48 protein-coding genes and 2 pseudogenes (1 of these 50 only partly in view) are annotated in these 53,636 nt (G+C 28.1%); 7 read left to right on the forward strand and 43 right to left on the reverse strand.

The window, feature by feature from the left end:
- The 5 genes from BN899_RS08890 to gltS all read right to left on the reverse strand — a co-directional run.
- Nucleotides 1-147, reverse strand: the 5' portion of a protein-coding gene (locus BN899_RS08890; RefSeq protein WP_042274742.1) for a hypothetical protein. The gene continues 54 nt to the left of window position 1, outside the view; only the first 147 of its 201 coding nucleotides appear in the window; its start codon is at nucleotides 145-147; the stop codon falls past the left edge of the window.
- A 29-nt stretch (nucleotides 148-176) separates the two neighbouring features.
- Complete coding sequence (locus BN899_RS08895) at nucleotides 177-596, reverse strand: hypothetical protein (RefSeq protein ID WP_042274801.1); 420 nt, start codon at nucleotides 594-596, stop codon at nucleotides 177-179.
- A gap of 206 nt (nucleotides 597-802) precedes the next feature.
- Nucleotides 803-2,350 (reverse strand): murein biosynthesis integral membrane protein MurJ, encoded by a 1,548-nt coding sequence (gene murJ / locus BN899_RS08900; RefSeq protein WP_042274743.1) that lies wholly within the window; start codon nucleotides 2,348-2,350, stop codon nucleotides 803-805.
- A 135-nt stretch (nucleotides 2,351-2,485) separates the two neighbouring features.
- Nucleotides 2,486-3,097, reverse strand: a complete 612-nt coding sequence (locus BN899_RS08905; RefSeq protein ID WP_042274745.1) for a HutD family protein — start codon at nucleotides 3,095-3,097, stop codon at nucleotides 2,486-2,488.
- Nucleotides 3,098-3,177: 80 nt separating this feature from the next.
- A complete protein-coding gene (gltS, locus tag BN899_RS08910) occupies nucleotides 3,178-4,434 on the reverse strand; it encodes a sodium/glutamate symporter (protein WP_042274748.1) in 1,257 nt (418 codons plus the stop codon).
- Between the two features lie 201 nt (nucleotides 4,435-4,635).
- Between gltS and BN899_RS08915 the strand changes: the two genes are divergently transcribed.
- The 3 genes from BN899_RS08915 (at nucleotide 4,636) to BN899_RS08925 (ending at nucleotide 7,373) form a co-directional block, all read left to right on the forward strand.
- Nucleotides 4,636-5,388: an ABC transporter ATP-binding protein gene (locus BN899_RS08915; protein WP_147568521.1), complete on the forward strand. Its 753-nt coding sequence runs from the start codon at nucleotides 4,636-4,638 to the stop codon at nucleotides 5,386-5,388.
- Nucleotides 5,375-6,178, forward strand: coding sequence for an ABC transporter permease (locus tag BN899_RS08920; protein WP_042274750.1), 804 nt, complete (start codon nucleotides 5,375-5,377; stop codon nucleotides 6,176-6,178). The genes BN899_RS08915 and BN899_RS08920 overlap by 14 nt, the downstream gene beginning before the upstream one ends.
- A 160-nt stretch (nucleotides 6,179-6,338) precedes the next feature.
- Nucleotides 6,339-7,373, forward strand: coding sequence for an ABC transporter substrate-binding protein (locus tag BN899_RS08925; RefSeq protein WP_147568522.1), 1,035 nt, complete (start codon nucleotides 6,339-6,341; stop codon nucleotides 7,371-7,373).
- A gap of 43 nt (nucleotides 7,374-7,416) precedes the next feature.
- Here BN899_RS08925 and rfbC read toward each other — a convergent pair whose 3' ends face one another.
- Nucleotides 7,417-7,962 carry a dTDP-4-dehydrorhamnose 3,5-epimerase gene (gene rfbC / locus BN899_RS08930; RefSeq protein WP_042274753.1) on the reverse strand — a complete coding sequence of 182 codons (546 nt, stop codon included), beginning with the start codon at nucleotides 7,960-7,962 and terminating at the stop codon, nucleotides 7,417-7,419.
- Nucleotides 7,963-8,068: 106 nt separating this feature from the next.
- Nucleotides 8,069-9,700 carry a M20/M25/M40 family metallo-hydrolase gene (locus BN899_RS08935; protein WP_042274754.1) on the reverse strand — a complete coding sequence of 544 codons (1,632 nt, stop codon included), beginning with the start codon at nucleotides 9,698-9,700 and terminating at the stop codon, nucleotides 8,069-8,071.
- A gap of 200 nt (nucleotides 9,701-9,900) precedes the next feature.
- On the opposite strand from BN899_RS08935, the gene BN899_RS08940 reads away from it, so the two are divergent.
- Nucleotides 9,901-10,977, forward strand: coding sequence for a M24 family metallopeptidase (locus tag BN899_RS08940; protein WP_042274755.1), 1,077 nt, complete (start codon nucleotides 9,901-9,903; stop codon nucleotides 10,975-10,977).
- Between the two features lie 38 nt (nucleotides 10,978-11,015).
- Here the strand turns inward: BN899_RS08940 and BN899_RS08945 are convergent, their stop codons facing one another.
- Entirely contained in the window at nucleotides 11,016-11,984 is a 969-nt protein-coding gene (locus tag BN899_RS08945) for a DUF2804 domain-containing protein (protein ID WP_052356769.1), read from the reverse strand.
- A 205-nt stretch (nucleotides 11,985-12,189) separates the two neighbouring features.
- Between BN899_RS08945 and BN899_RS08950 the strand changes: the two genes are divergently transcribed.
- Complete coding sequence (locus BN899_RS08950) at nucleotides 12,190-12,396, forward strand: hypothetical protein (RefSeq protein WP_042274756.1); 207 nt, start codon at nucleotides 12,190-12,192, stop codon at nucleotides 12,394-12,396.
- A gap of 144 nt (nucleotides 12,397-12,540) precedes the next feature.
- On the opposite strand, the gene BN899_RS08955 is transcribed toward BN899_RS08950, so the two are convergent.
- The 4 genes from BN899_RS08955 to BN899_RS08970 form a co-directional block, all read right to left on the reverse strand.
- Nucleotides 12,541-13,416 (reverse strand): kinase, encoded by an 876-nt coding sequence (locus BN899_RS08955; RefSeq protein ID WP_147568523.1) that lies wholly within the window; start codon nucleotides 13,414-13,416, stop codon nucleotides 12,541-12,543.
- 128 nt (nucleotides 13,417-13,544) lie between these two features.
- Nucleotides 13,545-14,225, reverse strand: coding sequence for a DUF554 domain-containing protein (locus BN899_RS08960; protein WP_042274758.1), 681 nt, complete (start codon nucleotides 14,223-14,225; stop codon nucleotides 13,545-13,547).
- A gap of 151 nt (nucleotides 14,226-14,376) precedes the next feature.
- Nucleotides 14,377-15,456: an SIR2 family protein gene (locus BN899_RS08965; protein ID WP_042274759.1), complete on the reverse strand. Its 1,080-nt coding sequence runs from the start codon at nucleotides 15,454-15,456 to the stop codon at nucleotides 14,377-14,379.
- A gap of 191 nt (nucleotides 15,457-15,647) precedes the next feature.
- Nucleotides 15,648-16,994: a M20 family metallopeptidase gene (locus BN899_RS08970; protein WP_042274761.1), complete on the reverse strand. Its 1,347-nt coding sequence runs from the start codon at nucleotides 16,992-16,994 to the stop codon at nucleotides 15,648-15,650.
- A 320-nt stretch (nucleotides 16,995-17,314) separates the two neighbouring features.
- Between BN899_RS08970 and BN899_RS08975 the strand changes: the two genes are divergently transcribed.
- A complete protein-coding gene (locus BN899_RS08975) occupies nucleotides 17,315-17,905 on the forward strand; it encodes a DUF3793 family protein (RefSeq protein WP_042274763.1) in 591 nt (196 codons plus the stop codon).
- A gap of 80 nt (nucleotides 17,906-17,985) precedes the next feature.
- Here BN899_RS08975 and BN899_RS08980 read toward each other — a convergent pair whose 3' ends face one another.
- The 10 genes from BN899_RS08980 to BN899_RS09025 form a co-directional block, all read right to left on the reverse strand.
- A complete protein-coding gene (locus BN899_RS08980) occupies nucleotides 17,986-18,543 on the reverse strand; it encodes a beta-class carbonic anhydrase (RefSeq protein ID WP_042274765.1) in 558 nt (185 codons plus the stop codon).
- Nucleotides 18,544-18,582: 39 nt separating this feature from the next.
- A complete protein-coding gene (locus BN899_RS08985; RefSeq protein ID WP_042274766.1) occupies nucleotides 18,583-19,425 on the reverse strand; it encodes a CPBP family intramembrane glutamic endopeptidase in 843 nt (280 codons plus the stop codon).
- Between the two features lie 234 nt (nucleotides 19,426-19,659).
- Entirely contained in the window at nucleotides 19,660-19,968 is a 309-nt protein-coding gene (locus tag BN899_RS08990) for a hypothetical protein (protein WP_330362506.1), read from the reverse strand.
- Complete coding sequence (locus tag BN899_RS08995) at nucleotides 19,961-21,877, reverse strand: OPT family oligopeptide transporter (protein WP_042274767.1); 1,917 nt, start codon at nucleotides 21,875-21,877, stop codon at nucleotides 19,961-19,963. The genes BN899_RS08990 and BN899_RS08995 overlap by 8 nt, the downstream gene beginning before the upstream one ends.
- A 294-nt stretch (nucleotides 21,878-22,171) precedes the next feature.
- On the reverse strand, nucleotides 22,172-22,537 hold the full coding sequence (locus tag BN899_RS09000) for a BlaI/MecI/CopY family transcriptional regulator (RefSeq protein ID WP_330362507.1): 366 nt from the start codon (nucleotides 22,535-22,537) through the stop codon (nucleotides 22,172-22,174).
- 149 nt (nucleotides 22,538-22,686) lie between these two features.
- Complete coding sequence (locus tag BN899_RS09005) at nucleotides 22,687-23,349, reverse strand: GntR family transcriptional regulator (RefSeq protein ID WP_242824131.1); 663 nt, start codon at nucleotides 23,347-23,349, stop codon at nucleotides 22,687-22,689.
- A gap of 223 nt (nucleotides 23,350-23,572) precedes the next feature.
- On the reverse strand, nucleotides 23,573-24,703 hold the full coding sequence (locus tag BN899_RS09010; RefSeq protein ID WP_042274771.1) for a sodium ion-translocating decarboxylase subunit beta: 1,131 nt from the start codon (nucleotides 24,701-24,703) through the stop codon (nucleotides 23,573-23,575).
- A 25-nt stretch (nucleotides 24,704-24,728) separates the two neighbouring features.
- On the reverse strand, nucleotides 24,729-25,079 hold the full coding sequence (locus tag BN899_RS09015; RefSeq protein ID WP_042274772.1) for a biotin/lipoyl-containing protein: 351 nt from the start codon (nucleotides 25,077-25,079) through the stop codon (nucleotides 24,729-24,731).
- 15 nt (nucleotides 25,080-25,094) lie between these two features.
- On the reverse strand, nucleotides 25,095-25,373 hold the full coding sequence (locus BN899_RS09020; protein ID WP_042274773.1) for an OadG family protein: 279 nt from the start codon (nucleotides 25,371-25,373) through the stop codon (nucleotides 25,095-25,097).
- A gap of 18 nt (nucleotides 25,374-25,391) precedes the next feature.
- Nucleotides 25,392-26,795, reverse strand: a complete 1,404-nt coding sequence (locus BN899_RS09025) for an oxaloacetate decarboxylase subunit alpha (protein ID WP_042274774.1) — start codon at nucleotides 26,793-26,795, stop codon at nucleotides 25,392-25,394.
- Nucleotides 26,796-27,112: 317 nt separating this feature from the next.
- On the opposite strand from BN899_RS09025, the gene BN899_RS09030 reads away from it, so the two are divergent.
- Entirely contained in the window at nucleotides 27,113-27,793 is a 681-nt protein-coding gene (locus BN899_RS09030) for a GntR family transcriptional regulator (RefSeq protein ID WP_042274775.1), read from the forward strand.
- A gap of 65 nt (nucleotides 27,794-27,858) precedes the next feature.
- Here the strand turns inward: BN899_RS09030 and citG are convergent, their stop codons facing one another.
- From citG to BN899_RS09125, 21 genes and pseudogenes are all read right to left on the reverse strand, one after another.
- Nucleotides 27,859-29,226: a triphosphoribosyl-dephospho-CoA synthase CitG gene (gene citG / locus BN899_RS09035; RefSeq protein WP_081712216.1), complete on the reverse strand. Its 1,368-nt coding sequence runs from the start codon at nucleotides 29,224-29,226 to the stop codon at nucleotides 27,859-27,861.
- Nucleotides 29,227-29,305: 79 nt separating this feature from the next.
- Entirely contained in the window at nucleotides 29,306-30,322 is a 1,017-nt protein-coding gene (citC, locus tag BN899_RS09040) for a [citrate (pro-3S)-lyase] ligase (RefSeq protein ID WP_042274776.1), read from the reverse strand.
- A gap of 14 nt (nucleotides 30,323-30,336) precedes the next feature.
- Nucleotides 30,337-30,522, reverse strand: coding sequence for a hypothetical protein (locus BN899_RS09045; RefSeq protein WP_042274778.1), 186 nt, complete (start codon nucleotides 30,520-30,522; stop codon nucleotides 30,337-30,339).
- Nucleotides 30,523-30,661: 139 nt separating this feature from the next.
- Nucleotides 30,662-32,014: a citrate/sodium symporter CitS gene (gene citS, locus BN899_RS09050; RefSeq protein ID WP_042274780.1), complete on the reverse strand. Its 1,353-nt coding sequence runs from the start codon at nucleotides 32,012-32,014 to the stop codon at nucleotides 30,662-30,664.
- 117 nt (nucleotides 32,015-32,131) lie between these two features.
- Entirely contained in the window at nucleotides 32,132-33,682 is a 1,551-nt protein-coding gene (citF, locus tag BN899_RS09055) for a citrate lyase subunit alpha (RefSeq protein WP_042274782.1), read from the reverse strand.
- Between the two features lie 2 nt (nucleotides 33,683-33,684).
- Nucleotides 33,685-34,587 carry an aldolase/citrate lyase family protein gene (locus tag BN899_RS09060; protein ID WP_042274783.1) on the reverse strand — a complete coding sequence of 301 codons (903 nt, stop codon included), beginning with the start codon at nucleotides 34,585-34,587 and terminating at the stop codon, nucleotides 33,685-33,687.
- A gap of 12 nt (nucleotides 34,588-34,599) precedes the next feature.
- The gene (gene citD, locus BN899_RS09065) at nucleotides 34,600-34,884 is read right to left on the reverse strand and encodes a citrate lyase acyl carrier protein (RefSeq protein WP_042274784.1); all 285 of its coding nucleotides are present in this window, start codon (nucleotides 34,882-34,884) and stop codon (nucleotides 34,600-34,602) included.
- Nucleotides 34,885-35,200: 316 nt separating this feature from the next.
- Nucleotides 35,201-36,160 carry a class 1b ribonucleoside-diphosphate reductase subunit beta gene (gene nrdF / locus BN899_RS09070; protein WP_042274786.1) on the reverse strand — a complete coding sequence of 320 codons (960 nt, stop codon included), beginning with the start codon at nucleotides 36,158-36,160 and terminating at the stop codon, nucleotides 35,201-35,203.
- A gap of 14 nt (nucleotides 36,161-36,174) precedes the next feature.
- Nucleotides 36,175-38,277, reverse strand: a complete 2,103-nt coding sequence (gene nrdE / locus BN899_RS09075) for a class 1b ribonucleoside-diphosphate reductase subunit alpha (protein WP_147568524.1) — start codon at nucleotides 38,275-38,277, stop codon at nucleotides 36,175-36,177.
- A gap of 428 nt (nucleotides 38,278-38,705) precedes the next feature.
- Nucleotides 38,706-39,370, reverse strand: a pseudogene (locus tag BN899_RS20985) (HAD family hydrolase).
- A gap of 253 nt (nucleotides 39,371-39,623) precedes the next feature.
- On the reverse strand, nucleotides 39,624-41,660 hold the full coding sequence (locus BN899_RS09085; protein ID WP_147568525.1) for a HAMP domain-containing sensor histidine kinase: 2,037 nt from the start codon (nucleotides 41,658-41,660) through the stop codon (nucleotides 39,624-39,626).
- The gene (locus BN899_RS09090) at nucleotides 41,641-42,330 is read right to left on the reverse strand and encodes a response regulator transcription factor (protein ID WP_042274787.1); all 690 of its coding nucleotides are present in this window, start codon (nucleotides 42,328-42,330) and stop codon (nucleotides 41,641-41,643) included. Before BN899_RS09090 ends, BN899_RS09085 begins: the two co-directional genes overlap by 20 nt.
- A 212-nt stretch (nucleotides 42,331-42,542) precedes the next feature.
- Nucleotides 42,543-43,373 (reverse strand): sensor histidine kinase, encoded by an 831-nt coding sequence (locus BN899_RS09095; RefSeq protein ID WP_242824132.1) that lies wholly within the window; start codon nucleotides 43,371-43,373, stop codon nucleotides 42,543-42,545.
- A complete protein-coding gene (locus BN899_RS19750; protein ID WP_071162447.1) occupies nucleotides 43,370-44,611 on the reverse strand; it encodes a triple tyrosine motif-containing protein in 1,242 nt (413 codons plus the stop codon). Before BN899_RS19750 ends, BN899_RS09095 begins: the two co-directional genes overlap by 4 nt.
- A 36-nt stretch (nucleotides 44,612-44,647) precedes the next feature.
- Nucleotides 44,648-44,842: pseudogene (locus BN899_RS20990) on the reverse strand (two-component regulator propeller domain-containing protein); the annotation flags it as partial.
- A 136-nt stretch (nucleotides 44,843-44,978) separates the two neighbouring features.
- Nucleotides 44,979-45,788, reverse strand: coding sequence for a ligand-binding sensor domain-containing protein (locus tag BN899_RS19760; protein WP_042274789.1), 810 nt, complete (start codon nucleotides 45,786-45,788; stop codon nucleotides 44,979-44,981).
- A gap of 197 nt (nucleotides 45,789-45,985) precedes the next feature.
- A complete protein-coding gene (locus BN899_RS09110; protein ID WP_042274790.1) occupies nucleotides 45,986-47,329 on the reverse strand; it encodes a TldD/PmbA family protein in 1,344 nt (447 codons plus the stop codon).
- Between the two features lies 1 nt (nucleotide 47,330).
- Nucleotides 47,331-48,722, reverse strand: a complete 1,392-nt coding sequence (locus BN899_RS09115; protein ID WP_042274791.1) for a TldD/PmbA family protein — start codon at nucleotides 48,720-48,722, stop codon at nucleotides 47,331-47,333.
- A gap of 158 nt (nucleotides 48,723-48,880) precedes the next feature.
- Nucleotides 48,881-49,123, reverse strand: coding sequence for a hypothetical protein (locus BN899_RS09120; protein WP_042274792.1), 243 nt, complete (start codon nucleotides 49,121-49,123; stop codon nucleotides 48,881-48,883).
- A 419-nt stretch (nucleotides 49,124-49,542) separates the two neighbouring features.
- Entirely contained in the window at nucleotides 49,543-49,860 is a 318-nt protein-coding gene (locus BN899_RS19765) for a hypothetical protein (RefSeq protein WP_242824133.1), read from the reverse strand.
- Between the two features lie 38 nt (nucleotides 49,861-49,898).
- Nucleotides 49,899-53,465, reverse strand: coding sequence for a multicopper oxidase domain-containing protein (locus tag BN899_RS09125; protein WP_242824134.1), 3,567 nt, complete (start codon nucleotides 53,463-53,465; stop codon nucleotides 49,899-49,901).
- Nucleotides 53,466-53,636 lie beyond the last annotated feature (171 nt).

Genomic DNA, 53,636 nt, shown 5'->3' on the forward strand with positions numbered 1-53,636 from the left:
CCCCTTACACATCTCAATCAATCTACTACCAATAGCCTCATCAATCTCAATTAATTCCTCAAAGCTCTTCTCACTACTAACAATAACAGGCAAATTATTAAAATACCTATGATTAACAAGCTCAAAAACAATATTAATATTGTTCATTTAATCTGCTTGATAAATTGAAATTTATCTTATTCTTCTGTGATATATTTCATATTATCAAAATGATAAATTTCAATAATAAATTCTTTAGTCATATCTTCTTCGTATATATACCCTGAAAATTTTGATTGATTATAGCCATAAGTTTCATCAATAATCTCTAAATCGATGTTATTAAACTTTTCTGAGAAATCTTGCAAACTAAACCTTTCTCCTGAAAATTTCCCAAAATCATCTTCTAAATCAAATATACATACAGAACAATAATCTAAATCAACATTATTAAACTCTATGTAACCCTTTATTAGCTCACAATCATTATCTATTTTATAGTAACCTTCACTAAAATGCATCATTACTTTATCTGAGACTATATTAATCTTGTTAACTCTTGCATCGTGCAAACTATATGGTAAATCTATAATATTTTTACGCTCTATTTCTTTCATAAACACCTCAACAAAATTAAATTTTTCTATTTTATTAACCTCCTTACAAATTCCTATTTATCTATATGATATCAAAATATTTTTATTTCACATTATATAACAATTGTGACCTTTGTTATATTATAATGCTCTTTAAATAATTTATATACAAAAAATCTATTTATTAAATATAAAAAGAGATCCATAATGGATCTCTTTGTTTTTCATTATGCTCTTTTTAATTTTTTCATAACCATATTCTTAAGCATCTTAACTTCTCTAACCTTAAACTTACTAATAAGTATACCATAAACAACTGCACCTACTAGCACAGATATACCAGTAGCTATAACATCTTGAATAAATCCAACTCCTAATATATTACTTGATAACTTATACATAAAGTATGTTGCAACACCCATTACTATAGAAGCTATTAAAGACTTTATAAAAGTTCTAATTATTCTATCTTGTCCATAGTACTCCATCTTTTTCTTTAATCCTCTAAATAATAATAGTATACATATTATAGAAGATAAACTAGTAGCAAGTGCTAGTCCACCAAGACCAAATACTTTCATTAATGTAATATCAAAGAATATGTTAGCAACCACTGCAATTATCCCATTTATCATAGGTGTTTTAGTATCCTTTAATGAATAGTACACTTTGCTTAGTATATCTCTAAGGCCATAAGCAATCATACCAACAGAGTAACATATAAGGGCAATTGCAGTCATTTGAGTAGACTTATCATCAAAAGCCCCTCTTTCAAATAATATTCTAACTATAGGAGTCGCAAGTACTATAGCTCCAACAGTTATAGGAAGTATTATTAAACTTACACAGTTTACACTAGTTGATACTGCATCTGCAAACTTTCTGTTATCATTATTAGTAGATAATTTTGAAAGTGTAGGATATATAACAGAACCTATACTAGTTATAAATAGTCCTAAAACAAAGAAATTAAGCTTATTCGCACTGTTTAGTGCAGCTATAACCCCATCACCTAGGCTTGAAGCTAAACTTCTATCTACCATAGCATTGACTTGATTTACAGCAACACCTATTAAAACAGGAAGTATTAGCCATATCATCTTTTTAAAATACTTGTCTTTAAAATTAACTACAGGCTTAAACTTATATCCACGCTTTATAGCAAAAGGTACTTGGAATAAAAATTGTGAAGCCATACCTATAAGGGCTCCTACTGCTAGTATATAGAATTCACCTGTAATACCACCAATTACCATAGATATAATTATTATAATATTATTTGGAAGTTGCACCATACCAGGTATAGTGAAGTTTCCTTGTATTTGTAAGTAAGCAGTCATAATATTGCTAAGGCCTATAAATAAAACACCAACTATTATTATTCTTACAAACTCAACAGTCATTGCTAACTTTTCACCAGTAAAACTAATAGCAAATAACTTTACTATAGGCTCGGCAAATATATAACCAAATATACTTAAAAATATACTTATTATACTAACTATACATAATATATTATTTGCAAATATTTGAGCTCTTTTTTGTCCACCATTTTCAAGTGCTTCTTGATAAAGCGGTATAAATGTCGTAGAAAGTGCAACCCCAACAGCAGCAAACACCACAACCGGTATATTCATAGCTGTTACATATATATCACTTTGTGCACTAGTCCCATAAAAATACATTAGGACTATATCTCTAGTAAATCCTAATATTTTAGATAGCATAGTAACTACCATAAGCCAAAATGCTGATTTTGCTAAATTATTACTCATAAAATCCTCCATGGAGCTTATAATTATTTTTTATTGTCAATATTCCTAGTATATCATTAGATTAATTTTTTGAAAATAATTTTATTTATATAAATATAAACTTTCCGATTTCTGTTAAATTATTTATATTTCTAACTAAAAATATACTCTACTAATAATTATATTTGAATCTTCATTTGAACTATTGCAGATACTAATACTATCTTTATTAATATTTGTATCCGTGGTAGATACAAATAAATCTTCCTCATATAAACCAATATTTTCTTCTAGTTCTATAACTACGCTACCATTTACACAATATAAAACATTGGCTACTTTGTCCCATCTTTCATCTTTATACAATTCAATATTCTTTCTACTTCCTCTTTTAATCTCAATATGTTCTAAACTTCCATCACAACCATTATTCATCATAAGATTAAAATCAGTTACTTTTCCATAGCTTCTAGTGGTCCAATCCCCACTAAATCTGTCTTTATCAAATCTACTTAACTTAGTATTATGATGACCTTCGTGTTCTAATTCTAATTCTCCATCTATAATCATTATTTCTCTATTTATACCAGGTAACTGTGTGAATACTGACTCTTCTACTTCTACCTTTGCTGAACTTATTCTAAATAAAAACTCCATCTTACTGTACTGTGATTCTTCTGGGTATATGTATAACTGAGTAGTAGTTCCTCCAGACCATGTGCTTGTTTTATATTCATCTTTTCTTATTACTTTTATCTCATTGTCCATTATTAACCCTCCTAAAATTATAGCCATTCATATTTTAATATACGAATGGCTATTTATTATATATATTTCTTGCTTAAGTATTAACTAAAGAAATTTATAAACGTTACTATAGTAGGTATAGCGAATAAATCTATTAAAAATGCACCTACTAATGGAACTATTAACATTGCTTTTGTAGAATTTCCATATCTAGATGTTACTGAATTTATATTAGCCAATGCATTTGGTGTAGCTCCTAAACCATGACCTAAAAATCCTGCAACCATTATTGCTGCATCAAAGTTTTTACCTAATAATCTAAATACAACAAATGCACCAAATAAAGCTATAAATGCAACTTGAGCTACAACTATAATAATCATTGGTCCTGCTAAGTCTGCTAGTTCCCATAGCTTCATAGTCATAAGTGCCATTGTTAGGAATATTGATAAGCATACATTGCTTATTATATCTACTGTATATAAATCTAAATTTACAAGTTTTAATTTATCATTTAGATTTCTAAATATTACTGCTATAAACATTGCTCCAACGTATCCTGGAAGAACAATATCTGTTATATTAGTAAACCACGTACTAACTACTGTTCCTATTGTCATACATGATGCTATGACAGTAATTTGTACAATCATTGTATTTGAGTTGAAAGATTCACTAATTTTTATACCAGCAACTTCTTCTGCTGATACTCCTCCTCCAACTGAATTCCCACTATCTTTAGAAGTTATATCTTCTGTAGGTCTTAAATTATATTTATCTATTAAGTATCTTGATATTGGGCCGCCTATAAGTCCACCACATACTACTCCAAAAGTTGCAGCTGCCATACCTATAGTTGCTGCACCAGTAACTCCTAAAGATTCTACTGTTGCACCAAAAGATGCTGCTGCTCCATGTCCTCCTTCCATAGATGCTGCTCCACACATTATCCCTATTAAAGGGTCTATTCCTGTTAATTTTGCTCCTATTACTCCTACTAAATTTTGTGCTACTGATAAAACACCACACAATAACCAGTAAACTATAAGTAGTTTACCTCCTTTTTTAACTAATGCAAAACTTGCACCTAATCCAACCGTTGTGAAAAATGTTATCATGAAAGGTGATTGAAGAGTCGTATCCATAGATATATTTAAGATATTGCTAGCTTTTAGAATTAATACTATGATTGCTACTAAAAGTCCTCCAACTACGGGTCCTGGTATACAGAACTTTTCTAGAATTGTAATTTTCTTTTTAATAAAGTTACCAAATAATAACATTAAGGATGCCAAAGCCACAGTTGCTATCATGTCTAGGTTAACAGTCCTTAACCCATCTACAACTTCAAAACTCATAAAACTTCTCCTTTACTTTTATTATTGTAATTATATAAATACAATTAGTATATTCACTAATAATCTACAAATTCCTTTTAATTAAAACATTTATTTTATTCATACTCTTATATTTTGTTTTATCTATACTCAATATGGTACAAATCCACTTCAAATTTAATACTATAGAGTATAGTTCCAATTTCAAATGGGGGTGACAACTTGGGTAATATAGTACAAGTCAAAAATCTTTCGATGACTTTCTACAACAAAGAAGGCGAACTACAGGTTCTAAATGATATGAACTTTTCTTTAGAAGAAGGAGAAATTTTAACACTTCTTGGCCCTTCTGGGTGTGGAAAGTCAACAATTTTAAACATTCTGACAAAACTTTTAAAACCAACTAATGGAGATGTAGTCGTAAATGGAAATATTGGATATATGTTTCAAAAGGACCATCTACTAGAATGGAGAAACATAATGGATAATATAACATTAGGTCTTGAAATCCAAAAGAAAAAAACACCTGAAGCAATAGCTAGAGTTGAAGAGCTTTTAAAAACTTATGGGCTTTGGGAGTTTAGAAATATGTTTCCAAAAGAACTGTCTGGTGGTATGAGACAAAGAGTTGCTCTTATTCGTACTCTTTCAGTAAATCCTGATATTTTACTTCTTGATGAGCCTTTCTCTGCACTTGATTATCAAACAAGACTTTTAGTAAGTGATGATGTTTATAAGATTATAAGAAATGAAAATAAATCTGCAATTTTAGTTACACATGATATATCTGAAGCTATTAGTATGTCAGATAAAGTAGCAGTACTATCTAAACGACCTTCTACTGTAAAAGATATATACACTATAAATCTTCGTGAAGATAAGGATTTAACACCTCTTCAAACACGTAAAGTTCCAAAGTTCCAAGACTACTTCGATAAGTTATGGAAGGAGTTTGATTCTAATGAGGTTAAGTAAAGATTCTCAAGGTTATTTAGATTATATCAAAAAGACTAAAGTCGAAAAACGAAATGTATTATTCTTTCAAATAATTATATTAGTAGGCTTTTTAGTTTTATGGGAAGTTCTTGCAAATTACAATATTATAAATACATTCTTATTTAGTAAGCCAAGTGATATATATCACTTATTTATGAAATATATCCAAAATGGCCAGCTTCTAGAACATGTATGGGTGTCAGTTTATGAAACTTTACTTGGACTTGTAATTGGTACAGTTCTTGGTATATTAGTAGCAATAGCACTATGGTGGTCTAAAAAGTTATCAAAGATACTAGATCCATTTTTAGTTGTATTAAATGCTCTTCCTAAAACTGCCTTAGCTCCTATTATTATAGTTTGGGCTGGAGCTGGAATTTCAGGTATAGTTGTAACTGCTGTTACTATTTCAGTAGTTGTTACAATTCTATCAGCTTATCAATACTTTATAAGTGTTGATGAGGAAAAAGTTAAAATGCTTAAAAGCTTTGGGGCAAAAAAACATCAAGTATTATTTAAACTAATACTTCCTGCAAATATAGGAAACCTTATAAATCTTACTAAAATAAATATTGGTATGGCATGGGTTGGTGTTATAGTAGGAGAGTTCTTAGTTTCTAGAAGTGGTATTGGATATCTAATCGTTTATGGTAGCCAAGTATTTAAATTAGATTTAGTTATGATGGGAGTATTTGTTTTAGCATTTTGTGCTTGGGTTATGTATGAAATTTTAAATATTGTTGAAAAAATATATAATTCAAGAAGATAGATATTTATTTTATATATAAAATATAAATTTTAAATAATAAAATTAATCTTTTAAATTATTGATACATCCCTCTTAAAGGTAACAATTAAACTATAAAAATAATAATATATAATATTATTAGTATTTTTAATACTACAAAATTTTATAGAGGGGGATGTATATGTTCAAAAAATTTATTGCACTTACTAGTTCCTTAGCATTAAGTACCCTTTTGCTTACAGGATGTACAAGTAACACTACTAAAGCTCCAGAAGAAAAGAAATTAGATAAAGTTACTATTGCAGAGGTTGCTCATTCAGTATTTTATGCTCCACAGTACGCAGCTATAACTGAAGGATTCTTTAAAGATGAAGGTATTGATATTGATCTCATAAATACTCAAGGTGCTGATAAAACTATGGCTGCTTTAATATCAGGTGAAGCCCAAATCGGTCTTATGGGACCTGAAGCATCAATTTATGTTTACAATCAAGGAAGTAAAGATTATGCAGTAAACTTTGCTCAACTTACTAAAAGAGATGGAAGTTTCTTAATGGCTAGAGAAGAAATGCCTAACTTCAAATATGAAGACTTAAAAGGTAAAGAAATACTTGGAGGAAGAAAAGGTGGAGTTCCTCTAATGACTTTTGAATATGTATTAAAGAAAAATGGACTTACAATAGGTGAAAACACAGCTAAAGGTGAGACTAATGTTAGAACTGATGTACAATTCGGAGTAATGGCGGGTGCTTTTGCTGGTGGTGAAGCTGATTTTACAACAGTATTTGAACCTACTGGAACTCAAATGGAAAAAGAAGGTAGTGGACATATAGTTGCTTCAATAGGTAAAGATTCTGGTGAGATACCTTACACTGCTTACTCTACTACAAAATCATATATGGCTGATAATGCTGAACTTTTACAAAGATTTACTAATGCACTATATAAAGGTCAACAATGGGTTCAAACTGCTTCTAATGAAGAAATAGCTAAGGCTATGCACCCATTCTTTGAGGATATAGAAATGGATGATTTAATAAAAGTTGTTGATAGATATAAATCAATAGATGCATGGTCTTCTGATCCTTTATTAAAAGAAGAATCTTTAAATACTTTAATGGATGTTATGAAGGAAGCTAATGAATTAGATAAAGAGCCTCCTTATAGCAACATAGTTAATACTGAATTTGCAAATACTGCTATAAATAATAAATAGATTTTGATATAAAATAGAGCTATGTTTTAATTAAAACATAGCTCTATTTTATATTTTCCCAATTTCTATCTCTATCTAAAAGTAATACTTTATCTATATCATCAATTGGCCAATTTATATCTAAAGTTGGATCATTATATGCAATTCCTGTTTCAAATTCTGGACGATAGTATTGTGTATAGTTACAATTTACTACTGCATAGTCTGATAAAACTAAAAATCCGTGGGCAAACCCTTTTGGGACATAAAGTTGTCTTTTATTCTCAGAAGATAATGTAATACCTTCCCATTTTAAATAAGTTGGTGAATTTTCTCTTAAATCAACAGCTACATCAAATACTTCTCCCTCTACTACTCTTACTAATTTATCTTGAGCGTGCTTTTCTTGAAATCTAAGTCCTCTTAGCACTCCCTTTTTAAACTTTACTTCATTAAATTGAACAAATTTTAAATCTATATCTAAGTTAAAAGATTTAAAAGCTCTTTCGTTATACATCTCCATAATATAGCCCATATCATCTTTAAATACATAAGGCTCTATTATATATAAGTCTTCTATTTTTGTTTCTAAAAAATTAAATTTTCCCATAACTACCTCCTTAGTTGTAAAGTTTTTACACTTTAAATATTTGACTATTAAATTATTTATGTAAGTAGTTATGTTTTTAGAATAATTTATTTTAATATATCTATTACTATTTTTTAATTAGTCTAGGCAATATATCATAAGAGTAATCCACTAATATTCTCTCTGTAAATTTATGAGCATCTTTGCCATGAGGCCCTAGATTTACAACCGGTACATTAAGTTTTTTTATTTCTTCTAGTGGTAATTTATACTTATATTTAATAATAGGCATATTAGGACCTAAAAAATTTATAATGTCATCTTCATTTTCCAATCTAAAATAGCTAAGGTCTGATAGACCTTGAAAATAATTTTGTTTTTTAATTTCTATATTATACTCTTCTTTGCTATATTGAATAATATTATCTACTACTTTTAAAAGCTTTTTATCTAGTTCTAACTCGTTATTAATACCAACATTTGGATAATATGGTGGAGCAAAAAATATTATAATCATTGGATTTCTATCTTTAGAGAATTTGTGTACTTCACTTACTATAGCACTACTTAAATCTCTTTCATCCATATTTTTATCCTTTAACCAATCTTTTATTTTATTTTCTAAATGTATATTAAACTCTTTCCCATTATCCATTAATACTTGACTATATAATTCATCGAAAGTTAAGACTTTTATATTCATGTCTATATCTTTTGCTATATATTTGCCATTAGTGATTTTTTCATATTCTATTCTTGCTTTATTTAATTTTTCCATAGAAGCAGTTATAGCTTCATAACATACTATTTTTAACTTTTCTAATACTTCTTTAGGTGTTATTTTAAAAGTTTGTAAGTTGTAATATATAGTAGATGATATAGGAGTTTGTACATTATACTCATCCTTATTATCTTTATATTTTAGACAAGTAGGTGGCATAGTTATATCCTCACCTATTTTATCACAAAGGTCTGTGTTAAGCTCAAGTCTTCTTATAAGCTCACTTCCTATCAAGTTTGCATTCATACCAGATAAGATTTCCCCGACATGCACCTCTTTTCCCACTACAAAAAATCCTGGAAGTAATTTACCACAAGATCCTGTATAGATATACTTATTACCATCACCTTTATATAATGAAAAATCTGGCTCACAGTTTAATACAGCTACAGGTTCTAAATTCTCTTTTTCTAAAATTTTATTAATATAAGGTATTACACTTATAGCACCTGCTGAATTTGCTTCTTCATCAGCTACAGCTACTAGCATTATATTTCCTTCAAAATCTTCTAAACTGCTAAAATGCTCTATTAAAGACATTTGTATAGCAAGCCCTGTTTTCATATCCATTATTCCCCTGCCAAATAACCAATTTCCAGACAATAAATCTTTTTTTGAGTCCTCATCTAAACTATCTATATTTTCTTTTAATTTTTCTGTGTATTTATTTGCGTCAAATATATATTCTTTTAGACTTCCTGCATCTTCTACTCCAACTGTATCTAAATGGCATAATGTAAGTAATGTTTTTTTAGTTTGCTTTTTAGACTTCATTAGTGCACATACACAAAATCTTCCTAACTCATCATTAACAGAAACTAAGTTTAAATGGTTTGGGTTTTCCCTATAATAATCTAATTGCGATAATTTATCATAAACTAAATTTGCCATATCTATTTCACCTTTTGTATTAGATATACTTTGCACTTTTACTAATTCTAGCGCTAATCCTTTTAGTGCTTCTTTACTATTCCACATAAATTCATCCCCTCTTTATCTATAAACTAATAAATCAATATTATTTAGTTAATTTCTATATAAATTATATGAATTTATTAGTTTATATTCAACAAATTCAGAATAACGATATATTTTTGTTATTTTCTTAATATTTTGATATATCCTCAATGCTATGCTATACTATAAATATTAAATTTATAAATATAAGGAGTGTTCATATGAAATTAAATAGACTTGAAAACGTTATATCAATTATGAAAAATGATGATTTAACTCAAATGATAGTTACAGATCCTACATCAATATTTTATTTAACTGGAAAAATGATACATCCAGGTAAAAGATTCTTAGCCTTATACATAAACACAAATGGTAATAATAAGTTATTTGTAAATGAACTATTCCCAGTGAGTGAAGACCTTGGAGTTGAAAAAGTTTGGTTTAATGATACTCAAAATCCTATAGAATTATTATCTACTTACATAAATGAAAAAGAAGTAATGGGTATAGATAAATCTTGGCCAGCAAGATTTTTACTAGCTCTTATGGAATCTTTAAAAAATACAAAATTTATAAACTCATCTTACATAATAGATACTTTAAGAATGCAAAAAGATGAAGAAGAAAAGGATTTAATGAGAAAAGCATCAAATATAAATGACATGGCCATGGATAAGCTTCAAAAAACTCTTTTAAAAGACTTAACTGAAAAAGAAATGGCATCAGAATTAGCTAAAATTTATGAAGATCTTGGTGCTGATGGATTTTCTTTCTCTCCAATAGTTGCATATGGTGCTAATGGTGCTGATCCTCATGCTAAATGTGGAAATAATAAATTAAAATCTGGAGATGCTGTAATATTAGATATAGGATGCGTAAAAGATAAATATTGTTCTGATATGACAAGAACTGTATTTTACAAAGAAGCACCTCAAAAGGCTAAAGAAGTATTTGAAATAGTGCTTGAAGCTAATAAAAAAGCAATATCAATAGTAAAACCAGGAGTAAAATTCTGTGACATAGATAAAGCAGCGAGAGATTATATAACAGAAAAAGGATATGGTAAATACTTTACTCATAGAACAGGTCACTCTATAGGGCTTGAAACTCATGATATGGGAGACGTTTCAGCAGTAAACACTGATGTATTAAAGCCAGGAATGATTTTCTCTGTTGAACCAGGTATATATCTACCAGGTGAATTTGGAGTTAGAATAGAAGATTTAGTGCTTGTTACAGAAGATGGTCATGAAATACTAAATAAACATACAAAAGAACTAAATATTATAAAGTAACAAAAAAGGATTAACTAATTAGTTAATCCTTTTTGTTATTACCATTTTGCATAGTGGTCTTCAAACCAACAAATAACACTTTCAAATTCAATATCTTCATCATTTAGTTTTACAATACCACTTAATCTTCCCACTCTCTGTTTCATATCAGATTTTACAATATATTTATTAGATAGTTTTTCATTTAAATTTATCATATTAAATACTAAGTCAACTTCATTACTATCTATAGATTTTATACTCCAGTTTTCTTCATCTATCTTATTAAACTCTACATCAGAATTTATTTTTACTATAGTATCATTTATCTTTATACAGTTTTCATTGACACCTGTATTATCTGTCCACTTAGCTCCTAAATTTAATCCTATCCTTTTATCATCTTTTTCAAATCCACAAGTTAACCAATACCAAGATTTCTCTCTTTCCCAAATACCTCTTCCATAATCAATAAAAGCCATAGATTCCTCAATATAGCATTGTTCTTCTCCTATTTGAATATATCCACTAGACTTTAATGGAAACTGCTTAGAAGTATAGTGAAACAATTTATCACTCCAAGGTACTAAAACATTTAAAGATTCATCTTCTATATCTATGCTTACATCTATATCAATTTCATCCCATTTTAGTATAACGTTTAAACTGTTACTAACTCTTATAATATTTGCATACATTTGTTTGTTTTGAAAATGAGCATATGAACCTATGTTATTGTGTATAATCATTCCATTACAAAGTGGTATGTAAATACTCTTATGAATTTCATTATCTTTTCTTATATCATAAAAATCTACATATATTAAGCCTATATAATCTAGTTTTACTAGGGCAAATGTACATATAAACTTTTCATTCATCCACATATAATGATTCCATATTTTTTTTCTAAAGAATCCTGTCTCTATATCGCAGTTTTTAAACACATTTCTACTCCATCCTATAGAGTCATTATTTATTGTTCCTTCATTTGAACATATATAATTTTTACCTTTTAGCTCTTTCATACACTCCCCCCCTTATTCTTTTATTTAATTTATTATATATGCTTTTAAGCATAATATATTTCTAAAAAAAGTTAATATAACAATAGTTTTTAATATGTAAAAATTATTTTCCAAAATTTTTAATTAATGTAACATAAAAAGCAATAAATTGAATATAATAATAGTGGCGTTAAATGTTCTTATACTAATATTAGAGGTGTTTATAATGAATATATATCCTAAATCATTTAGTAAAAAAGATAGCAACAAATTATTAAATTTATTGAATTTTAATAATAGTTTTTTATATGATGATATTTTACCATATGATGATAGCGATTATTGCAATAATTATGATGATATTATATTAGAAGACGATAACTATTTTGATCATAACTTTTATCAAGATGACACTTTAAATTATTTTGATTAGTAAAATTCGCTTTGCTTAAGCCACTGCGTGGGCGCTATGTTTTATATAGCCAACGACTGCGTCCGTTGCTCAAGCTTAGCGGTTGGTATTATAAAATAAAAGCTTCTACATTTATTGTAGAAGTCTTTTTTATTTTAAAATATGTTAGGCATTCTCAAAAGTATATATAGCATCAATTCTTGCTATATAAATAGATTCGTCTTTACAACCTATATATTTTGCATATTTTTTTATCTTTTCCTTTTCAAGTTCTAAGTCTCCTGTGCTAGCTTCTACTAATTCTTTAATATATAAATCCATTAACTTACCTTTATAATCTCTGATATCATAGCCTAAAAAGTTAGTTAATCTTTCTATGTCTCCATTAAAATCTCCATCTTCTCTTATGAAAAATTCATATATATCTTCTCTATATGGATTTAGAGTTATTACTTGTTCTACTACCCTACATTCATCAGGCTTAGTTATAAATCCATCTTTATAGTTATTAAATAATGCACTAGATTTTTTTATACTTTCTTCATTTATACTTAACCCAACTTTATCAACATTATTTTCTACTAATGCATCAATAATAGCGTAATGAATATTAAAGCAGTCATCATATATATAATCACTTATTTTTTTTATTATAGGCTTTACTCCATAAAACTTTGCATGATTATTTCTTTTATTTTTATTATTAATTAACATTTCTTTATTTAAATTATTAAATAATCTTTCATAATCTAAGTATCTCTTACAGTAAACCTCTTCAAAAGTATCTAAATCTATTGTTATAATATCGAAACTAACTATTGTTTCTACTCCCTTTTTAAGAACTTCCTCAATAATATCAGTACCTATTTTTAGACCATTTTCTGATAAATCTTTAATATTTTTAATGTTAGCTAGACAGTTTTCTTCAAAGCTTTTAGATGCTTCATTTGCATATATTTTAAAATTCCTTCTTATTTCATTGTAATTATCCATTTTCTCATCAAATTCTATAATAGCCCCATTTATATCAAACTTACTCAATACATTCCCCCCTAATTTTATCTTTGAATCTTAATGCAATCATTTTAAACTTTACTATATTTATTTAATTTGATTTATAGTGGTATAATCCTTCTAAATAAGAAATTTGTCTAATGCTTTTTTCTATATTAACCCAAATAATCCAAATAAATCGGAATAATAATAGCAGGCAACAAATTAGCAACCTTTATATTAGTGACTTTTAGCATATTTAGACCTAATCCTATTATTAATAAACTTCCAATAGCTGTCATAGAATTTACGACAGAATCGCTTAATATATTCGACAAAAAAGATGAACCTATTGTTATAATTCCCTGATATAAAAACACTGATAAAGCTGAAAACATAACTCCTATACCCAATGAAGCTGCAAAAATTATAGATGATATTCCATCTAAGATAGATTTAGCAAATAAAGTTTCATAATTACCACTTAACCCACTTTGTAAACTTCCTACAATAGCCATAGCTCCTACACAAAACAATAAACTTGCTGATACAAAACCTTTTGATATAGAAACTTCTCCTTCTTCACTTGAAAATTTTTCTTCTAACTTATCACCTAATTTATTTAGTCCTTTATCAAGGTCTATAAGTTCTCCTATTAAAGCACCTATTGCTATAGATATTATAGTTATTAACGTATTTTCACCCTGTAATGAACCTGATATGCCAATATATAATACACATAAGGCAATTCCATTCATTATATTAGTGCTTATCTTTTCAGATATATTTCCTTTTATTAAAAGTCCTACTAAACATCCCCCTGCTATTGCTAAGCAGTTAACTATCGTTGCAATCATAAAATCCCCCCTTTTTGTAATATTTTTAAGCTATATAGATATAATTATAATTTTACTTCATATAATAATCTATTTGATTGTGTAAATATCATATAAAATTTATTTTTTATACCTAATAAATTCAGCTAATTAATATTTTTAATTTAAAACGTTAATCCTTAAAGACATCATTTATAAACTTCATAGGGTTAGTTGAAAAATCTTCAAAAGAGCTTTTAGTAAATATTACATCTTTGCCTAAAAATCTTTTATATCTGTCTTCTTCTCTTTTCATTGATTCGTCTTTTTTCCCATTATGATAATTAAATACTATAAACTTTAATGGTTTATTTCTATTTGTTTGGATTCTTTTTAGCATATATTTTATATGTATATCTGCATCAGGAAATGAGTATCCACAAAATACAACTAAATCACTTTCTCTTAATGAACTTTCAACTTTGTTCCATATAGTAGATAAAAATACATTATCCATATTTTTGAAATATGTAGGAGGAACTATTATCGGAACTGTTAAACTTCTACATTCTAAGCATTTTACCTCTTCTATTTCGCTTAAAAGTTTCATTATTCCTTCATCATAAGGTGTTAATGTCAAACTACTACACACTGGGCAATATAACCAATTTAAAGATCCATGTATTTTATAAAGTTTTACTAAAGGATCTTTTGGAGGTACCCATTTATTTTCAATATTAAAATTTGTGAATCTAACTCCATAATCAAGCATTATAGGGTTCTCTTTTTTATATAGTGAGGCTAACGCATTATCTATATGTATATCATAATTAGCACTTATAAATGTTGTGTCTGTTAATAAATTTTCTTTAAGTAAATTTTTAACTAATAGTTTATGATAATTATTACTTCCTTCAGTTTTATGTATTGCTTTAGCCATTAATAAAATTATATATTGTCTTAAAAATCTTATACTATCACTTCTTTTACTTAAATTTTCAAGTCCAAAATTTCTAAAACCTTCTCTTCTTTGTTCTGCTAAATCGAGAAGTCCTAATACTTCTTCAAATGTAGGAAATTCAGCTTTTTCCATATTATCTTTTATAATGTCAATATTAAACATTTGTTTAAAAAATTTATATAATTCCATATTCATATCACTTTTAAAGTCATCTTTTTTTAATTTTTTAAAGTACTCGCTAAACAACTCATTTTGAATCGGTAAATTTTCTGCTGCAGATGCTCCTGCTCCTAAAAATATAGAGATTTTCATATAATACCTCCATTTTATACTATATAAGTATAATCTACGTATATACTAATTTAGTATGCGTTATTTTTAATTTTTTATATTGCTTTTATTTACTGATTATTTACAAATTTTTTGATAATATAGTTTACTTATATGTAAAAAGAGACTATAAAGTTATAGCCTCTTTAATATTTAATATTCTACTTTATAAATTATCCTTTTAATAATTCATACACTGAAAGTGCATATATTTCAGTAGCTTTCATTAAATCGCTTATGATTATATATTCATTAGCTTGGTGCTCTGTTTTAGGTTTTCCCGGGAAAACTGATCCAAATGCAACACAGTTATCTAATGCTCTTGCATAAGTAGCTCCTCCTGAAGAAAGTGGAGTTCCATCAAGACCTGTTTCTCCTTCAAATACTTTCTTTAATGTTTTAACTAAGAAGTTATCTTCAGCAACATATATTGATGCTAAATAGTCATATTCTTCATAAATCAAATTATATTCTTTAGCTTTAGCTTCTAAATTAGAAGTAAATTCTTCTTTCTTATATGTAACAGGTATTCTAGCATCAATACCAATACTTGATTTTTCTTTATCTATGTTTAATTTTCCTATATTGAATGTTAATTTTCCAGAAACATCATCCATACAATTTTCTATTACATTATTAGCATTAGCATCTTGTCCTATAACTTCTGCTATAAACTTTATAGCATCATTTTGAACACCTATATTATTAAGCGCAATAGATAATCTTGCTATAGCATTTATACCAGTATCACTTACAGCAGAGTGAACACTTTTACCTATAACACAAACATTATCTTTATCTACACTATATTCAAAGTTTAATCTATCTAATTCTTTTATAAGCTCTTCTTTATATTGTCCAGAATATATAGCCTTGTCTGGTACAGAGTTAAATGCTTGTCCAAGTGATAACTCTAGGTCTTTACTGCCTTCTCCATTTAAGAATACTTGTAATAGTCCTTTTTCAGCATTTATCATAGGGAACTTAGAGTCTGGAGTAAATCCATAGTTTGGTATCTCTTCACCATTCTCTGAGTATTTATTTATACATCTCCAAAGGTTTTCCTCATCTGTTCCAAATATAAATCTTACTCTTTTATTAAACTCTACCCCTAAATCCATTAATGCTTTAACTGCATATATCGCTGCAATAGTTGGCCCTTTATCATCTTGAGTTCCTCTACCATATAATTTATCTCCATCTATGACACCATCATATGGAGGGAATTCCCAACTTTCAAGTTCTCCTACTGGAACTACATCTAAATGCCCAAGTATACCTATTAATTCGTCTCCTTGACCTATTTCAGCATATCCATAATATCCATCTTTATAAACAGTCTTAAATCCAAGAGATTCACATAAATCTAGTGTATATCTTAAAGCTTTATCAATATTTTCTCCAAAAGGACAATTATCTGTGGCTTCATCTATTACGCTTGGTATTTTTACACAATCTTTAATAGATGATATTATATCACTTTGTAAAGAATTAACTTTTAATTTTATTTGTTCATTCATATTAAATATCCCCCTTTAAAATCGTCATAAATTTATCTATGCACTTTAAATATACTATATTTCGCTTAAGTTAGTCTACCGTTTATTTTTTAGCTATTTGTAGGGTATATCATATTTTTTTAAATATAATTTTTATTTTTAGTTTATTTTTTCAATATATTATCATTTTTATAAAAATAAAATAAAGTACTACGTCGGGTAACTACTTTATTTTATTATTAATTTCTAATTTATAAATTTTTTCATAAATGCTATTGATAATTATTTTCATTCATGTTATTATTTAATCAATAACAATTATCAATTTCAGGAGGCATAATGTGAATAATAATTGCGTAAAAAACTGTTGTAAAAATAATACAAATTCAAATTATATAAAATGGATATTAGAAGTATTAGGGCCAGTAATTCTAGGTTCTAAGCCATGTGAAATATTAAATATTCCTTTAAAGGATAATATGAGAACTACTAAACTTAATGATATAGAAAATTTCTTTAGTAATTGCTTTAAGGTAAATTACAAGATTATAAAGACATCTGATGGAGGTACTAGAATTTTATTTATTAATAAAGAATCTTTATCTAAGATATTAGATAATAAAAAATATGTAAACTTTTTAAAGTTTATAGGTTACCCATCAAATTATAGTATAGATAATTACATAGATTTTTTAATAGATAAGCTTCATTCAGAAGAGTTCCCTCATGAAATAGGTATATTTTTAGGATATCCTCTTAAAGATGTAGTTGGTTTTATGGGATATGGTAACTATAAATTCTGCAAGGTTAGATATTGGAAAGTTTATGGTGATCCATCTATTTCTGACATGGTATGTGATAATTTCATAAAAGATAGAAATAAAATGAAAGAAATTTTAGAATTTAATTCTTTAGATGAACTAAAAAAGTAATTTAACAATGCCTACAAATTTTTTTAATTTAATATATAAAAAAAGAACTCTCTTAATCCTACTTAAGAGAGTTCTTTTTATTATTTTGATATAGGTTCAAGTTTTCCTGTATAGGGGTCAATAATTAGCCCGTAAACATTTACATCCTTTGGCATTAATGGATGGCTTTTAATTGAGTTTACACTCTCTCTTATAGAATCTTCTACAGAATCAAATCCATGTAACCATTTATCAATTTCTACACCACAATTATATACTGTAGATAAGGTTTCCTTAGATATTCCTCTAGCTAGCATCTTATTTATAAGGCTATTAGTATCTAAATTACTCATACCACATCCATAATGGCCAACAACTATTACATCTTTAGCCTCAAATTCATAAACGGCTACAATTAAACTTCTAATAATACTTCCAAAGGGATGCATTATTGTAGCACCTGCATTTTTTATTATTTTCGCATCTCCATTTTTTATATTCATTGCCTTTGGTAATAGTTCTGTAAGTCTAGTGTCCATACATGATAATATTACCATCTTTTTATCTGGATTTTTTGTTGTTTCATATTGCTCATATTCTTTGTCTTTTACAAATTTTTTATTATACGATAAAATTTCTTCTAATCTACTTGGTTTCATAAAATACCTCGTTCATATATTTTTATATATTTTACCCAATTATATATTTATTTCACTTACTTTTTCATCTATTTTCAAGTAGGCTTTATTTTTATTAATATATCTTATGTAAAAATATAAACCTATAATCGTAACTATAGAGCCAAATATTAAATATGGAATTGAATTTTGGTTTACAACAGTAGTTACCTCATTATTTTGCTTTCCTAATGTTACTAATAAAATTAGAGTTGACATTAAGTTATTCATAAAATGTAAAAATATTGGTACTAATATATTTTCATATTTTAAATATAAAATACAAAGTACTACTCCAAATAAAATTGCAAAAAACATAGAATCTTTAGCATGACTTAATCCAAATATTATAGATGATAATATTACACCTATACTTATATTAGTTTTTTTAGCTAATCTTGTAAAAATAACTTTTCTATATATTATCTCTTCTAAAATTGGAGCTATCATAACCACTTTTATAGAGTTTATTATGAGATTTCCTGTATATAGCATTTCTTTTGAAGATGATGTATTTAATATTTCATTTGCAGAGCTTGTATTTATTAGTATAAATATTCCTACTAATAAATATTCAACCCCTATAGTTATAGCCCACGAATTTAGATATCTTCCACATATCTCTTTAAAATTTAATTTATTTTTAAAATCTGAGAGCAAACACTTTACATGATTTTTAGAAGTTATCATAGTTATTAATAACATAAAAATCATCAATATTCCCATTGCTAAAATGTAAATATCTTTATCTATATCTATGCCAATTAAAAATGTAAATAATAAATATAACCCAAATATTATCATCGCAGATAAAAATAATATACCTATTACATCTCTTATTCTGACTTCTTTTCTGATAATCACTAGATTTCTCCTTTTAATCTATAAATTTCCTAAATTTTCTAATATTATTATATCATAATGTATACAATAATTTGCACACATTAATATTATAAGTTAGTGTAAGTCCTTTTTATTTTATTAAATTTTTATAATACATAAATTTCACATAAAAATAAAGGAGTACATTAAGTAGCTCCTTTATTTTTATCTATCTTTTATTATTTATTTAATTTTTTAATATATTGACAATTCACTTCAACGTGATTTAAAAAAAATCAACAATCTCTCATAAAGTGGATGAGATTCTTTACCATATTTAAATTCTAAACCTTCACCAATTTCCTTAACTGTTTTTTTACCATCAATCTGTAAAAATACACAACTACCATATTTATCTAGTGTAGTTTTTTTATACATAGGAATTTTAAATTTCAATTTTCTGAAAAAATTTTGTATTCTATGGTCTTGTTTTTCAAGTATAGTCACTAATCCGTCTTTGTCTACTTCACACTCAATGCTATCAGATATTTTAAATACCATATCTAAAATTTCATTATTATTCATTTTGCTTTACCTTAGATAAAATAATAGGTAATATTGAAAGTATACATAAAACTACTAATAAAGCTATTGCCATTCCATTTCCTGCTGCAAATCCACTAGGAGAACCTACTTTTACAATTCCTGTTACTTGTAAGATTATACCTATTAATCCTATTATAGAACCACCAGCAACAAGACCTGAAGATAAACTTATACCATTTGAAACTTTAACTTCTTTTTCTTTATCAGACTTAGCCATTCTCTCAACAAGTACACGGATTAATGCTCCAACTAATATTATTGAAGTTGTTGCAATCGGTAAATAAAAACCTATAGCAACAGTCATAATAGGTAATCCTAGTAAATATAAAACAATTGCCATAAATACACCAACAATAATCATAACCCAAGGTAATTTACCTGACATAATACCAGAAGTTAATGTTGACATTAAGTTTGCTTGTGGTAATGCAAATTGAGCACCATCACCAGTAACTTTAAGTTGTTCAGCAAGTAATAATATAGTACCTACAACAACTATTACACCTACAATACCAGCAATTGTAAAGTAACGTTGCATTTCATTTTTACTACCGCCTATAATATAAGTTACCTTTTGTGACTGACTGTAACCACCAGCCATAGCAATTGCTACAACTATAAATGTACCAAATAAAAGAAGTGATTTATTATCTACTTCACTAGTCCATCCCATTGAAACAAATATTAATGTTACTATAACTAAAGATGCAATTGTCATACCAGATACTGGAAGGTTTGATGTTCCTATTGTTCCTGTTAGACGTCCTGCTACTATAACAAATAATAAAGATAATAAAAGAGATATAATAGCTCCAATAATTGCCATTGTAATATTGCCAGAAATTAAAAATGCTGCTGCAAATCCAATTACTACGCCACCTAATAAAATTAACATCTCAATAGATGAACCATTATTTCCAGAACTTGATTTTGCTTTAAGAGTCTCTTTAACAGAAGCTATAATAGTTGGTATAAGTTTAACAGCACCTATAATACCTCCACAAAGCATCATACCTGCACCTATATATTTTACATAGTTACCAGCAATTGCTCCAACTTCCATTTGATTCATGCTCATTGAAGGATCATTCCAAACTTTAGCTCCTTCACCAGCAAGGTCAGTAAAGTAACCTATTAAAGGTGTAATACCAAAACTTGATAATATAGAACCTGCAAACATCGTTAAAGCTACTTCAAGCCCTACTATAAATCCAATACCTAAAAGAAGAGGATTTACTTCAACTTCAAATTTCCATTTGTAGAATTTACTTCCTACAAAACTAATTACGTTGTTTGCTACATTAAAAAATGATCCTGTTAATAAAGTAAGGGCTCCACCAATACCAAATCCCATTCCCATATATTTTATAGCATCTCCACCAGTATCTGAAGCAACAAGTGTCTCAGAAATAGCCATAGATTCTGGGTACATAAGTTTACCATGTTCTTCAATGATTAAGTAGTTGTGAACAAGCGATGCACATCCAATACCAAATAAAACTCCACCAATTCCTACTGCTATGCCTTCTAAGAAAGAAATTTGACTACCAATTAAAATAACAGCAGGTAATACAAATATAATACCACTGGCAACTGATTCTCCACCACTTGACATACCTTGAATTAGGTTTTTACCAAGAATACCTTTCTTACGAGCAAATACTCCAACAAAGGCTGAACCTATTATAGCACCAGGAATTCCTGCTGCAACTGTAAGACCTGCTTTCATACCAGAATAAGCTGTAGAAGCAGCAAAAACAGCAGCTAAAATAATTCCTATAATTAATACTACAATATTTCCACCTGTTTTTGATTTGTCTGTTACGTATGGAATATAATCTTTTCCATGTACTCCTCCATACGCATCTTTGGATAATTTTTTACTCATTAAAATACCTCCCTTCTTCATTTACTAAAACATATTCAAAAAAATCAGAAAATATATCCATAATAAAATAAAATTAATATAGTAATTAATAAATATATAATAAAAAATTCGCTTCATTCATATCGCCAACGACTCTGTCCGTTGCTTAAAAGTCTTTTTTACTTACTATTAGTGCATTGATATTACTTAATTTGATGAGTTATACACAATTTTTGATGTATTATAGTTTCCTAGCACGTAAAAAATGCAATAAGCTAGTTTAATTAAACTAACTTATTGCATTTTTATTATTTTCTAATTATCTTCATCAAGCATTTTTTTTAAATCATTTATATCATCTTTTGAAAGCTTTTTTTCTTTTATAAAGCTAGATAACATCATATTAACTGATCCATTGTATAATTTTTTTAAAAATGATTCATTTGCATAAGTTTTATATTCTTCTTCACTTATATTTGCTGAATATATGTATGATTTTTTATTGGATTTATCTACATTTATAGCTTCTTTTGATACTAATCTAGTTATTAATGTTTGGATTGTTTTTGGTTTCCAGTCTGTACTTGTAGTTAGTAATTCAACAATTTGAGAACTACTACAATTTCCATTTTTCCAAAGCGTCTTCATTACTTCTAATTCTGCATCTGTTATTTGATTCAAATTTCTCATCTCCTTTTAAGATTACATTTGTAAGCTTATCTCAATATTACAACTGTAATCTTAGTTTGTCAACAAAAATTCGCTTCATTCATGCCGCCAACGACCTAAAAATCAGGTCCGTTGCTTAAGTTTAGATGAATAGTCCCTTATTATAAATTATAACTTTCTATAAAACTTTTCTTTGCATTAACTACATGTTTTCTAGCTTCTTCCTCTGCTAAAATTTCATCCCCCTCTGATATAGCTTCTACAATATTTTTATGTTCTTCTAATGCAGCTTTTCTTCTTTCTATATTATTTAAACTTATTTTTCTTAAGCTTTTTAAATATTCATATATATGTTCTAATTTTTCAATTAATCTTTTATTTTTACTTGCATGAAGAATTATTGTATTAAATTCTCCATGTGCTTTTATATAGTCTGGATAATCTATATCGCATATATTTTCTTCCATAGTATTTAATATTTCTTTTAATCTTCTTATTTCTACCCTAGATATATTTAAACATGCAAGCCTAACTGCTAGTCCCTCTAAGACTTCTCTTAAATCATATATTTCTATAGCATCTTCTATTGATATACCTTTTACTAACGTCCCTTTCCTTGGCATATTGATAGCTAGCCCCTCTATTTCTAACTGTCTAAGTGCCTCTCTAACTGGAGTCCTACTAACCCCCATGCTTGACGCGATTATATTTTCTACTAATCTGTCACCTGGTTTTAATTTATTTTCAAAAATAGCACTTCTAAGTTCATATAGTACTATTTCTCTCATTGGTCTTAAGTCCGAACTTTCTATCTTATTAAACATTATTTCCACCTCAATTACTACTTTTTTACAGCTATCCTTAAATTATACCTTAACCTTTTTATATTTATCAATAATAAAAATTCGTTTATAATATATTAACTATACAAAATTTAATTCAATCAACTTTTTTATAAATATATAAAATATAATTTTCCTACATAAAAAAATATGCACTTAATGGATATCGGCCATCTAAGTGCATATTTTTAATATTTCATATTAATTAAGCAAAAAACTTAAGCAATATACCTGCAACTACTGCAGACCCTATAACTCCCGCTATGTTTGGTCCCATTGCATGCATAAGTAAGAAATTTGAAGGATTTTCTTCTTGTCCAACTTTTTGTACAACTCTCGCTGCCATTGGTACCGCAGAAACTCCTGCTGCACCTATCATTGGATTTATTTTTCCTTTAGTTAATTTACACATTAATTTACCAAATAATACTCCAGATGCTGTACCTACAGAGAATGCTATAAGTCCCATTGCTATTATACCTAATGTTTGTGTTGATAATAAAGTTTCAGCATTAGCAGTTGCTCCAACTGTTAATCCTAGGAATATAGTAACTATATACATTAATGAATTTTGTGCAGTTTCTACTAATTTTGGTACTGCTCCTGATTCCTTTAATAAATTACCAAACATAAGCATACCTACAAGAGGCGCTGCTGTTGGTAATAGTCCTATAACTATTATCATAGCAACCACAGGGAATACTATTTTTTCTGTTTTTGAAACCGGTCTTAACTGTTCCATTTTTATATTACGTTCTTCTTTAGTTGTTAATGCTTTTATTATTGGCGGTTGTATAACTGGAACTAAAGCCATGTATGAGTAAGCAGCTAATGCTATTGTCCCTAATAAATGCGGTGCTAATTGTCCTGTTAACTGTATAGCTGTCGGTCCATCTGCTCCCCCTATTATACCTATCGATGCTGCTTCCGTACCGCTAAATCCTAATAATATTGCTCCTAAAAATGCAAAGAATATTCCAAACTGTGCTGCTGCTCCTAATAACATTGTCTTAGGATTTGCTATCATTGGTCCAAAGTCCGTACCTGCACCTATACATAAAAATATAATTGGCGGGTATATACCAAGCTTAACCCCTTGATATAGATAATAGAATAATCCTCCAGTTTCTGAATCTGTTGCTGCTTGCATTAAGTTTACTCCTGGCATATTAGCAAGTAACATACCTACTGATATTGGTATTAATAAATATGGTTCGTATCCTTTTTTTATAGCTAAGTATAAGAATATACAAGCTATTGCTATTACTATAGCACTCTTTGGTGTCAGCATCGCAAATCCTGACTCTGCAAAGAAGCTAGTTATCATTTCTCCCATGTTAAATTCCTCCTTAAGACTGTTACTATGCTATTACTAATAAGCTATCACCAAGATTTACATTTTGACCTTTGTCAACGCTTACTGATGCAACTGTTCCATCTACTGGAGCAACTATTTCATTTTCCATTTTCATAGCTTCAAGCACTGCTAATACTTGACCAGCTTTAACAGCTTGTCCTTCTTTTACTAATACATTTAGTATTGTTCCTGGCATTGGAGCAGTTACACTTTCTCCACTTCCACTAGCAACTGGTTTTTGTTGTGGTGCAGTTGGTTGTACAGTTTGCTTTGGAGTAGTTCCAGGCTTAACTTCCTCTATTTCAACTTCGTATACTTTCCCATTTAATGTTATATGATATGTTTTCGCGCTCATTTCTTTATCCCTCTCTTATTTAACTCTTTTTATATTTTTTATATGAAGATTTGGATTTATTTTTCCATTTCCAGCCATTATAGATGCTGCTAATGCTACTACTAATCTTTCCTCTTCATCATCTTCTACTACTGTTTGTGCTACTTCTTTCTTAACATCAACCTTAGGTTTTTCTTTAAATATATTCTTGAAAGAACCTAATATAAGTGAAATTACTAGTAACGTTAAGAATACTATTGTCATACTCGATACCGTTATTGATAAGGCATCTATCATTGTTAATTCATTTCCCATAATATTATCACCTATTCTCTACATAGTTACTGTTATATACTGAATACCAGTTTCATTAGTATCAGTTTCTTCTTTAGTATTTTTATTATATTTTTGCTCTAAGAACTTTGGAGCTACTTGCGGGAATAATGCATATGCTAGTACGTCCTCATCACATTTAGCTAATTCTCCAACTTCTTTTTTCATAGCTTCAAATTCTGGTTCTAATAAGTCTGCTGGTCTAACTGTTATTATTTCTTCATCCCCAATTATCTTTTTCTGAATTTCAGGGTCTATCTTAGCTGGTGCTTTTCCGTACTGCCCCCTTACATAATCCTTTATTTCCTTAGGAACTAATTTATATCTCTCTCCCGTTAAAACATTGAATAATGCTTGAGTACCTACCATTTGACTCATAGGAGTAACAAGTGGTGGATATCCTAAATCTTTTCTTACTCTTGGAACTTCGTTTAATACCTCTTCATATTTATCAGCTGCTCCTTGTTGTTGCATTTGAGATAATAAATTCGATAACATTCCCCCTGGAACCTGATATTTTAATGTTTGTGGATCAGTTAATAATACCTTTGGATTTAATATTCCTTCGCTCATATACTTATCTCTTATTGGCTTAAAGTACTCTGCAACTTTTAAAAGTGCATCCATATCTAATCCTGGATTTCTATCCATTTCAGCAAAAGTTACTGCTAATGATTCTGTTGGAGGTTGAGATGTTCCTCCACTAAATGGAGATATAGCTGTATCTATTATATCTACTCCGGCTTCAACAGCTTTCATATATATCATGTCAGCTATTCCACTTGTACAGTGAGTGTGAAGTTCTATTGGTAATTTAGTAACGTTTTTCATACGCTTAACTAAGTCATAAGCATTGTATGGTGTTAAAACTCCTGCCATATCTTTTATACAAATTGAATCTGCACCCATATTTTCCATTGTCTTAACTAAATCTAAGTAATACTCTGTAGTATGTATTGGGCTTGTTGTATAAGATATTGCACATTGACAATGTCCGTTATATTTTTTTATAGCTTTCATTGATGCTTCTATATTTCTTACATCATTTAATGCATCAAATACTCTTATTATATCTATACCATTTTTTATAGATAATTCTATGAATCTATCAACAGTATCATCAGCATAGTTTCTATATCCAAGTAAATTTTGACCTCTTAAAAGCATTTGTAACTTTGTATTTTTTACATGCTTTCTTATAAGTCTTAATCTTTCCCATGGATCTTCATTTAAAAAACGTATGCATGAGTCAAATGTAGCTCCTCCCCAAACTTCCATAGAATAATATCCTACCTTATCCATAGTTTCTAAGATTGGTATAATTTCATCTGTTTTTAACCTAGTTGCTATTAAGGATTGATGTCCATCTCTTAGAGCAGTTTCAGTTATTTTTAACTTACTCACCTAAATATCACTCTCCTATAAAACTTATTTGAAACAAAAATTTGCTATTTTAATAAATTTAATAAAATGTTTTCTTCCTTTATAAAAAGCAATCTTTTTTGTTATTTACATTTACTTTCTTCTACAAATTTATTATATAACTTAACTTTTTGTATACCAAGTCTTTTTAGTGTTCTTTAAGTGTTTTATGTGTTTTTTTGTATCAAATTGTATACTTTTTCAATATTTTGTATACGATTTCAGTAAAAAATATTGGTTTTTTTGTCGTTTTAAGTTAAAATATATTTAATAATAAGTATTTGAAAGGAATATAATATATGTATAATTGGATGGATGAATTTGTAAATAATACAGACTTATCTCAAAATAAACCTATTCGAGAGGTTGTGTATGAAAGCTTAAGAAGTACATTAATTAGTGGAAAAGTTCCTATAGGCGAAAGAATTGTAGAAAAAGAATATGCTCAACGATTAAATATAAGTAGAACTCCAGTTAGAGAAGCGTTAAAACAACTAGAACTCGAAGACCTTGTAGAGTATATACCAAGAATTGGAGTTGTAGCAAAGCAAATTACAAAAGATGATGTTATTGAAATATATAGAATTAGAGAATCCCTTGAATTATTAGTTATTTTTGAAGCTATGGAAAACATTTGCTCACATGAGATAGAAGAAATTTCTGCTCTTTTAGATTTTACTGAAAACTTAAATCAAGAGGGTAAGATAGATGAAGTTATTGACTTATTTAGAGAATTCAACTCACTTATATATAAGTCTTCCAAGATGAGAAGATTACCTATTATGATTTCTAATTTAAATAGCTATTTGCAAAGATTTAGAAACATATCTATACTAGATGATGAAAGAAGAGAAAAGGCTTTGATTGAACATAGACAAATATTAAATGCAATTGTATCTAAAGATAAAGCCTTAGCTGAAGAAATTATAAAATCTCATTTAGGCATTTCTTTAAATGTTGTGTTAAAAGAAATAAATTAAAATATTTTGAACTTAGCAATTATAAATTATATATAAAAAAGTGTGTACATAATATACACACTTTTTTATATATCCATATATTTACTTTTTATATCTAGCAAAAATATACTTATTGCAAGTAAATCTGCACATCCTCCTGGACTTATATTTTCTTTAATATAGTCTTTTTCCATTTTTTCAATTTGTTTTTTGCCATAGATAGTATTCACTCCACCTATCCTTAATAATTCTTTTGCATCAGATTGAACTTTTCTTAAAGTATTTATATCATGTCTATAAACAATTGTGCTATCCTCAACTAAAGACATAAGAGAAATTAGTATTTGAATGTATAGCTCATTTTCTGTTAAATCACTATTTTCATACTTACTTACTATTTCGTCAAAAACTACCGATAACCCATCTTTTATTTGACCTCTTATACCTGTAAATCCATGCTCTATATATAATTTTTCTCCATGAGTTAACTTATCTTTTAAATGTAAATTTTTAAAATCATCTAATATATCTTGTGTCATATCTTTAATTATATCTTTTATATTATAAAATCCTTTATTATCATAAATTGATTTCATAGTGGCACTTATACAAGTACCCATTAAAAATATCATGCCTTTATGAGTATTTACGTTATTTGTAGCCTCAAACATTTTTTCTTCACATATGACACCTATATTTCTGATTACATTAAATATGCATTGTGACTTATTATAAGTGTAAGAAACTTTAGCCATCTCTTTTAAGTACGGTGCTATTGCCATAGAACTATTTAAAAATGTGTAATAGTTCATATCTTTATGAGATCCATTACTTATTGGAGATACTAATCCAAACGATGGAAATGTAGATACTTCACTTATCATTGCTTTAAGTGCAATTTGAGATATATCATATGATATATTATCTATCTTCTTTTCTTCTTCTTTGTATTTTATATATATATCTTCAAAATATTTTTTAATTTCATCAATAGTATGTGTTTGTGCTCTTGAACATATTTTTGCATCTAATTCACATATAAAACATTTTCTAGGAGATTTATTTAAATCTGAACGAGATATACCTACTGTTTTATTATCTTTATAAGAATATACATCTATATCTACACAACGTCCTAAAATATGTTTTTCTTCTATATCTATCATAAGTTTTTTTATACTTATAACATCTTTATTAAATAAAAGATGATATACTAAGCCTTCTTTATTTTTATATTTATCATTATAAACTATATTACCTTTATGATAAGTCATTATATCATTGTGTATTATATTTACTATATCATCTGTAATATAGTTTGATTTTTCAAGTCCAGGGTAATTAATTCTTATTGTTACTAAAGTTTTATTCTTATTATTTTTTATTAATTCTTCTTGATGAAACACTCTTTTTTCTCTATCCATCAGAAATTCTTGTATTAAATCCATATTCATAATTGGCTTAGTAAAAATTCGCTTCGCTCATATCGCCGACACAGTCGCTTAAAATTTCGCTTCACTTAAAATTTGTGCCTTAAAGCTTATTTATTACTACTTCACCTTCCTCACTAAGTAAAAAGTCCATTGTACTTTTAGGTACTAACTTTTCTACGTCTTTTATATTATTTTCTTTTAATAAACTTCTTACTCTTGATGCACTTATGGCATCTTCTAGTACTTCTTTTCTTTCAATAATTTCAACTTCTACATTGTATTTAGGTAATACTTCTTTCATAGTATTGTTGTATATATTAGTTACCTCACAGTGTGGCTCACTACCAACGTATCTTTTATTAATATTAAACTTAGGTGCAAAGTATTTTCCAAATATATTACAGTCTAACTTCGTATATTCTTTAAGACTATTATCATTTTTCTTTAAGAAGTAATTTGGAAATGTTGCAGACGATATTATATATTGTCCAGCTGGTACTATTAATACATTTTTTAAATCTTTAATACCTTCTTTAATCAATTTATATCTTACGTTAAATGGAAATACCGATTTATCTTCTTCTACAACAAAAACTATTACGTTTTTATTTTCTTTACTTGCTCTTTCTATTAAATATCTATGCCCTAAAGTAAATGGGTTACAGTTCATTACTATAGATGCATAACTTTCATTTTCGTTTATTTTATATTCTAATTTTAAATTATCTAAGCTTTTATTTATATTCTTATTTCCACTTTCAAGTAAACTTACTTTATCAGTTGTAAATATATTTTTATATCCCAGCATCTCAAATATGTTTTGACTTTCTGGCTTTGTAAATATAAAGCTATGGTATTTATTTTCTAAAAATAATTTTTCTGTTACTTTTGATATTAAATTATTTGAAAGCCCTAGACCTTGATAATTTTCATCAACTGCAAAACATTTAAGTATATTATCTTTTTTAGAACATGTAGCAATAATTTCACCTTTATCTTTTATTACTACACTATAATCTACATCTTCATATTTTAATTCAAATTTTTCTAAAAAATCTTTAACTTCATTTATTTCATGTTTTGATTTTAAATTTACACTCTCTACATTATAATACATATTTAATCACCTTCTTAAACGCCAAAGAAATTATTAGCGAATGTAAATACTATTATACCTAAAAAAATTATAATAGCCATTAGTATTCCATCAGGTAAGCTTGCTATTACATACTTTTTCTTAGTGTATTCTTCTGCTTCTTTAAATAACCCTTCTTCTCTTGCTTCTTTTAAAAGTTCTTTATTAGTTTTTTTACTCATACTAACACCTCATTTTATTAATTAGTGATTAAATAAAATCCTTATTTAACATGTTATTAGAAAAAGGTATTGCATAACTACAATACCTTTTTAATAATATATAGTTTGAATATTCCAATATTTCTTAATAAATTATTTTTTATCTGAATATTCCAAACACTACACTCGCTATTATAAGCATTAATCCTCCACCTAAACGAGAAGATATTTGTGCAAATGATATTAGTTCCATTCTCTTTGCTGCTCCAAGAACTGCTAAGTCTCCTGAACCACCTCTATTTGCCATACAAAGTCCTGCTGTTATTGCAGTTTCTATTGGATAGAATCCAACTAACCAACCAACAAGGCCTGAACCTAATATAGCACCAATTACTATAAATGCTGCTATAACAACGTTTGCAATTGTTAAAGCTGCTATTAATTCTCCTAAATCAGTTAATGCTATACCAACACCAACCATTATTACTAATAAGAATTGCTTCGCGAAGAATCCTTGTAATTTTTTAGCACCTTCTCTTAACTCAGCTGGTATTACACCAAGTACGTTAGCTGCTGCAACTAATAAAACCATCCATGCAAATCTATGTATATCTATTTTTAATACTGATCCAAATAATGTAAATTCTGGTATTTGAACTGCTTTAGATAATATGTTCCCTAATACGTAGAATGTACAAGATAATATTAATCCTACTGCCATATCTCTAGCTGTTACTTTTATTTCTTGAGTATCTTCTAATTTTGATAAATCTTCAGCATTTCTTATTAATTCACCATTTCCGTTGAACTTAGAACCAACTTTAGTTGTTCCTAATTTATTAAGTACACCTGCTGCTATTATAGCTATTATGTTAGCTATTGTAAGTATTGATAATCCAAATGATAGCCATTGTGCTGGGTCCTTTCCTGTAGCATTTGCATAAATATCTGCCATAGGTATTGCACCTGCTCCAGTTCCTCCACCCATTATAGGTAATACGTATCTAGTTGCTATATCTGCTGGTGAAACTCCAAATAATAATCCTCCAGCTATTCCTAAACCTATTGCTCCTGCTACCCCTGCAAGTATTGCTGGTAAGTATCCTGCAAAAGCTTTTAATAATAATTTTCTGTTAACTGATAATATTGAACCTGTTATAAGTACTGCTATAAATAAATCTAAGAAGTCAGTTGTATCCATAAATATTTTTACAGTTTCAACTGCTGCATCAGGTATTAGACCTTTATAAACTAAAAATGCAGATCCTAAGAATGCAAGTATTGAACCTCCACCTATATAAGTATTCCATACAGGTATTCTATCCCCTATGTATCCAAATGTTATACCTAGTGTATAAAGTAGCGCAAATGCTCCTATTGTATTGCTTGGTAGATAATTATTCATTGTTGCTATAAATACTATTCCTGCTACTGCTGCAAATATGTACCAAGGCATTCCAAAGAATTTCAATGTTTCCTTTTTAACTGTGTTATTAGCATTGATCACTGCCATCGTTTTCTCCTCCGATATTATCTTCTATTATAATATAATTTCTATATCACACCATGAATTTTTTAATATTCATGGTGTTAATATCTTAAATAATTTTTATTAAACATTTACTAGGATTTATTTTACTTTTTTTATAACATCTATTATGCTTCCATCTCTGTACTCTACTACAGCTACTACATCATCACTAAACTCTATTTCTTTTGGTGTTCCAACTAATCTTGTAGCTATTTCTCTTAATTTTTCCATAGTTACAAGTTGGATTCCAGCTTCTTTGAACTTAGCCATTAAATCTTGTCTTCTTGGGTTAACTACTACACCATAATCTGTTACAACTACATCAACTGTACTTCCTGGAGTAACAACAGTAGTAACTTTATCTATTATTGTAGATAATCTACCTCTTGTAAGAGGTGCTACAAGTATTGATACTTTAGCCATTGCAGATGTATCACTGTGTCCACCTGATGCAGCTCTTATAACTCCATCACTTCCTGCTATAACGTTAACGTTAAAATCTGTATCTATTTCAAGAGCACTTAGTATAACAAAGTCTAACTTATCTACTGCTGCTGATTTATTTCCTATAGATGCATAGAAATCTGCACTTACTTCAACGTGCTTTTCATTTTTACCAACAGATTCAGCTGCAGTTAAATCGAAACTTTGAGTATCAAATAATGTATCAACTAGACCTTCTTCTAATAAATCAACCATAGGCCCTGTTATTCCACCTAAAGCATAGCTTAATTTTATATTTCTTTTTAAAAGTTCTTCTTTAACAAATCTAGTAACAGCAAGCGATGCTCCACCAGAACCTGTTTGCATAGAGAATCCATCAACGAATAACCCTGAAGCTTTCATTACATCTAAAACTCTCTTAGCCATTAATAATTCTTTAGGATTATTTGTAAATCTAGTAGCACCAGACATTATTCCTTTAGAGTCACCAACTTCATCAACTACTGCTACGTAGTCAACTTGAGTTTGAGGTATACTTTGTGGGAAGTTTGGATAAGGCACTATAGTATCAGTTACTACAACTGTCTTTTTAGCATGAGCCGCGTCCACCTTTGCATAACCCATAGATCCACATATAGATTTTCCTACAACACCGTTTGCATTACCCATACAGTCAGCTGAAGAAGCTGCTAAAAATGCAACGTCTATTTTAACATCACCTGAAGTTATAGCTCTAGCTCTTCCTCCGTGAGAACGTATAACTGCTGGATGTTCTCCTAATACACCTTCAGAAACTGCTTTAGCTAATTTTCCTCTAAGACCACTAGTTTCTATTCTGTTTACAACTCCGTTTTCAATGTGAGCAACTAAACCATCATGAGCACTAGTTAATGAACTTGCTGCTACTCTTAGGTTTTTAATCCCCATTTGAGCTAATATATCAACAACCATCATTAAAAGCTTATCACCAGCTCTAAAGTGATGGTGGAAAGATATTGTCATTCCGTCTTTTATTTCACATTTTTCTATAGCATCTCTTAAAGATCCAACTATCTTATCTCTTCTTACATGTTCTTTTAAGTTTTCACTATCAGACTTAACTATTCTATCTGATGGTTGGCTAGAGAAAGGAGCAACATAAGCTGATCTATTTTCATAACCTTTTATGTTATTTAATAATTCTTTACTAACTCTTTTAGTTTCCATTATTAATTGTCACCTCCAACTAAAACCCCTGCAGCTTTTGCAAGTTCTAGAACTCTCTGAGCTCTTTCTATGATTGGCTTATCAACCATTTTTCCATCTACTGTAAACACACCTAAGTTTTGTTCTAAAGCTTCTTTAGTTGCATCTACTATTTTTTGAGCTTTAGCTATTTCTTTTTCACTTGGTGTAAATACATCATGTATAAGCTCTACTTGTCTTGGGTGAATTAATGATTTACCACCGAATCCCATTCTCTTTATAAGATTAGCTTCTTTTAGGAAACCTTCATCGTTGTTTATATCAGAATAAACTGTATCTAACACTTCAAGTCCACAAGCTCTAGCTGCCATTGCTACCATTCCTCTAGCAACGTATAGCTCATCTCCTTCTGGTGTTCTTGTAGTTTTCATACTTGTTACGAAGTCTTCTCCGCTTATAGCCATACCTATTAATCTTTTTGTAGGTGATTTAGCTATATTAAATGAGTTCATAACTCCAAGTGCAGTTTCGATTGCTACCATTATTTTAGTAGAGCCAACTTCTCTACCACACTCTTTTTCTATCTTTTCAATATAAGCATCAACAGCCATAACATCTTCCACTGACTCAGTCATAGGTATTCTTATTACCTCTACTCCACCAGTTACTACAGCTTCTATATCATCCTTCCAAAATTCTGTAGCAAGTCCATTTATACGAACTACAGTTTCTATATTTAGTTCTTTATAATAATCACTTAATTTTTTTAACATATTATGTACTAAAAATCTTGCAGAGTCTTTCTCTGTTATTGCTATTGCATCCTCTAAGTCAAACATTACTGAGTCTGGCTTGTATATATGAACATCTCTTATTATTCCTGGGTTGTTACCTGGAACAAATAGCATTGAACGTCTTAGTTTCATTGTGTTCTCTCCTTATATCCATTTATATTCACTACATTGTGCTGAACGATAGACAGCAGTTTGAACCCTACTTTGTATAACTGGGTCTATTGCTCCTTTATCATTTGCAAATACTTTTGCGTCTGTAACATTAAGCGCTTTTAACGTTTCTGCGATAACGTTTTCAATTTGTTCGCCAAACTGAGCCATCACAGTACTTTCTAGCTCTATAGATATTCCATTATCACTTGGCTCTAATATTATTTGAATATCACTTGATTCTAATGTTCCAGCACTAGCAACTACCTTTAATTCCATAGCTAGTATTCCTCCTGTAATCTTTATTAAGTATACATCCGTATACCTGTATACAATCTTAATTCATTGTATACCATTTTTCTGATTTAATTATATAAGATGTATTTTTCTAATTCAATATAATTTTGATGATATATAAAGTGCAACTTACAAAAATGTTGATATTTCAACATTTTTCTTAATGTTCTTTTGGTGTTTTTCTCATAAGTTTCTGTCTTATTATATAAAGCATAGGTTTATTTTTCCCCATTAAAATAAAGCTAGACATGCTTTTTAATTAAGCAGTACCTAGCTTTTTAATAACTTACTTATATTTTTAAAATATAAAGTCACTATCTTCTAATTCTTCATAAACACCTTTTTGATATCCATTACCTTTAGTTGAGAAAAAGTCATGAGTTTTTGTCTCTGTACTTAATCCATTTAACACGATTGGATTAATCGGTTTTACTTCATAATATTTAGGAAAATCTAGATTTTCAAGTGCTTGATTCGCATTATATTTTAAAAAGTTTATTACCTCGTCAGAAAGTTTTGTACCTTTATAGATTAATCTCGTATAGTTTTCTTCATTTTCCATAAGTTCATGAAGTATTTTATACATTTCTTTAGTTACTTCTTCTTGTTCATAAACATCTAATGAATTATATATTTCTTGTGCAAGTAATCCTATATATTTTCCATGTAACGATTCATCTCTTAGTATTAAAGATATAATCTCTCCACTAGCTACCATCTTTCCTTGACCTGCTAGATATAGAGGATAGAAAAATCCACTATAAAATAAGAAACTTTCTAAAAACACACTTGTCACCATTGATAAATATAAACTTTTTTTATCAGTTGTATTTTCATATTGTCTTAAAACTATTTCTGCTTTATTTTGTAAAGTAGGTTCGGTTTCTATCCATTCAAATAACTCATCTATTTCGGCATTTGAAAGTAGTGTTGTAAATATAGAAGAATAACTCTTTGCATGAATTTCTTCCATTGTTCCCATAAATGATAGTACTGCTTTTCTTTGCAAATCTTCTGTTAAACTCATCATTGATGGTATACCATTATTACCTTGCTTTGTATCTAATAATGTTAATCCACCTAATACTTTTTTATATAATTTTTTTTCATCTTCATTTAGATTTGACCATGATTTTAAATCCTTAGATATTGGTACTTCTTCAGGTAACCAAAATTGCTTAACATTTTGTTCCCAAAATAATTGTGTAAAATCATCTTCTTCTCTATTCCAGTTAACAGCTTTATGTATAAACGTCATATCTATCATCCTTTCTATACAGAACATGCCACGCATTCGTCAACAGATTCTCTTACCATTTTTGTTCTTGTGTAATAAAGGCTCTTTAAACCTTTTTTATAAGCATATATATAATATCTTGCAATATCTCTTGTTGTTTTATCATCAGTTACAAATAACGTAGTAGAAATTCCTTGGTCTACATGATTTTGTACAACTGATACCATATCTATTACCTTAAACATGTCCATTCTGTATGCAGATTGGTAATATAATAGATTTTCATTAGTTAAAAATGGCATTGGATATATTGTTGTAGAATCTCCATAAGTTCTAACCTCTATTTGTTCTGTTATTGGCATTATACTTGAAGTTGCATTTTGAACATAACTAATACTTTGAGTTGGTGCTATTGCCATTAAATATGCGTTATATACTCCTTTTTCTTTAACCTCATCTAATAACCTTTCCCAGTCTTTATTGTTTGGTATATAAATTCCTTCAAATAATTTTTGTACTTTATCAGTTTTAGGTAAATAATTTTCTTTATAGTATCTACTTAATACATCACTATCTTTTCCTTTTGCATACTCTGATTTTTCAAATCCATTAAAAGTTTCTTTCTTTTCAATAGCTAACTTCATAGATGTTTTTATAGCATAGTATCTAATAATTGCAAAGAAAGTATTTGCAAAATCTAATGCTTCACTTGACGTATATAATATATCTTCACTTATTAAATATCCATGTAAATTCATAGCTCCAAGACCTACTGCATGTGATGCATTATTTCCATTTTTTACTGTTGGAACTTCATCTATACTCGTTTTATCTGAAACTACTGTAAGGGCTCTTATTGCTGTATCTACTACATTTTCTATATCTTTATTTTTCATTACATTATAAATATTTAAAGAACCTAAATTACAACTTATATCTTGTCCCCAATTATTTTCACCTTTATATCCAACTATATCTGATGGAGTTTGATATTGGAAAATTTCGCAGCATAGGTTAGACATTTTAATTTTTCCTAAATCTTTTAGAACATGTTCTTTATTTGCACTATCAACAAACATTACATAAGGATATCCGCTTTCTTGTTGTGTTTGAGCAATTCTTGTTAATATTTTTCTTGGATTTATTTCTTTTTTTCTAATATCTTTATCATTAGCTAATTTTTCATACCACTCTTCCATATTAATATCATCAATGTTAACTCCGTATTTTTTAAATACAGTATGGGGATAAAATGCATATGCTACTTCATTTTTTTGGGCTAATTCCATAAATTTATCTGGGATAATAGCTCCAACAGATAGTGTTGCAAGTCTTATTTTTTCGTCAGCATTAATTTTTTTAGTATCCATTAAAAGCTCAAAATCTGGGTGTAATACATTTAAATATACTGCTCCTGCACCTTGTCTCGCTCCCATTTGATTAAAGTAACTAAATGATTGCTCTAACATTTTAGCTACACCAACAACTCCACCACTTGCTCCTTCAATTCCTTTTATGCTTTCTCCGCTTGCTCTAAGCCTACTTAAATTTAGCGCAACGCCTCCTCCAATTTTAGATAAGTGGTTTGCAGAAGCTACTGCGTAAGATATACCTTCACAACTATCTTCAATAGAAAGTAAGAAACAACTTACCATTTCTCCAGCTCTTGCTCTTCCTGCATTTAAAAATGTTGGCGTTGCAGGCTGAAATTCTTGTTTGATTAATTTATCTGAAATTTTCATAGCAAACTCGACATCCCCATCAGCTAATGCTAATGAGCAAATTAAAACTTTATCTTCATAGCTTTCTAAAATTTTATTTCCATCATTATCTTTTAAAGCATAATTTTCAAAAAACTTACTTGCGCTCATATAAGACTCAAATTTAAATTCTTGAGCTTTAATATTTTCATAAAGTTCTTTTATAAATGATTTATCATATTTTTCTATAACATCTTTTGAATAATAATTATTTTTAACTAAATAATCTATCTTTTCTTCAATACTATCAAAATACTTCATTCTATATTTTATTGATTCATTAATATATGCATTAAGTGCTTCTTTATCTTTTTCTAATTGAAACTTACCATTATCATCTCTTATGATGACTTGGTTATTTAATTCTATCCACTTCATATTTATCATTCCTTTTACCATTTTTTTATGATTTTTTTGTTACATTATTCTCTTAATCATTGCAATTACTGACTTATTTCTCCTATTCAGTAAAATAAGTAATGTACACAATATGTAGTACTCATTTGTTTATTTTAAACTATATATAGTATTTTCTTCAATGTTTTTTGGGAATATTTTTCTTTAAAATTTTCACATATTGCGTTTAATCTATATATAAATGGGTAGTTAAAATAAATATTATATAAATTTTTTAAAGGATTATTTTAAATTAAGTCTAATATATATATAAAGTAAATATTTTTCTTCTTATGTCTTTAAGGAACACTATTTAGTGTTCTTTTGTTTTGTAATTATAAATATATTTACCCACGCTATAATATTAGACTTTTAAGATAAAAAAATAAAAGCGCCTCAATGCGCTTTTATTAATTATCTATATTTACTATTTTATTTATAAATTCATAATCTATATCACTCATGTTAGACATTATTATATCTGATGAACTTAAATCTTGATTACCTGAATCTTTATTAAAAAATCCTATACATTTCATATTAGCAGACTTCGCTGCAAGTACTCCATTTTTAGAATCTTCTATTACAATACATTCTTCACTATTTACACCTAATTCATCTGCAGCTTTTAAAAATATATCTGGAGATGGCTTTGATTTTTCAACACTTTCTCCACTAACTAATTTATCAAAATATTTATATATACCAGTACTTTTAGTTACATCTAGGATATCACATATTGGAGATGATGAAGCTAATCCTATTTTTATATTATTTTTCTTTAAATTTTTAATAGATTTTCTATATTTTCTATTAATTCATATCCATCTCTTTTTATAATAACATCTTTTAGAATCATCATATTCTCTATTAATTCATTTGTATCTATATTGATAGAATACTTTTGTTTTAGTAATTCCCATGTAAATTCATTAGTCATTCCTATATATTTTTCATATTCTTTATAATCTATATCGTGACCATTTTCATTTAATATCTCTTTTGTAACTTTATAGTAAACTGGCTCTGTATTAACTAATACTCCATCCATATCGAAAATAACGGCCTTTAACATATCTATGCCCCCTTTAATATTTAACTTCCAATTACTCCATATGTTATAACCCCTATAATATAATATTATATATATTCATCTTAGATTTTAAAGTGTATTTTTATATTTTATGTGAAATATAAAAAAGCATAGAAGAAATACCTTTTAGATATTTTTTCTATACTTTATAATACTACATTATCTACTAAATCCCTTTATTCTCCATAGCTTATTGATAAAATTTATCAGTAAATTATAGCATTAATATTTTATACTATTTTACTAAATCAAATATTAAAGTAACTATAAATAAATCACCTATTATTTCAATATCTAGATTTCCATCTTGAAGTTCTACAAATCCTTTAGCTATTGATAATCCTAATCCTGATCCTTCTGTATTTCTTGATAAATCCCCTCTTGTAAATCTTTCAGTTATTTCTTTTGGATTAAAATTAAGAGGATAGTTAGATATATTTTTCATGGTTATATTTACTTTATTATCTTTTGTAATCATGTCTATATATACTCTAGTACCTTCTAATGAATATTTTAAAATATTTGATATAAGATTTTCAAATACTCTCCAAAGCTTTATTCCATCAGCCATTATATAAACTTCTTCATCTGGTGTATTTATAATAAAGTCTAATTTTACTTTTTCTATTTCTTTTTCCATTTCTACTATACTTTGTGTAAGTAATTGGTTTATATCTGTTTTTTCTAAATTAATTTCTATATCATTACTACTAACTTTTGATGCTTCAAATAAGTCATCTATTAATACTTTAAGTTTTTGTGTTCTATTATCTAATACCTTTACGTAATCTTTTACATGTTCTGGCTTTATATCTTCTTTTTTCATTAAGCTTATATAGTTTATTATAGCTGTAAGTGGAGTTTTTAAATCGTGGCTTACATTTGTTATAAGCTCCGTTTTCATTCTTTCACTTTTTAATCTTTCTTCTACAGATTCATTTATAACTTCACCTAAACTATTTATATTTTCTACTAATTCATTGAACATATCATTTTCATTAACTTCTATTTTATGGTTAAAGTTACCACTCTTAAATTCATTTAATGAAGTTTGTATGTATGTGATGCTTCTCATTTTTTTAATTATTGTTGAAGCTAATAATAGGTTTCCTAATACAATACCTATAAACATTAGTATTATATTTTTATTATATGTGAACATATCTATAATAAACGACGGTATACTTCCACTACTCCTAATTCCATATATAGTATACAGTATGCTAAATAATAGTAGAATTTGTATTACTGTAAACAGTATTACAAATCTTATTATTACTATTTCATTTTGTGAAATGCGTTTGTTTTTATATAACCTTCTAAATATTTTACTTTTATTAATTAATTCATCTGTATTTTTTGTAGATATTACTGTATATATAAAATAGTATATATCTAAAAGCAAAATTGTATTAAATAATATATAAAAATCTTCATCCATAAACATATATGATAATATTAATAATATAATTCCTATTACAAATAGGCCCTCTAAGTTAAATATTTTACTACTTTTTAATTTAGAATATAGCTTATATTGTTTAATATCCTGTTCTATGTAATCTTCATTGTTTTTATAGTTTTTTCTCATCTTATTTCTATTATTTATATAAAGTAGAAAACTACTTAATAAAACTACTACTGCAATTATTCTAGACCCTAGAAAAATCATTGCTTCTCTATTACTTCTTATATTTTCTCTATATAATAAATTGACTCTATCCCCAGTTTTATCGTAATCACTTTCTTTTATTTTTTTTATACTTGGTATTCCTATATATGTAGTTACATCTTCTTTTCTACGATCTACTATATTTCCATAAGTATTTGTAATATAATCTATTTTTTTCCCATCTTCTATCTTTTTTAAAGTCTTATCTTTAAAATTAAGTTCTAAGATATAAGGAAAATCCTTAGTTACTTTATTAAACTCTTCTATAGTATTAATGCCATTATTAGAATAAGTTTTTTTACTATCATTATTCACTACAAATACTTGTGAACTTTTAAATTCTTCAATTCTAGTATTTGATTCTGCTCTACGTTTTAACATTTTTTCACTTGCATTATCCCCAACTACTGTATATACAGAATTTTCACCTATATCATATATCGCTCCTTCTAATTGGTAACTTCTATAAAAATCTTTATCTTCTCTATATGCATTTACATACCCTTGTATTGAATCTACGCTAAAAGTAATTACTGATATACAAAAACACATAATAACTACTAATATTTCTTTATTTATTTTAAATTTTATATCCAACACCCCACACCACCTTTATATATTTCGGCTCCTTTGAGTTTATCTCAGTCTTTTCTCTTATCCTTCTTATATGTACTGCAACTATTCTATCGCTATTGTATCCTGGTTCTTCCCATACATTTTCATATACCTGTCTTGAAGAAAATACCCTACCTTGATTTCTAAGTAATAGTTCTAGTATCTTATACTCAATAGGAGTAAGTTTTACTAATTCTCCATCTACTTTCACTTCTTTACTAATATTATTTATTTCAAGTTCTTTATATCTTAAAATATCATTACTTTCCTCAGCATAGTTTCCTAAACTTGTATATCTTCTTAAGTTAGACTTTACCCTTGCAACCAATTCAAGTGGATTAAATGGCTTTGTCACATAATCATCTGCTCCCATATTAAGACCTATAATCTTATCTGTGTCTTGTGTCTTTGCAGATACAAGTATTATTGGTATGTTTTTTTCTTCCCTTATTTTTAATGTTGTGCTTAACCCATCTAGCTTTGGCATCATTATATCCATAAGTATTAAGTGTATATTTTTATCCATCAATACTTCTAAAGCTTCAATTCCATCATAAGCCTTATAAACATTTAACCCTTCATTTCTTAAATGTATCTCCATAGAATTAACTATATCCCTATCATCATCAACTAATAATATATTCCCTCTAAACATATTTCATCACCTCACCTCACATTATAACATTTATATACATTTTTGAATAAATTAGCTAATCTATATATTATTATGAGATATAATTTTTAATATTTAGTTCCTAAATTATTAAGATTTTATTAAGATTTTAACTTCAATATAAAAATATAAATTTAACAAAAAAAAAGCTAAATATTTAGCTCTTTTGCTTAGATTTATATTTTAATATTACTTTATACGTTTTCATTAGAATCTAAAATATGTTCTGATACATTAGGAAGTCCTATTATAAATCTACTTCCTTTATTAAGTTCACTTTCAAGCCTAACGTATCCACCATGAAGCTCTACTACATGCTTAACAAGTGCAAGCCCTATACCACTACTACTTGCCTTTGTAGCTCCAGTTCCTTCTACTTGAGAAAACTTTTTGAATATAAACTCTTGATCTTCTTTTGATATACCAATACCTGTATCTTCTACAGTAATTTCAATACTGTTATTAATCTCTTTTATATAAATGTTAATTTTGCCACCTTCAGGAGTAAATTTAACAGCATTACCTAGTAAATTAACTATACATCTTTCTATTTCTATTTCATCACAATAAATAATCTGCTCTTCCATATCAGGATCAATTACAAGAGATAATCCTTTATCTTCTATAAACTTACTCATATTAAGTGCAGCTTCTTCTACTAGATACACTATCTCTGTATCGTTTTTATTGATTTTATATTGTCCTGTCTCTATTTTTGAGCTATCTATAATATCATTTATTATATTTAAAAGAGAATTACAATTCTTGCTTATAATATTCATGTATCTTTCAGATTTTTGATTAGTCATAGTTTTATCTTTATTAAATGTATTTATAAGCTGTACGGTTGACATTATAACATTTATCGGAGTTCTAAGCTCATGTGATAAATTAACAAAATAACTATTTTTAAACTTTTCTTTTTCTATTATCTCTTCACTTAATCGTTTATTTTCTTCTAATTGTTTATTTAGCTTTATAGTTTTTTGTTTAACTAGTTTATGTAATATTTTAACATAATTCAAAATAGAAAAATTATAACTAAAAGTACTATTAAATATATAAAGTAAGCTAATGGAGTCTTCCAAATCGGATTTTTTACTCTTATATTAATAGATGTTTCTTCTGTAAGATTGCCGTGTACATCTCTAGCTCTTACTTTAAATGTATATCTCCCTGGATATAATGACTTATAATTTATATAACTCTTAGAATCTGCATATATCCACTTAGAATCAATTCCTTCAAGCATATATTCATAAGTTACATTATTTATATTCCTATAATTTGGTAAAAAATAATTTATTGATAAATCGTCATAATTATGCTCTAAAATTATTTCATTACCATCATAATATATTTTATTTTCACCTTCATAAATATCATCAATAACAACCTTTTCTTTATTTTTTTCAGGATTTATAATTTCATTTGGATTAAAATATGCTAGTCCATCTGTACTGCCAAATATCATACTCCCATCACTAGTCTTTAAACTTGAATTTACGTTAAATTCTGTCCCTTCTAAACCATCCATATCTGTGAAGTTTATAAATTCATTAGTTTTTATACTATACTTATTTAATCCTTTATTGGTACTTATCCAAAGATTATTATTATCATCAATTAACATTGAATTTATAAAATTATTAGTTATACCATCTGCCGTAGTGTAAGATTTAAAAGTTTCACTTTCTATATTTAACTTACTTAAACCAATGTTAGTTCCTATCCATAAGTTTCCAAAACTATCATCAATTATACAATTAATGTTATTACTGATTATAGAGTTTTTATTATTAGTATCATGAAGGTAGGTTGAAATAACACCTTTTGTTTTGTGATACTTAACTAAACCAGTACCATTTCCTCCTAGCCAAAGAATATGTTTATCTTTATTATCAGGATATATATATGTTATAGCCCCTGGATTAATATTCGATTTTATTAATTCATCATTAAGCCAATTATGTTTTCCAGTTTTATTATCTCGATTATAGAATCTAGAGGTAGATGATAACCACGTTAGATTTCCATCATCATAAATATATGAGAATTCAGAAATATAATTATCAATAAGCGAATAATTAACGACTGAATAATTATCCATATTAAATCCTGCTACACCTTTATTAGTAATTACAATAATCTCACCTTTATCAGTTTTAAGTAAAGTTTTTATATTACTCCCCATTAATCCTGGTTTATTTTTAGAATCATTATATATTTCAGGGTCATAAGATAACTGCTTTACTAGTTTCATATTTTTATCCAATATATTTATACCGTTAAATTTAGTAGCTACCCATAGATATCCATTTTTATCTTCTACAATAGAAACAATATTATTCCCTGATAAAATGTTAGACGTATCAGCTGAATTTCCAATAAACTCAAATTGATTACTATTATTTAATATATTTACACCCTTGTCAGTACCAATCCATATAACCCCATTTCTATCTTCGTAAAAACATGTTACCGAATTACTGGTAAGAGAATTTTTTTATTTATATCTGAATACAATAATCTAGTACTATTATCAGCTTTAGAATATTTTATAATACCATCAGAACTAGAAATCCATATATTATCTTTACTATCACTCATAATTTCATAAATGTTATTAATTATTTTTTTTCATTTATGTTAAACCTTTCAAATTTATTCGTATCTTGTTTATAGTTTAAAACACCTTCCTTAGTTGTAAACCAAATATCCCCTAAATTATCTTTTTCTATGTTATAAATAAATAATCTATCTCCATTTATTTTATATTTTTTATCAATAATGCCTGACTCTATATCTAATACATTTAAACCCGATTTAGTTCCTATCCATAATTTATTGTGTTCATCTTCTTCTAAAGATGTTATTGATGAATGAGTCAATGAATTTACATCATCCTCACTAGAATAAAATTTATTAAGTTTAGAATCTTTAATATTTGCTTTTATTAAGCCCTGTTCCGTTCCAATCCACATAATATTATTATCACTGCTGTTATTTAATAATGATGTAACTTTATAATTATTTTGATATAAATTTTTTAAACCCATATCTTTAGCTCTTATAATAGTATCCGTTTCTCTAATTAAAATATCTAAACCAGCATCAGTTCCTATCCATATATTCCCATCCTCATCTTCAGCTAGGGCTGTTATATATGTTGAACTTAAAGAATTTTTACCATTCACATTAGAATTGTATTCCTTTATATTTTCGCCATTATATCTGTTAAGCCCATCGGATGTACCTATCCACATATATCCTCTACTATCTTGAAAAATCACTGTCACGTATTCACTAGAAAGACCTTCCTTTGAAGTTATACTTTCAAAAGTCTCCTTCTGTCTGGTATCAGCTACCACTTCTTTAAGCTCCACAGTGTTAAATATTATACATGCCAATAAAAGCCAAACTATTGTCTTTAATTTCATAAGATTATTACTCCATATGCTAAAATATTTTTTGTTTTAAATCTAAAAATGTCTATCATTTATGATTTTAGTAAAAATCTTTGTTTTTTACAATATATTTGTTAAATTTTACCAGTTTATATTTATGTAGTATAAAAATAACCTATATGACAAACTATTTTACATAGTATATCATATAGGTTATTTTTAATTATATTTTATTCTCCAGCTATAGATAAACCTTCAACTATTACTGAAGGTGAACCAACGCTACTCATAGGGAATGTTACATCACTTCCTACTTTAACTATATTTTTAAGTAAATCAAAGTAATTTCCAGCTACTGTTATTTGCTCAACAGGGAATGACTTTTTACCATTTTTTATATAAAATCCTTTAGCAGCTAATGAGAAATCTCCACTTACAGCATTTGCTCCAGAATGTAATCCTGCTAAATCAGTTATCATTAGACCCTCATTTATTTCTTTCATTAACTCATCTAAAGTCTTTTCACCTTTTTGTAGATATAAGTTACTTTCAGATACATCAACAGATGATGCGTATGAAGATTTAAATCCATTACCTGTAGTTTTTACTCCCGCCTTATTTGCAGTTTTTAAATTGTGTAGTAATGTAATTAGCTTTCCATTTGAAACTAATTCTTTAGTGAAAGTGGCTACACCTTCGTCATCGAAAGGAGCTGATGCTAACCCACCATCTAATAGAGGATCATCAACTATAGTAACTATTTTTGATGCTATCATTTCTCCTTCTTTATCTTTTAAAAGTGATAATCCCTTTTGAGCTGCATCTGCACTAAAAGTACCTGCAAAAGTCTCAAGAAGTTGAACCATAGCTTCATTGTATATTATAGTCTTGTAATTTCCAGACTCTATACTTTTTCCTCCTAGTTTAGATAAAGCTTCATCAACACCTTGTTTAGCAATCTTTGTAGGTATTACTTCATCTAAAGAGTTGGCTACTACATATCCTACCCCGTCATTTTTTCCATTTTCATCTTCAACTATAGCTACTACATATGATGTAAGTATATTACCTTTATTAGTAAGTTCTAATCCTTTAGTGTTGTATATTCCATAGTTTGATGATGAATATGATATTTTACAACCGTTTAAGTTTACAACTTTGTCAGAGTACTTTTTAGTTTCCTTTTCTAAATCAAGAACTAATTCTATCATTTTAGCTGGATCTATATTTTCAAGTTCTTTTGAGTATGTTTTAACATTACTATACTCTTTATCTCCTTCATATATAAACTGAACATCATTATTTTCAATTAAATTTGCACTACTCTTAGCATTATTTATTAACATATCTATAGCAGGTAAGTCTAATATCTCGGTGTATGAGTATCCCATTTTACCATTTATTTTTCCTCTAAATGATAACCCAAATGATTTAGATAAATTGTATTTTTCGACTTCTCCTTCATAAACACTTATACTTATACTTTCACCATCACTATAATAGATTTCACACTCTTTAAATCCTTCTTCAATTGCTTTTTTAAATAATAAATCTTTAAATTCTATAAAGTTCATATTAGTCCTCCTTTCTTCCACCAACTGTTATTTCTCTTACTCTTATCATAGGCTGACCTACATTTGTTGGTATACTTCCAGACGATGAGCCACACATTCCTTGAGCTTGAGCTAAGTTATTTCCAACCATATCTATATCCATAAGTACATCGCTACCTTTACCTATTAAGCTAGCTCCTCTTACTGGTTCTACTATCTCACCATTTTTAACTAGATAACCTTCAGATACTGCAAAGTTAAATTCTCCTGTTACTGGGTTTACAGAACCTCCACCCATTTTCTTTGCATATAATCCATTGTCTATTGATTTTATTATATCTTCTGGCTTATCTTCACCTTTTTCAATATACGTGTTTGTCATTCTTGAAGTTGGAGCAAATTTGTAACTTTGTCTACGAGAGCTTCCAGTTGACTCCATTTTCATTCTTCTTCCATTTAATTTATCTATCATATATGACTTAAGTATTCCATTTGCTATTAATACATTTCTCTTCGTTGGAGTTCCTTCATCATCTATATTTGCTGAACCCCAATGATTCTTAAGTGTCCCATCATCTATTGCAGTTACTTTAGTTGATGCAATTTGCTGCCCTAATTTATCTGCAAATACAGAGTTTCCTTTAGCAACAGCTGTGGCTTCAAGAGAATGACCACAAGCTTCATGGAATATTACTCCTCCAAATCCATTATCTATTGCTACTGTCATTTTTCCAGCTGGGCAATTTTTAGCATGTAGCATTGTATATGCCACTCTTGATGCTTCTTTTCCATAATACTCTGGATCTATATCTTCAAATATTTCAAATCCTTTGCACCCTCCAGGACCTTCAAATCCAGTTTGATTTTCATTTCCCTTTGATGCTACAGAACTTATACCAAGTCTTGTTCTTATTCTTCTATCTTCAACGTATAACCCCTCAGTATTTGCTATTAAAACTTTTTGGTCTTTATCTGTATAGCTTATACTTACTTGTGATATGTCACTACTATATTCTTTTGCATTTTTATATGCAGTTTTCATTATATTTATTTTATTTTGATAGTCTACACTACTTGGATATAATTTTATAGGGTTTATATCTGTCAATATTTTATTATTGTTTAGTACTACCATCTTTTCATCAGATGAACTACCTAATGCTAATGCTGCTTTATATGCAGTATCAAGCATTCCACTTAATGAATTATCATTTGTATAGGCATAAACACTTTTAAACCCTTTAAATATTCTTATTCCAATACCATAATTTCTTCCACCTAAAGCATTTTCTATTTTATTATCTATTAATCCTATCGAATTAGTAATTGTATCTTCTTCAAATATTTCTGCAAAATCTCCACCTGTAATTAGGCACTTTTCTAATACTTGTATAGCAACTTCTCGTAAAATCATAACTTTCCTCCAATCTATATTTAGATCTTTATTCCATTTTAGTATTAATTATATCTTTATTTCTATAATTATCCAATAAAATTTATATGTAATCATTATATATTTAGTATATGTATTTTATTTAATTGCAAGAAATTATAAAATTATATCACCTGAAATTAATATATATTTTTATATGGATTTCCAACATTAAATATATTTAATATATTTGAAATATCAGATATAAGATTATTTGCTTTTATTGATACACTAGCTATTAGAAAAATTAAAGCAATTATAGATACCAGTGTACTTATTTTTATTATTAAATTTCTTTTTTCAATATTTTCTTGTTGTTTTTTTGCTTTATTTATTTTATCTAGTTCTCTTTTTCTCTTTATCCTCTGTAAACTACGATTCATTTTTTTACCACCTTATAATTTTTCTTATAATAATTAATATCATTTTATCCTTAAGTTAAGCTTAACTTTGTGTTATTTTCATAAAAAAATACTATATTAAAAATTTTAATATAGCCTTTTTTATTAGGAGAACTGTGTTATTTATCTAAATTTTAACTTTATAGCTTGATAATAATTATTCATTATACATATTGTATGTTAATCTACTGTTTACTATCTTGTTAATTTATATTTTTTACTAGTTATAATTATTGAATTATTTCAAATAATATTAATAGCTTCTTTTTTAGTTGATCTTAATATTTAAAAAGGAGTCGTAAAATACGACTCCCCTTCCTATTGTAATTGTTTATTTTTAATTTACTATAACTTAATAAATTTAAATTTGTAGCTTTAGTATTTATCAATCTTTATCAGATTTACTTTTTGCATATTTTATTCTTAATATATTCAATAAATTTACAAACATAATATTTAAATTTATGCTTAGTTGTTGTATCTTTTATTCTTAATATACCCCACATACCTGATTCTAAATCCCATTTCAATATACCTGATCTATATAAATAATCTCCTGGGATTGTATTACTTTCTTTTGGCAACTCTATATCAAATACATTTCCTATACTCATAGCTCCTTGAGCAGATATAATTCGTGTAAATGGATCATCAGGTTGAGCCTTCCATTCAAAACCATGGAGTACAAAGCAAGTATTTCTAGGTTTGTCTGCTGGCATTATAAGCCTTATTATAATCTTTTCTCCAACGTTAGCCTCTAAAACAGGTGTTGATGGATCTCCATGTTCTTCAGAATCAAATACTTTTGATATTTCATGATTTTTTCTAATCTATTATAAAATCTTTCTGACTTATAATTAAATCCTTTTTCTCCTCTATCTTCAAAATCTACTGGCTCAATTTTTGGTGGTTCTTCTCCTTCTGGGTGTCCTCCTTCTCCTGGATGTTCAGCCTTTTCTTGAGCAGTTTGTATTAAGTCCCCATGTCTATCTATAAGTCTTATACCATTATGCATAAACAATACAAACTCTCTAAATTTCTCATTGTTCTCTTCAGATACAATTACTTGTTCTCTGTAATTAGCGTCATATCCATGTTCATAACTACTATCTACTCTAGATCCTTTAGGCTCTATTATTATCGCTCCAAATAATCCATGATATCTATGATTTCTAATATCTGTAAAAGACGATAATAAGCAAGTTCCATATTCTTTATCAGCATACCATAGATATGTTATACTTTCTCCAGGAGGAACTGTTTGTTCTATATCATTATATCCTATATTTAAACCACTATCTGTTACTGGATTAAATCTTAAAAATTGTGTGCTAAGTCCTACTCTCATGGACGGAGTAATTACTTTATCTACTGGTACACCTGGATAATTATAGTATGGTATTGGTTTTTCAAAGCAATTAGTTAAAGTTACTTTTATATATTCGCCTTCATTAGCTCTTAATATTAAAGGGGTTGGTTCTATCTCTCCATTTATTACCTTATCTTTATACTCATGCGGTACAAATAATAATCCATCAGGATCATGGTCTTCGTATTTATTATATACTAAGTCTTTTTGTATAGCTGCTATATGATACTCTCTAACTATTTCATTTGTAAGGTCAATTTCTTTAGCCTCGCAGTCACAAGGTTTTGAAGTACTAAGAGGTAATAATTTATCAGTTTCTTCTTTATATGCCCTTATTATTCCCCATAAGCCTAACCATAAGTCATCTTGTCCTCCAAAATAGTACATATAATCTCCAGGTAAATAATCATCAGTAATTTTTATATTAAAAGCTTCTGAAATTCCCATTGTCTGAGTTTGAACTAAAGTTGATTGATTGTCTGTAATCTCTTTTCTCCATTTCATTCCATTTATATTAAATGCATGTTGCTCTTCTTGAGCTCCTTGCAATAATCGTATTACAATTTCATCTCCTGGATATGTTTCAAGTAATGGCGTCGCTGGATCTCCATGAACATTAGAACTAAATACATAAGCTGGATCATCTTTATCTTTTAATCTTTCTCTTAACGGTTCGCACTTATAGTTTATTCCCATAACACCTGGGTCATCATGTGATCCTGAAAATGGAGGTGGATTTAATGGTTTTCTATGTTTATCAAATAATAGTGCAAAATCATGAACAAACAATCCAAATTCTCTAAACTCTCTTCCTGAAGGCGTTTTTATTACAGCTTTTGTTCCATATTTTATTTTTTTACCAGTTCTCGGGTCATGGTATGTTGATCCTTTTGGCTCTATTATAAGAGCAGCAAATAAACCATGTTGTTGATGTGAGTTTGGATTTAAGTGATCATGGAAGAAACATGCATTTAATTCTTCATCAGCATAATATCTTTCTACTATAGTTTCTCCATAAAATACTGAAGCTATATTATTATATCCATTTGCTCCACCATCTGAAGCTATAGCATCAAATTTAACTAAATGTATATGAAAGCTTACATTGTCAGTTAATGTGTCTAATTGAAATGCTGTTTTTGGTAATTTCTCTGGTAAATAATTTGTAAGTCTAACTTCTATACAATCACCTTTATTTGCCCTTATAACTAGTGGTTCTACATCAATATATCCTCTTTCTATACCTTCTACATATTTCATAACTAATTTTTCTCTATTACAAGGTGTTATTTTACGTCTTGTATAATCTTCTACTTGCTCTTTTAAAACGTAAAATCTTCCATATGGATCCTTCCAATAATAGCCATTATATACTAATTTTGCTTGTAATGCGTATATTTCAAAAACAGCATCTGGCTCTTGGTTGTGACATCCACACTTACTTTTATCGCCAGAACAAGGTTGAGTATATAAGGCTCCAGGTGTAGCGCCTTCTGCAAAATTAGATTTTTCAAGACATGTTGGACATATTTTATTTGTTCCATCTGAGTTTATTATTCCTAAAGGTGGCTGCTTTGGTCTTTGGCCGAATTCTCCATTAATAAAGTTTGGGTATCCTGGATTACATGAACTTTTCTTAGGCGGATTATCTCTATCAGGGAGAGGATTTAAAGCTTTGATATAAGTTCCATCTGGATAACATGGATGTATAACAGTTCCATCTTTGTCTACTACATCTTTACCAGTTTCTAATCTATCAAATACTCTCCATAAAGACCACATACCTTCATGAAAGTGTGGGTATAAATGACAATGCCATATATTATCGCCTATAGATCCTTCTAAACTTCCTGCACCATGCAATATTTCTATCGTGTGAGTTTCTTGAGGACCTACTGATATTGAATCTATTATTGTAGATTTATGGTCATTGGGATCTAGTTTCCATTGATGTGTATGAAGATGGAATACATGAGTCTCCTTTACACCTCCATGTATAAGTCTAAATGTAGAAGGGTCACCTTTATATGCTCTAGGTATAAAAGTTGATGGATCTCCATAAGTCCAAGAACTCATAGATACATCTTCTCCATCTACAAGAACAGTTTCCATATGATCCTCTGGAGGTTGTACTATATCTGTTTTATTACTACTTTCTTCAGGATCACAAGGATCACAACACTTATAACCTTTATCTTTTGGTGGTAAAAAATTAGCCCTATTTGTCATAGGCTCTGATCTATAACTTATAGCAGTTACTCCCATAGGATGACCAGTAAAATGATCTACTATTTGATCTCCATGTCTATTTACTACTTCAAGTTCATCATGGAAATATACTGCATATTCTCTAAAGCTTGGTTTATTTGGATTATGAATATCTGCAAATATACCACTTCTAAGCTCACTTCCATCTACAGGATTTGTCCAAGTTGATCCTTCAGCTTCTACTATAAGTGCTCCAAATAACCCATGTATATTAGTTGCATCTTCACTACTTCTAGCATCTCCTAAATCACTAAAGTAAAAGATACCTTCTCTGTCTGCATACCATTCATAGGTTATTTCTTCTCCTGGCCCGACTGTAGAGTCTGGATTACAGCCTACATTTGCACCATCTGATTTTATATTCTTATATTTAAGACCTTGCATATGGATTGATAATCTTCTATTTTCATTATGCTTAAATTTTATTATTATTTTATCTCCAACATTCGCTCTTATTGTAAGAGGTTGAACTTCTTCAATTGGTATTGGACGTGGATGTCCATCCTTATCTTTGTTTGCGAAATTCTCTCTAGCCTTTTTCTCTACACAGTCTTTATCGTCTTCTAATATATACATCATACCATTGGGATCGTAATCACCGTAAAAGTCATATACAATCGGAATAGATAATACTGTAATGTCAAAGCATTTAGTAGTTTTAGTACAATTATTTTCACATTTTTTCACTTTTACTACTCCTTTTTAATTTGGCTTAGTATATCAATATGAAACATAATCGTGTATAGTTACATAATTCTTTATATTCCATCAAAAACTTAAATATTTCGACTAAATATTATTTTTTATTTTTAAATTTTGTGTTAAGTAAATTATAATTATAAAATAAAAACAAGCTAT

The sequence above is a fragment of the Faecalimicrobium dakarense genome, assembly GCF_000499525.1.
In the GTDB taxonomy this organism is placed as follows: domain Bacteria; phylum Bacillota; class Clostridia; order Peptostreptococcales; family Peptostreptococcaceae; genus Faecalimicrobium; species Faecalimicrobium dakarense.

What these genes read in the sequence shown, in the direction of transcription:
- citF (WP_042274782.1), bottom strand. Translation starts at nt 33,682, where the DNA reads ATGGAAACTAAAAGAGTTAGTAAAGAATTATTAAATAACATAAAAGGT.
- nrdF (WP_042274786.1), bottom strand. Translation starts at nt 36,160, where the DNA reads ATGACGTTTATACATAAAGCTGTTAACTGGAATAGAGAAGAAGATGAT.
- murJ (WP_042274743.1), bottom strand. Translation starts at nt 2,350, where the DNA reads ATGAGTAATAATTTAGCAAAATCAGCATTTTGGCTTATGGTAGTTACT.
- BN899_RS08935 (WP_042274754.1), bottom strand. Translation starts at nt 9,700, where the DNA reads ATGTGGAATAGTAAAGAAGCACTAAAAGGATTAGCGCTAGAATTAGTA.
- citC (WP_042274776.1), bottom strand. Translation starts at nt 30,322, where the DNA reads ATGTATTATAATGTAGAGAGTGTAAATTTAAAATCAAAACATGAAATA.
- BN899_RS08970 (WP_042274761.1), bottom strand. Translation starts at nt 16,994, where the DNA reads ATGAATGAACAAATAAAATTAAAAGTTAATTCTTTACAAAGTGATATA.
- BN899_RS08960 (WP_042274758.1), bottom strand. Translation starts at nt 14,225, where the DNA reads ATGATTGCAACGATAGTTAACTGCTTAGCAATAGCAGGGGGATGTTTA.
- citS (WP_042274780.1), bottom strand. Translation starts at nt 32,014, where the DNA reads ATGGCAGTGATCAATGCTAATAACACAGTTAAAAAGGAAACATTGAAA.
- BN899_RS09120 (WP_042274792.1), bottom strand. Translation starts at nt 49,123, where the DNA reads ATGAATCGTAGTTTACAGAGGATAAAGAGAAAAAGAGAACTAGATAAA.
- citD (WP_042274784.1), bottom strand. Translation starts at nt 34,884, where the DNA reads ATGGAATTAAAGGTAGTTGCTAGTGCTGGAACATTAGAATCAAGTGAT.
- BN899_RS08990 (WP_330362506.1), bottom strand. Translation starts at nt 19,968, where the DNA reads ATGAATAATAATGAAATTTTAGATATGGTATTTAAAATATCTGATAGC.
- BN899_RS09010 (WP_042274771.1), bottom strand. Translation starts at nt 24,703, where the DNA reads ATGGGAGAAATGATAACTAGCTTCTTTGCAGAGTCAGGATTTGCGATG.
- BN899_RS09110 (WP_042274790.1), bottom strand. Translation starts at nt 47,329, where the DNA reads ATGAACTTTATAGAATTTAAAGATTTATTATTTAAAAAAGCAATTGAA.
- BN899_RS08940 (WP_042274755.1), top strand. Translation starts at nt 9,901, where the DNA reads ATGAAATTAAATAGACTTGAAAACGTTATATCAATTATGAAAAATGAT.
- nrdE (WP_147568524.1), bottom strand. Translation starts at nt 38,277, where the DNA reads ATGAAGTGGATAGAATTAAATAACCAAGTCATCATAAGAGATGATAAT.
- BN899_RS09045 (WP_042274778.1), bottom strand. Translation starts at nt 30,522, where the DNA reads ATGAGTAAAAAAACTAATAAAGAACTTTTAAAAGAAGCAAGAGAAGAA.
- BN899_RS08980 (WP_042274765.1), bottom strand. Translation starts at nt 18,543, where the DNA reads ATGAAACCAAGTAGATTAGAAGAAATTTTATCGTATAATAAAAAATTT.
- BN899_RS19760 (WP_042274789.1), bottom strand. Translation starts at nt 45,788, where the DNA reads ATGAAATTAAAGACAATAGTTTGGCTTTTATTGGCATGTATAATATTT.
- BN899_RS09020 (WP_042274773.1), bottom strand. Translation starts at nt 25,373, where the DNA reads ATGGGAAATGAATTAACAATGATAGATGCCTTATCAATAACGGTATCG.
- BN899_RS19765 (WP_242824133.1), bottom strand. Translation starts at nt 49,860, where the DNA reads ATGCCAGCAGACAAACCTAGAAATACTTGCTTTGTACTCCATGGTTTT.
- BN899_RS08945 (WP_052356769.1), bottom strand. Translation starts at nt 11,984, where the DNA reads ATGAAAGAGCTAAAAGGTAAAAATTATATATGTTCAAATGAAGGAACA.
- BN899_RS09090 (WP_042274787.1), bottom strand. Translation starts at nt 42,330, where the DNA reads ATGTTTAGAGGGAATATATTATTAGTTGATGATGATAGGGATATAGTT.
- BN899_RS08920 (WP_042274750.1), top strand. Translation starts at nt 5,375, where the DNA reads ATGAGGTTAAGTAAAGATTCTCAAGGTTATTTAGATTATATCAAAAAG.
- BN899_RS09015 (WP_042274772.1), bottom strand. Translation starts at nt 25,079, where the DNA reads ATGAGCGCGAAAACATATCATATAACATTAAATGGGAAAGTATACGAA.
- gltS (WP_042274748.1), bottom strand. Translation starts at nt 4,434, where the DNA reads ATGAGTTTTGAAGTTGTAGATGGGTTAAGGACTGTTAACCTAGACATG.
- BN899_RS09060 (WP_042274783.1), bottom strand. Translation starts at nt 34,587, where the DNA reads ATGAAACTAAGACGTTCAATGCTATTTGTTCCAGGTAACAACCCAGGA.
- BN899_RS08995 (WP_042274767.1), bottom strand. Translation starts at nt 21,877, where the DNA reads ATGAGTAAAAAATTATCCAAAGATGCGTATGGAGGAGTACATGGAAAA.
- BN899_RS08925 (WP_147568522.1), top strand. Translation starts at nt 6,339, where the DNA reads ATGTTCAAAAAATTTATTGCACTTACTAGTTCCTTAGCATTAAGTACC.
- rfbC (WP_042274753.1), bottom strand. Translation starts at nt 7,962, where the DNA reads ATGGGAAAATTTAATTTTTTAGAAACAAAAATAGAAGACTTATATATA.
- BN899_RS08965 (WP_042274759.1), bottom strand. Translation starts at nt 15,456, where the DNA reads ATGAAAATCTCTATATTTTTAGGAGCAGGAGCATCTGCAGCAGAAAAT.
- citG (WP_081712216.1), bottom strand. Translation starts at nt 29,226, where the DNA reads ATGAATATGGATTTAATACAAGAATTTCTGATGGATAGAGAAAAAAGA.
- BN899_RS09005 (WP_242824131.1), bottom strand. Translation starts at nt 23,349, where the DNA reads ATGTTTAATAAGATAGAAAGTTCGGACTTAAGACCAATGAGAGAAATA.
- BN899_RS08895 (WP_042274801.1), bottom strand. Translation starts at nt 596, where the DNA reads ATGAAAGAAATAGAGCGTAAAAATATTATAGATTTACCATATAGTTTG.
- BN899_RS09115 (WP_042274791.1), bottom strand. Translation starts at nt 48,722, where the DNA reads ATGATTTTACGAGAAGTTGCTATACAAGTATTAGAAAAGTGCCTAATT.
- BN899_RS19750 (WP_071162447.1), bottom strand. Translation starts at nt 44,611, where the DNA reads ATGAAACTAGTAAAGCAGTTATCTTATGACCCTGAAATATATAATGAT.
- BN899_RS08905 (WP_042274745.1), bottom strand. Translation starts at nt 3,097, where the DNA reads ATGGACAATGAGATAAAAGTAATAAGAAAAGATGAATATAAAACAAGC.
- BN899_RS08950 (WP_042274756.1), top strand. Translation starts at nt 12,190, where the DNA reads ATGAATATATATCCTAAATCATTTAGTAAAAAAGATAGCAACAAATTA.
- BN899_RS09030 (WP_042274775.1), top strand. Translation starts at nt 27,113, where the DNA reads ATGTATAATTGGATGGATGAATTTGTAAATAATACAGACTTATCTCAA.